The following is a 57,671-nucleotide window of genomic DNA, read 5'->3' as shown; positions in this document are numbered from 1 at the left end:
CGATAAACGGAATTACCGGATGGTTCGGAACCCGTAGTTGACCGTTATCAATCGTAATTTTTTCGCCTTCAGTTGGGAGCTCAAACTTTTCAAATTTCGCCATAAGTTCCTTTTCCTCCTCAGATATGAATGGGTACAGGACGAAAGACATGATCTTTATCACAGACAAAAACGTACATCTCTCGTCGTCCCCTCTATTGTACCTTATTTTTTAAATTCAGGGTATACAACCTCAATCTTCCTTCGACAAAGGGTTAGCGCAACTCTGGTGATACATATTTTTGATCCATTGGACCTGTATATTCGGCGCGAGGACGAATCAGGCGGTTATTTTCATACTGCTCTAAAATGTGTGCGGTCCACCCGGATACACGACTCACAGCAAAAATAGGTGTAAACAGGTCTCTCTTGATACCTAACTGGGTATACACAGAGGCAGAATAAAAATCCACATTGGGCTTCAAGCCTTTTTGCCCTGTTACAATTCCCTCAATTCGAACTGACATATCAAACAACGTCGTGTCGCCGTTCATTTCCCCCAGCTCGCGGGACATTTTGTGCAAATGCTTGGCACGCGGATCACCGTTTTTATAGACTCGGTGTCCAAAGCCCATAATTTTTTCGCGGTTATCCAGTTTCGCCTGAATATAGGAGTCCACCTGATCCAAGCCACCAATCTCCTCCAGCGTTTTGGCCACAGCCTCATTGGCCCCACCATGCAGTGGTCCTTTTAAAGCTCCAATTGCAGATGTGATTCCGGAATAAATATCCGACAATGTGGCTACCGTTACACGCGCAGCAAAGGTAGACGCATTTAATTCATGATCGGCGTGCAACACGAGAGCCTGATTGAACGCTTTAATAGCCGTCTCCTCCGGGTCCTTGCCAGTCAGCTGATACAAAAAGTTTTCAGCAATGGAAATACCTTTTTTAGGCGCAATCGGCTCCAAGCCCTCGCGTATACGTGCTATAGCTGCCACAATGGTAGGCAATTGCGCCTGAAGCTTGACGGTTTTGGTCACATTAGACTCTCTCGACATATCATCCGCCTCTGGGTCATACAAAGCGAGAGACGATACGGCTGACCTCAAGGCAGCCATTGTACTCAAATTTTTCGGGTATAACTTTAATTGAGCAACAATTTCATCTGGAATAGCAGCGTATTCGCTTAACTGGTTGCGAAGCTCCTGCAATTGCTCTTTATCAGGTAATTTTCCAAACCACAACAAATAAGCTACCTCTTCAAAATCGGCGTTAACAGCCAAATCATCAATGTTATAACCCCGGTACGTGAGAACGCCATCTACGATAGAGCTTATGGAGGAAGTGGTCGCTACGATCCCTTCCAGACCTTTAGTCGCTGTCATCGTTACATCTCTCCTTTGTAAAAACATTGTGAACGGACTTGCAATGTAAACATTTTCAAAAGTAAGATATGTCTTTTAAATAGCTGAGTAATGTTAACGCCATATGTCAATATTTAAACCTTCTTTCACTATACTGGATTTTGTCGTTTATGTGAACATTGAGGGCTATTCCAACACATTCAAATGTTTTATCGCTTCCATAAATAAATTTTTGAAACCCCTTACAAAAAATATTGATTCATTTGCACTTTTTTACACAGGTCTTGTCTTCCCCCTTTCCCGCATATGTATAGTAGAGCATTTATTTTATGAAAAACTATCGTAAAAGAAAGGAGCCGTGAAAGCTTGAGCCGGTTAATCCTGAATCGCATATTTCGTGCTCTATGGGTGGCAATCGTGATTGTAGCTCTGTTACTGGGCATATATGTGCTTTTCCCTCTCGTCTATCCTTTCCTATTCGCCTGGCTTGTGGCTTATGCCATGAATCCACTGGTTGGTTTTCTGCGTAGCAAAGCCCGTATGCCACGTTGGACGGCTGTCACGGTCTCATTATTTGTATATTTAGGTGGAATTGCAATTATCCTATCTGCGGCAATCACCCGCATGGTCCGAGAAGTTATAAAGTTGGCCATGACTTTTGACGGACATATTGAGCGTTTTAAAAGTCTGTTTATCGATTGGACACAAAGTGATTTGATTCAAAACATAATTATTGAAATTAACCATTTCATCCGGGATAATCCGGATTACCAACATACCATTAACAGTAACATTGATAAGACAACTCAAACTGTCAGTTCGGCTGTCACTACGCTAGTCGCTCAATTTTTTAATGGAGTTTTGAACTTGCTGACCTCTCTGCCTAATATGGGAGCAGTTCTAATGGTTATCGTATTAGCAGCCTTTTTTATTAGTAAGGATTGGGACCGACATAGTCGGATGCTCTCAAACACGATTCCTGATACGATTCGCAAGCCATTGTCGGATATATGGCACGATTTGCGTAAAGCACTGTACGGCTATTTGCGTGCACAGTTCATTATCATCTCCATTACGGCATTAACGGTCATTGTTGGGCTGTTCATATTGCGTGTGGAATCCGCCTTTACCATCGGTTTGATGATCGGGTTGGTGGACTTGCTACCTTATTTGGGGGTTGGCATTGTGATGATTCCGTGGATACTGTATGCGTATATGTCTGGTAATTTGGCACTAGGGGTAGGATTGTCGATCCTTTATATTATCCTGTTGATTGGACGACAGATCGTGGAGCCTAAGGTGCTGGCCAGCAGCGTGGGCTTGAACCCGCTTCCCACCCTCATCGGTATGTTCATCGGGCTCAAGCTGTTTGGCGTTTTAGGACTAATTATCGGACCTGTATCACTCATTGTCATTGATGCACTGAATCGCGCGAATGTCATTCAGGACTTGCGCAACTATATTCTCGCTGGAAGAGTCCGCTAGATCACGGATAGGAAAACGGCAGCTCACGTCAAAACCGCCGAAACGTAATACTGCCGTTCTTCATTTTTTTCTCCAACCACTTCAATAAAAAGCGTCGGTACAACGCTCGTGTTAAAGGGAACACCAACGTAAAACCAATAATATCTGTTAAAAATCCAGGGATAAGCAGCAAACTCCCACCGAAAAAAACACATAATCCATCCAGCATTTTACGGCCAGGCATTTGTCCCCGGTTCATTTCATTTTTCGCATCGGCAATCACCTTACGACCTTCAAATTGCATCATGGCAGCCCCGATTAGGGTCGTCAGAATGATGAGTAAAATCGTTTTGCCCGCTCCAATCCAGTGACTTACCCATATAAACCCGTACAGCTCCGCCAAAGGAATGAGCAGCAGCAACAGCCACAGACGTTTACGCATCATCATGACTTCTGTCCCTCCCCGCCTGTAAAAGCAAACCTTAATGCAGTGTACAGCTCAGGTAGCGCCTGATCCAGTCGAACGGGCTTCCATTCGGTGTTCAACCATACGTGCCGTGTCATCCCTGTGACAAGCAGCTCTCCCGGCAGCGTGTCTGCCTGGGTCCATACCTTTCCCAGATACCTTTGATGCTCATCTTCCGTTACCCGTCGAACCTCATAGATATAGTTTAGACGTAGTCTGGAGAAGTCCGTAATTGCGGTATAAATGGTAATTAAATCATCATATCGAGCAGGACTCGCATATTTCGCATTGATTTCAATAACTGGAAGCAAGACTCCTCGTTCCTCCATACTCCGATAGTTAAAACCCGCCTGTCGGATCATTTCGGTGCGCCCGATCTCAAACCAGTTCAAATAATTCGCATGATATACGACCCCCATCTGGTCGCTTTCCTGATAACGGACGCGTAGCGGTGCGCCATACCAGCGTAATTCCGTTTGTTTCTCCTCTTGAGTCATACAAGCTCTCCTATCTTTGTGCATCTTTATCTCTATTTTGCCCTCTCTCCATTAAACCATATTTACAGCCCGGGAACAAAAAGAGGGCAGACCGAACGGTCCGCCCTCTCCAATCATATATAATAATGCCTTTATTATTGTGGCAACGGCTTGGACAGTTTATAATATCCGCTATCCGAAGCCAGCTTGAGCAAGCTCTTAGCCTGGCTTCCCGCCCAGGCGTAACCAAGTCGTCTTTCCTCACTAATTTTCATGATGTCGGTATACTTTTTGCCATCCCGGTCTGAAAAGAAATATTTATTGTCTTCCACATTATAGAACCGATACCACATTACGCTCGATGCGTCCTTTTGGAAAAACTCCGGACCTTGACGATTGTATTTGATACCGTCGATTCGGTTCGTGTCAAACCATTTCAAAGCACTCTGAGTCGCTTTTTTCACTTCAGCGGTTTGCGGCTGGGACATGAGAAAAGCAGTAATGCCTACTGATTCTGTAGTTGTTTTGGAAGGTAACTCAAATGCCCGGGCTTCAACAGATGCATAAGTAGCCGGATCGTGCTGTGCACCCCAGATTGTTGGTGTACCATTATTTACAATTTGAGATTTAATTGTGTACTGGATACCTTTGTTTAGCGCTTGCTGAAGTCTGGAGCGGTATGAGTTATCCAGAATATCGCTATCAAACGGCTGCTTCTTGTTCACAATATCGTCAGCCAAAACCATAACTCTGACCATCGCATCATCATTATAAGTTACAGCATCGGAATAATTACCACGTTTAGGGTATACCTGAGGCCAGCCACCTGAGGAATATTGTGAGGTTAGTACGAAGTCGACTGCTTTTTGTACACTGTTCTTAATATCTTTATTTTTGGTTTTTTTGTATACATCCGCTAAAAAACGAATCTCGGTTGTCGTGGCCTCGTTATCAAACGTTCCGAGTTCAACACCATCCTTGCTTTTCCATGTGGAGCGTGCAGCTTTGCCATCCCATTTGGATTTATAATTCTTTTCCATAGCTTTGAAGAATCCGCCATGCGGCAATTGCCAGGATACAATATTTAAGGCAAGCGTCGTATCCTTGGATATATTCCCCGTAGAAAACTTGCTAAAGTCGCGCATTTTGTTCAGGAGGCTGTCTGTATTCACAACAGCGGTTGGCTTCGCCACAGCCGACAGCCCAAATAATGGCTCGCGATCCAGAACACCTGAATTTACATCACTACCATAAACGTCCCGTCCCACAGCTGAATCTGTGGTAAGTTCATAAGAAGCAGTTGCCGATTCACGTCCTGAATCATATGTAGTCGGCACCATCTCCTGTGCCGCAGCCCATGAGGGACTTAGGAGTCCTGACGTTACTGTAATCGCCAAACTTGAAAGCGCTATCATCTTTACGGTTGGACACATCTTCTTCTTCATTTGAACCTCTCCCTTATTTTGATTTGGGTAATTGTGTTCAGTTTAACCCTATTTACTCTTGCTGAAGATTATTTTTGATAGCGAGGGGAACTAAACCACTATTTATGCATGATAAATAGTTAGTTGTATTATATGAAAATATACCCAAACGATCAATATATTTTAATTTACTAATAGATTAAAAAAGTTACAAAACGTTGAAAACAATAAAAAACCTCTTACTAATGCTGGATTAGTAAGAGGTTTTTACGTGCAGCTCATATATAGTAGGTCGATGAGCAACATCGCTTAACCAAATCGACCCATGATGTACTCCTGAGTCAGCTCATTTTCAGGATTCGTGAAAATATCGTTCGTTTTCCCATGTTCAACCAGACTTCCAATATAAAAATAAGCAGTATAATCGGAAATTCGTGCAGCCTGCTGCATATTGTGCGTCACAATAACGATGCGCAGTTCTTTTTTTAATTCGGTGATGAGCTCTTCTACCTTGCCTGTAGACACAGGGTCCAGCGCGGAAGCTGGCTCGTCAAGCAATAGAATTTTCGGCTGAACGGATAGTGCACGTGCAATGCAAAGCCGCTGCTGTTGCCCGCCAGACAGCGCCAGAGCGGAGTCGTGAAGGCGATCCTTGACCTCGTCCCATAATGCTGCTTTACGCAGGCTGCTTTCGACAATTTCATCAAGCTGTTTCTTCTTGCGCACCCCACGGTATTTGGGACCGAAGGCGATATTATTGTAAATGGATTTGTAAAAAGGGTTGGGACGTTGCCACACCATGCCAATTTGCTGACGCAGCTTGATCACGTCCGTTTCCGGTGCCGTCAAATCCTGTCCATCCATCCAGATGTGCCCCGTTGTAGAGGAAGACGCAATCTCATCATTCATCCGATTAAGGGAGCGCAAAAAGGTCGATTTACCGCAGCCGGAAGGCCCGATCAGGGCAGTCACTGTCTGTTCCGGAAAGGCCAGATTCACTTTTTTTACAGCCTCAAAGCTGCCATAATAAATACTCAAATCCTCAGTACTGAACGGATGCGGTGGTTGCCCCGCAAGCTGTTCCGAACGCGTAGACTGAACGGATGTTGCTGGTGCGGCGGTTTTTACCGTTCGCGTAATCACATGTTCCATTGTTCTCCATCCCCTTTCTAATCCATACGTTTGGCAGCTGTCAGACGACGGTATACAACTCTTCCGAACCATCTTGCACTCAAGTTGAATGCAAGCACAAGCAGCACCAGTACGGCAGAAGCGCCTGCAGCAATATCTTTGGAGTCGGGAGCAATCCCCTCACTGTTGACCTTCCAAATATGGACAGCCAATGTCTCAGCAGGTCGCATCGGGTTAATAGGCGATCTGGCATGCAATGGATTCCAATCGGTAAAATCAAGCGGCGGCGTACTCATCCCTGCTGTAAACAGCAATGCTGCGGCTTCCCCGAAAATACGGCCTGCGGCCAAAATGGTACCCGTAATCAAGCTTGGCAGCGCAGCTGGCAACAAAATGGAGGTGATAATTTTCCACTTGGACAATCCAAGCGCAAGTCCAGCTTCCTTTTGCTCCTTCGGCACAGCTCGGAAAGCCTGCTCAGTTGTGCGAACCATCAGCGGCAGGTTAAATACGGCCAAAGCCAAGGCTCCTGATAAGAGGGAAAAGCCAAAATCAAACGTATTTACGATAAGTAGTAGTCCAAACAATCCGATGACGATAGACGGGAAGGAGGACAATACTTCGACGACAAGTCGTATAAAGTCCGTAATTTTCCCCGGCTTTGCATATTGCGCCATGTAAATACCTGCGCCCCAGCCAATCGGAATGGTGATAATCAAAGTTAAGATTAACAAAAATACGGAATTAAATAGTTGCGGGCCAATACCACCGCCTGCACGTAATGTTTGGGGAGCACTGGTTAAAAAGTCAAAAGAAATATGACTGACTCCGCGGGCTAAAATGAAGCCCAGTAATCCAACCAAAAGTGCAACAATGAACAAGGCGAAGAAACAGATTACAAATGTAGCGATCTTGTCGGTCGTTTTAGCTTTCATCAAACCCGGTTTCTCCTTTCAAGCAGCCTTACCAGCAGCACGAAAATGAATGTCATGAGCAGAAGAACAAGCGCCATGCTCCAGAGAGCATTGTTATGAACGGAGCCCATCGCTGTATTGCCCATGCTTAGTGTAATGACGCTGGTCAAGGTCGAAGCGGATTCCAGCAAGGAATGCGGTATGTGCGGAGCATTCCCGATTACCATCTGTACAGCCAACGCTTCTCCGAAGGCACGAGCCATACCGAGAATAATTCCTGTTAAAAGAGCAGGCAACAGCGTCGGAATAATAACACGGGCAATTGTCTGCCAGCGAGTAGCACCCAAAGCATAAGAGGATTCACGCAGCCCCCCCGGCAAGGAAGACAACGCATCTGCCATAATACTCGTTATCGTCGGCAAAATCATGACTGACAACACTAGGCAGCCTGCCAGAATGCCGATGCCTTGTCCTCCAAACACGTTCCGCAGCAGCGGGACGATCACGGTCAAGCCGACAAAGCCATATACAACAGACGGAATACCGGATAATAATTCAATCGCAGGTTGAAGGATACGTTTACCCGATTTCGGCACGATTTCCGTCATAAATAAAGCCGCACATAAGCTGAGTGGACTGGCAATTAAAGCCGCCAGTATGGTTACTGCAAAAGAACCCGTAATAAACGGAAGCGCGCCGAAGGACTTAGGTTCGCCATCCGGGCTCCATTTGGTTCCAAAGAAAAACTCTCGCAGACTGACTCCATTCACCGCAAATGTAGCTACACCTTTGGAGGCAACAAAATATACGATGGAGACAATGACTGCAACTAAAAAAACGACACAAACCGACGTATATATGCGGCCGGTCCATTCTTCCCAGTAATGTCTTTCTTTCATAACTCGGGATCGTTTATTCTGTTCCATGTATGCCTTCCCTTCAATTGGTTCCATACTGTAACTCCTTTAACCGAAGAATAGAGGCCGGACGCTAGTCCGCCTCTTCTTCGTGAATATACTCGCGTTAGCTGCGTTCATCGAACAGGAGGTGTGACTCTCCTTATTTCGTGATATTACCGTCAGCATCACGTTTCACTTGCATACCTGCTACTGGAATGTATCCCAAGTCTACGACATCCGTTTTTTGGATTTCATCTGACAGAATGTAGTCCAGGAATGCTTTCACATGCTCTTTTGGCTCACCTTTAGTGTACATATGCTCGTAAGCCCACACTGGATATTTACCTTGTTCTACATTTTCAACGTTAGCTTCAACGCCATCGTATTTCAAAGCAGTTACTGTGTTGTCGATGTAGGACAGAGCCAGATAACCAATCGCACCCGGTGTTTCAGCAATCAGCTTTTTCACAGTACCGGAGGAATCTTCTTGAATGGAGCCCGGCAGATCTTCTGTTTTTTGTCCCAATGCGTATTTTTCAAATGTTGCACGAGTACCGGAGCTGCTTGGACGGTTCACGATAACAATTTTTTGATCCGCACCGCCAATTTCTTTCCAGTTCGTGATTTTACCTGTAAAGATTTGTACCAATTGATCTTTTTTCAGGTCTGTAACGCCTACTTTAGGATTCGCTACCGCTGACATGGCTACAACAGCTACTTGGTGATCGACCAGCTCATCTGCGCCGCTCTCCAGTTTTTCTTTTGCAAACACGTCGGAGTTACCGATGTCCGCTTGTCCGCCGGAAACCTGAGTCAAGCCAGTACCGCTACCGCCGCCCTGCACTTGAACTGCAATGCCTTTATATTTATCGACAGCCATAAATTTTTGTCCCGCTTGCTCTACCAATGGTTGAAGTGCAGTGGAGCCAACAGCCAGAATGTTCCCTGTCAGTTCAGCAGCTGCTTTATTGTCTGTTCCTGTAGCAGCTTCTCCTTGTGGTGCAGCATTGTTACCTGATCCGCAAGCTGCAAGTGCAAATACCATGGTGAGAGTCATCAGAATGAACGGCCATTTTTTCAACATTTTTTATTGTCCTCCCCTTAGTTAAGTGACGGTTTTTTATTTATGACCATCAACACTTTTACATTGTAGGCCTGGAATGTTAGACGAACGACGTGGTTTTGTAAAACAAATATAAAATATTGATAGATAAATTATTTTTCTGTATATAATTAATCTATAGTTTGTAATTCACATATGAATGACATATAAGGAGAGCTGTTGGATTCCATGAATATTCTAAAATTGCGTATTTTGATGCTGATCGACAAATTCCATAAGGCGACGGATGTGGCCGAAGCTTTGCAAGTCAAACAACCTACCGTCAGCTTTCATATGAAAAGCTTGGAAAAGGAAATGGGTGTTTCCCTATTCTCTCTTCAACAAGGCAGGATTATGCTAACGGAAGCTGGAAAAAAATTATTACCTTACGCAAAGCAGATCATCTCTCTGGAACAAGAAGCTAGACAAGCTGTAGATGAACTGACAGAAGAATCACAGGGTCAATTACATCTGAGTGCAGAGTCGATATCAGGTACGTATCTCCTCCCCACTTTGATGGCTAAGTTTGCTGAGCGGTATCCAGATTGTCGTATTCAGTTGGAGATTCAATCCCCGGATGCAATTAAGCAGCTACTGAAACAGGGGGAAATTGATTTTGCTTTTCTCGACGATAGAGATTCTCTTCCAGAGTATACGGTGGCAGAGCCAGTGGCTTCAGATCAAGTAGGAGTTATCCGTTCTGCATCTGCACTTGCACCTGCATTCAAATTAGAGGAGGTCGATGGACCCGATGTGCTGGACAAGCACACATGGGTAAAATATAGCGGTTCATCAGTTGTAGATCAGTATTCCTCTCTAGTTAAGCCTCATCTGGAAATCAACTCTTGGGAAGCGGTAAAGCAAGTCGTAAGCGGCGGAGAAGCGCTTGCCTTCTTTCCTGCAAGCGGAGTGGATAATAATGAAAATGCTGCTCCCTCGGTGGAATGGCTTCCTTATCCCGAGGCTGATAACCAAAGGAGCCATTATCAAATAAACATCGTGTATCAACAAGATACACACATGAACTTGATGCAACAGGCATTTCTTGATTTCATACGACGAGAAGGACTGGAAATGAAAAGCTAGAGAACATAAAAAAAGAGCATCCAAGTCTTATTGACTTGAATGCTCTTTTGCTTGTTGTAACGATACAGCTTCGGTATTATGTCATGGAGACTTTAATTACGCTTGTGCTGGAACGCAGCTAATTTTGATCAGGTTCGTAGAACCGGAATCACCAAGAGGTACGCCCGCAGTAATTACAACCAAATCGCCCTCTTTAACGAGGCCAGATTTGCGACCGCCTTCCAGTGCGTTGTCAAACAGACTATCTGTTGTGTCAACGATTGGTCTACCTTGTACTGCATGTACGCCCCAGATCAGAGCCAAACGGCGAACTGTTCTTTCCTGTGTTGTCACAGCAACAATCGGAGCTTCAGGACGGTATTTAGAAATCATACGCGCCGTTGTTCCGCTTTGTGTGGACGTCAGGATCGCTTTGGCATGCAGGTCAAGTGCAGAAATAGAAACAGATTGACTGATTGCTTCTGTAATACTAATTTCTTGAGCCGTTCTTTGTTTCTTGAACAAATCACGGTAGTTCAGAGAGGACTCAGCTTTTTCTGCAATACGTGACATCGTCAATACGGATTCTACCGGATATTTACCCGCTGCTGTTTCGCCGGACAGCATAATTGCGTCTGTTCCGTCAAAAATAGCATTCGCCACGTCACTTGCTTCCGCACGAGTCGGACGCGGGTTACGTTGCATGGAATCCAACATCTGTGTTGCCGTAATAACAGGCTTGCCAGCTACATTACATTTGTTAATCATCAATTTTTGCGCCAGAGGCACTTCTTCAGCAGGAATTTCCACACCGAGGTCACCACGGGCAACCATCAGACCATCCGAAGCTTCCAAAATTTCATCCAGGTTGTCAACACCTTGCTGATTTTCTATTTTGGAAATGATTTGGATATGACTTGCGTTGTGTTTCGCCAGCAATTCACGGATTTCCAGAACGTCACTTGCTTTACGAACAAAAGAAGCCGCGATGAAATCAATGTCCTGCTCAATACCGAAAATGATATCATTAGCATCTTTTTCGGTAATACCAGGCAAAGAAATAGCAACGCCTGGAACGTTAACGCCCTTCTTGCTTTTGATCGTTCCGCCATTAACAATGCGGCATTTGATTTCAGTGCCTGATACTTCAATAACGGTGAGTCCGATCAGACCATCGTCGATCAGAATGGTGGAGCCGGGCTCCACGTCCGAGGGAAGATCTTTGTACGTAATGGAAATACGATCTTGCGTACCGAGAATTTCTTCCGTTGTCAGCGTAATGAACTCGTCCTGAACAAGCTCAATAGGTTCAACTTCGAGCTTTCCTGTCCGGATTTCCGGCCCCTTCGTATCGAGCAAAATAGCAACGTTTTTGTTAAGCTCCTTACAAGCTTGACGGATGTTTTTAATCCGGTTGCCATGCTCCTCGAAATCACCGTGAGAGAAATTCAGGCGGGCTACGTTCATACCAGCCAAAATCAGTTTCTTCACATTTTCCAATGACTCACTGGAAGGACCGATGGTACATACAATCTTAGTTTTGCGCATTTGGGTTTTTCCTCCGTTTTCAAAGGTGCTACTCTTTATATCTTTTTCCAACAATTAAATCTACTACACTTTTTCCTATTTGTATAGGAAGTTCGTCATATTTATTGTTACCCGTTTACAACGTATTACAACATAGGCTCAGATTCCGAAGGCTTCAAGAAGGTGTATTGACCTATTTTTCGGAATTTTTGATACCGATCTTCCCTCAATTCATCGCAGCTCATATTCGTAAGGTCTGCCAAATGACGTTCCAATAGCTCCTTGATTGCGGCAGCAGTTACTTCATAGTTACGATGCGCGCCCCCTTTCGGCTCCGGCACAATATCCTCGATAATTTCCATGCGCAGGAGGTCATTAGCCGTAATCTTCATGGCTTCAGCTGCCTGATCGGCCTTGGAAGCATCTTTCCATAGAATCGAAGCTGCACCGTTTGGAGAAATGGCCGAATAAATGGCATGTTCCAGCATCAGCACACGGTTACCGACTGCAAACGCAAGCGCACCGCCGCTTCCACCCTCGCCGATGACCACACAAATAACAGGCACCGAAAGCTTTGCCATCTCCCGCAAGTTGCGGGCAATCGCTTCCGATTGACCTCTCTCCTCTGCTGTATTACCCGGATAAGCGCCCTTCGTATCAATAAATGTAATAACAGGGCGTTTGAATTTATCAGCCTGCTGCATAAGACGCAAGCCTTTACGAAATCCTTCCGGATGAGCACTACCAAAGAAACGTGCAATGTTATCTTTCGTATCCTTACCACGCTGTTGACCAATGACGGTCACCGGAATACCATTTAGCTTGGCAATTCCGCCCACAACCGCCAGATCGTCTCCAAACAAGCGGTCGCCGTGTAATTCAATAAAGTCCGTAAACACCTGCTCAATCAGATCAAGAGACGTTGGTCTTTGATGATGACGGGCCAAATGCATTTTTTGTGGTGCTGTAATGTTCGAATATATTTCTTCTTCCATCTCGAGATAACGTTCCTCGAGACGGTTGATTTCATCTGTAAAATCAATTTGCTTATCCTGTCCGAATTGCTTGAGTTCTTCGATCTTCTGTCGCATCTCGACCAGGGGCTTTTCATAAGGCAATTCACCAGCCATCTATTCCACCCCTTTCACACTGTGCAGATCAAGCAGTTGCCCGAGGGTATCACGCAGTTCCTTGCGGTGTACAACCATATCCAATTGTCCATGCTGCAAATTAAATTCGGATGTTTGAAAATCATCCGGCAACTTCTGTCTGATTGTCTGTTCAATTACAATACGCCCTGCAAAGCCGAATACAGCTCCTGGCTCCGCGATATTAATATCTCCAAGCGTAGCAAAGCTGGCGGACACTCCACCTGTAGTCGGGTCGGTGATAACAGAAATATACAGCAAGCCCTGCTCATCCAGACGAGCAAGAGCAGCACTTGTTTTGGCCATCTGCATCAAGCTTAAAATACTTTCCTGCATACGTGCCCCGCCGGAAGTTGAGAAAATAATTAGCGGCAGACGCTTGTCTATTGCTTGCTCAATGGCGCGGGTAATTTTCTCTCCTACGACCGAACCCATACTGCCAGTAAAAAAGTCAAAGCTCATCACAGCAACGACAACAGGATGTCCATAAATAAGGCCGTCGCCCGTAACGACAGCCTCTCGCAAGCCAGATTTCAGGGTCTGTTGCTCCAGCTTGCTCGCATATCCCGGAAAGTCCAGCGGGTCAACCGAAATCATATCGGCATCATATTCCGTAAACGTGTCTTCGTCGAGCACCATGCGAATGCGATCCATAGCATTCAAACGCATATGGTATCCGCACACCGGACACACTTTCAAATTTTTCTCTAGTTCTTTGCTGTATTGAATACTTCCACACTTGCCACATTTGGTCATAAGACCTTCGGGAATTTCCCGTTTGGGACGATCCGGCATGTCCGCTTGATCGCCGCTCAGCGCCCGTTCCGAAGGGATGGTCGCGTATTTACGCTTCTTTTGGAATAAATCTTTAAACACAACTACACCTCTCCAGCCGTTTATTTGTCAGCCGTAACCGATACAAGGTCCTCTGCCGTCTATGCGGCACCTTTAAGCATTATGTTCATACACACGTCAACGCCTGTTACTAAAACTTTACCGCCGATCGTGCATCCTTTGTTCCACTCATGCTGCTGTATCACTTCCGCCGTTCCGGACTCAAGGGCGCAAAATCGAATTAAGCACTTCCTGTATTTCTTCGACTTCACCCGAAGGCACAAGTATCTCAAACTGTTGCTTGGACGCGCTGATGGCCCGGGCCTGCACCATAAAACCTTCTTCAGACAGTTTGAGCTTAATCATGTCAGCCAGTCTGGCCGTCGGTGCAATATAAATCACCGTCCACATGCCTTGTTTCTACCCCCTAAGCCTCAAGTTTTGAGCCCATATAATAGACTCATGATAACATACCTTACTTTTTTCCCGCAACAAAAGCCCTCCTGATCATTCAAGTTCGTCGGAGGGCCTAGAAAATCATCAACTCTGTCTACACAGGTCAATTAAGCGTCCAATGATGCAGGATAATGCTTGGCATGGAGGCTCCGATGTGCAATGCGCGAAGAAGCAGCGGCAGCTAATCCGGCGACAAGATCGTCTAAAAACACATGAATACCACTGCCTTTTTGGTTCAGCTGTTCAATAATCCCCGTCTTTTCCTTATCCAGATAACCAAAACTGGTTAAGCCGATCATGCCGTACACACTCGTAATTCCAAGAGCCAGTGTCTCGTCCACTCCGTACAGCGGTTCGTCAGCCTCCATAATGGCTTGCAATGGCTGGGGGAGAAGTCTTTTTTCGGCCAGCTCATCGAGCGCAATACCTGTGAGCAACGTATATTGAACCTCACGCTTTTGTAAAACCGCTTTGACACTGTCTATACATTCTTCCATCGTCAAATGAGGATAATATTTTAGCTGAAGCTGAAAAACAATGTCCGCAATGGACTCGATACGAATGCCTCTGCGATTTAACAAAGTTTCTGCATATTCATAGGACATAATTTCCCTCCCGCTTTCACCGTGCAGTCTATTCTTTCACCGTACGGGACCTTATGGTGCAGGGTACGTGTTGAATCTCCTGTTCCGCCAGTTTTCCAAGTGTATGCGGGAAGGAAGGAAAATGTTCATTAAACCGTTACAATAAGGGCGGTTTGCTGTGTGCCTATCATTTGACTTTCACCGTACCTTCACCCAACATCGACTCCATTTGATCAAAAAGCTGAGGAGAGGGCTTAATGCTGTAAGCATCGCTCAAGGCCAGCAGACGCTGGTTGCTCTCATAAAAAAGTACGGTAGGCATAGCACCGGGATGCTCCTGGAGCAGTGCCTTGAGACTGACCAGCAAGCTGGCGTCCTCCTCTGCCTGGCGGGTGATTTTGACAAACACCCGCTGATGAGTGGTCGGCTCCGAGCTGCGCGGGACTGGCACCTGCTCACCTCGAGCCGCTTCGGCTCCACGCGGTGAAGCAGCCATCACGGGACGGGCCGCCTTCGGTTGAGGCGAAGCAGATGCATTGGCTGCCGAAGGCGGGGGCGACACGCGCGACGCTCTCCCGCCCGGGCCGCCAGCAGGAGAGCCAGCAGCTGGCACGGATGTTCCAGCTATTGCGGACGAGCGCGTACTGGCACGTCGGCGCTGGAGGAGCCGTGCCAGCGAGTCTTCCGCCAGCGGGGCGGTCTCATCCGCAAGGAGCTTGAAGTGCTCGTCTTGCTGCTGCATCTTGGCTCGAAGCGTAAGCAAAGCTCCCTTTTCAATCCACTGCTGGCTTCGCTTCCATACCTCAGGAAACAGCACAACCTCACAGCGCTCAATCTGATCCTCCAGCTCAATGAAGGCCATGGCCTTACCCTGCTTGGTCGTAATCGTTTTGAGTGACACTACCATGCCTGCGGTCACAACAACCGTTTCATCTGGCACATCGCCCAGCTCCATCAAACGATCCGCCTCGCTGCTTTCCAACAGCGACTCAAAATCATCCAACGGGTGCCCGGATAAATACAGTCCCAGTAGTTCACGTTCCAGCTCTAACTGCTGGCTGGCACTGAATTTGGGTACATTGGGATATTCGATATCCCAATTGGGCATTTCCACAAAACCAAACATATCAATTTGCAAGTCATCCCGTTCCTTGCGCCACTTGACGGCTGCATCCACTGTTTCATCCAACATGGCAAGCAATTGTGCCCGATGACCTGTCAATGAATCAAAGGCTCCTGCCTGAATAAGCGATTCAATTACTCTCTTATTACATACCCGCAAATCGACACGTCGACAAAAATCGAGCAGGCTGTCGAAAGGCCGTTCCTTGCGAACAGCGAGAATGCTCTCCATCGCCTGTGTGCCGACATTTTTAATCGCTGCTAGGCCGAAACGGATGCCTCCCTGCTGTAAAGGAGTAAACAACACCCCGCTCTCATTCACATCAGGCGGCAACACTGCGATATCCATACGACGGCATTCGACGACATATTCAGCCACTTTCCGATGACTTCCCATCACGGCTGTCAGCATTGAAGCCATAAATTGCACCGGATAATGGGCCTTTAGATAAGCCGTTTGAAATGCTAGCACACCATAAGCAGCTGCATGAGCACGCGGGAAGCCGTAGTCAGCAAAACGGACAATCATATCGTAAACCCTTCCGGCCTCCTCCTCCGTGTATCCCTGCTTGATACTGCCTTCGACAAAATGCCCGCGCTCCAGATCCAACACTTCGCGCTTTTTCTTGGACACAGCCCGGCGCAACAGATCGGCTTCTCCCAGGGAAAAGCCCGCCATGCGTGAAGCAATCTGCATGATTTGCTCCTGATACACAATAATACCGTACGTATCCTTTAAGATCGGTTCCAGGTCAGGATGCGGATAAGAAATCTCAATCTGACCATGCTTGGCCTGTATAAAGTTAGGAATAAAGCCCATCGGGCCCGGACGATACAAAGCCAGGACAGAAATGATATCCTCGAATACACTCGGCTTCAAATCCTTGAGTACCCGGCGTACACCGGCCGACTCCAGCTGGAATACGCCTCCTGTATCTCCTTTGCCCAGCAAGTCATAGGTATGCGGATCGTTATCGGGAATACGATTAAAATCAGGCGTTTCTCCATGCTCTTCCGCAATCCAGTGTATGCACCGTTCAATAATGGAGAGCGTACGCAGCCCAAGGAAATCCATTTTAAGCAAACCAATGCGCTCTAGATTTTCCATCGAGTACTGCGTCAAAGGAACCCCTTCGCTCCCCTCTTGAAGCGGAACCGCATCGGTCAATGGAGTCCGCGAAATGACAACACCTGCTGCATGTGTCGAAGCATGACGAGGCATTCCTTCAACCTTGATCGCCATATCCAGCAGTTCACGTGTCTTGGGCTTCGTTTCATATAGCGTTTTTAGCTCCGGGGTGATTTCCAGCGCATGACGGATATTAATGCCTAGCTGCGCCGGAATCAGCTTGGCTGCCTTGTCCACCTCGCCATACGGCACGTTCAATGCACGACCGACATCACGGACAGCGGCTCTTGCTGCCAGCGTTCCAAAGGTAATAATTTGCGCTACATGCTCATTTCCGTACTTCTGTACTACATAGTCGATAACCTCGTCACGCCGTTCATCACTAAAATCAATATCTATATCTGGCATACTAATTCGTTCTGGATTCAGAAACCGTTCAAAGAGCAGGTTGTATTTCATCGGATCGACATTCGTGATGTTAAGCACATAGGCAACCAAACTGCCTGCTGAGGAACCCCGCCCCGGTCCCGTTGCAATCTTATGCTTATGTGCAAAGGCAATAAAATCCCATACAATCAGGAAATAATCGCTGAAACCCATACTGTCAATGGTATTCAACTCATAGTTTAGCCGTTGGTTCAGCCTTTCCCGTTCCTCCGGCTGCTCCCATCCGGGATCGCTTCCATAGCGACGCTCCAGCCCTTGCACGCACAGATTGCGTAAATAGGACGAAGAGGTCATTCCTTCCGGCAGCGGGCGATATTCAGGCAAAATGGATTGACCGAATTCCAGCTCTAGTTCGCATTTTTCAGCAATACGCACCGTGTTGGCGATGGCTTCTGCCACATGCGGGAATAAACGAGCCATATCCTCCTGACTTTTCAGATACAACTGACGTGTTGGTATACGCAAGCGTTCCTCATCGTCAACTGTCTTCCCTGTCCCGATACAGATCAGAACGTCTTGCACGTCCGCATCTGGCTCAGTCAAGTAATGCACGTCATTCGTCGCCACCAGTGGAATATTCAGTTCCTTCGCCAGTGCGATCAAGAGAGGATTTACACGTTTTTGCTCCGAAAGACCATGGTCCTGGAGTTCCAGATAAAAATCATCGCCAAAAATGTTACGATACCGTTCCGCTGCTCGTCGTGCTTCGGCTTCCCGACCATGCAGTAAATGCTGCGGCACTTCACCGCCCAAACAAGCGCTCAGGCATATGATGCCTTCATGATGGGCAGCCAAAGCCTCCATGTCGATGCGCGGCTTGTAGTGAAAGCCCTCCAAATGGCCGATGGAGCACAACTTCATCAGATTTTGATAGCCTGTTTTATTTTTGGCGAGCAAAATCAAATGATATATGGGCTGATCCTTCCGGCTGCCACGCTCCTTGCGCGATCCTGCCGTCATATAGGCCTCACACCCGATAATCGGCTTAATGCCGTTCTCTACACACGCTCTATAAAAAGGAATGGCACCGTACATAACCCCGTGGTCTGTAAGGGCCAGCGCCTTCATTCCGTAAGCTGATGCCTGTTTGACCAACTCCGCGGTACGAGCCGCGCCGTCCAGCAGGCTGTACTCGCTATGAACATGCAAATGCACAAATGAACTCATGCGCTTCTCTTCCTTTCACCGCTTGATTTTCTTCAAACTATTTTATCATATCCGCGTTAGTAGCGCCCATAGAATAAAAGTACAGACCTCGGCGGACAAGCGCGGTCCTGATTCGTATACCTAAGGAGGAAAAGAGCATGAGCACTTTTATATCCAAAGCGATTCTCGACTTCTTCATTGCCTTCGGCATCGTGCTCGGGGGAGCCATGCTCGGCGGAATGGGAGCTGTCGTATCGCTTCAGCCGCCAACCCAGACGATGCTGGAGGTTGCCGGAAGAATTAAAATATGGGCGCTTGCCGCCGCTGTGGGGGGAACGATGGACCCGATCCGGGTCATTGAAAGCAATATGTTGGATGGTAATTTGTCACCTGCCATTAAGCAGATATTGTATTTGATTTTCGCCTTTTTAGGCGCTCATATGGGTGCAGAGCTGGTCAAGTGGGTATGCGGCAACGGACGACCGTGAGGTGAAACGACTATGAGAGTCCCCCCTTTTGAGCGCCTGCGCCCTTTTATGCAATTATCCTCTGTCTTTGTACTCGGTATGATTACGGGAGGAATGATCTACAATGCCATCTGGCATGCCAGCTTCAATCAGCTGTGGACGAACAACCAGGATCTTCAATTCCAGCTCCAGCAAGCCGAGGAAGACAACAAAACATTGCGCAAATACAGCAAGCGCCAAACCGTTGTCAAAGAAATCAAGCTGATCGCGGAGGAAGCTTCGGCCGAAAAAATTGATTCTATCAACCTGAAGGAACTTCTTCGCCGTGTCAGTCGTGATCTGGAGGTGCTGCGCGGCAGAGATATGTTCGAAATTGACTCTGACAGCAAGCTGGTACGTATGTTGCTGCACCAAAAAAAATACACCGTTCGTGACAAGGAGTATACGATCCAGGTCAAAACGATGCTTGTAATGGAAGGGGTGCTGCAAATTTGGCTGGAAGCAAAAGAAAGACTGCCTGAAAGCCACTAAGTCGGTCTATTCGACTTCACACCCTGCTCTGATCCATAGGTAGACTAACCATGTTCAATGGATTGAAGTGTCATCACTGCTTTGCATACCAAATGGTTTTCCCGTGAAATTGCAATTTCTAGCTTGCAGGTGCGGCGACTCAGCTCAAGCAGCAACGGACGAAGAACGACAGCATCCTCTATCTGTACGGGTCTAATAAAATAAGTCGTCAAATTGTCCAGCACATAATCCTTGCCGGTCATGTCTCTAGCTGCCCGGTAGCCCGCTTGTGTCATCACGTTGACCAGTACGCCTTCCGAGATCGTACCTAAATTGGTCGCCATCTGCGGAATAATAAAACCGCGAAAAAATAACGATCCGTCCTCATTACGCTCTTCAGCAAACCCGTTCCAGATCAACTGGTCGAACGTCTCGCCAAGTTGTGGCTGCTTTTGGGCGTTACGCAGCGCCTCCAGCACCTCACGCCGTGTAACGGACCCAAGCAGCTTGCGGTTACGGTCCACGACCGGCAAATAATCTACCCCTTCCCACGCCATCATTTGCGCGGCGGAAGCCAGCGAGGTCTGGTAGGTGACCGTTATCGGATTGCGGATCAGACATTTATCCATCGTATGCTCAGGTAGAAGCCCCTCCACATCTTTGCGGCTGACGATACCAATTAAACGATTCCATTCATCCACTATTGCAAAATGATGATGTCCGGTCGTCACCGAAAGTTCTTCAAACTCGGTAAGCGTGCTGTTGATTTTCAAGGTCAACGTTTTCGGTTTGCCTGCCGCAATGTCTTCAATCAGCATAATTTTCTTTTTGATCAAGCGGTCAAATATGGCTCTATTAATCATAGATGCCACTGTAAAAGTATCATGGCGTGAGGAAATAATCGGCAGACTAATCTGATCTGCGAGATGCTTAACCTCTCGGCTCGTACCGAAGCCCCCTGTAATCAGCACACCGGCCCCCTGCTCCAATGCAAGTGAATGCGCATCCTCACGGTTACCAACGATTAGCAAACTACCTGCGTCAATATAACGGGCCATAGCTTCCTCGCGCATCGCTCCGATCACATACTTGTGCAAGGGCTTCTCCAGCCCCTCACTTCCGCCCAGCACATGTCCCTCTACAATATTTACGACATCTGCAAAGGTCAGCTGCTCGGACAAGCCGCGCGGTCGCTTCTCCACTCGTACTGTTCCGATCCGTTCCTTGGTAATGACAATTCCCAGGTTCTCGGCTTCCTTCACGGCCCGATAGGCCGTTCCTTCGCTGACACTCATTTCTTTAGCCAACCTGCGCACAGAAATTTTGGAGCCTATTTTCAACTGCTCGATATGTCGCAATAGCTGCTCATGCTTCGTAACTGTTTCATCTAGCCCGTCCAACTCTGTTACACCCCCAACGTTCAATCTGTATCATTCTGTATCTATTATAGCACAATATCCCTATATTTTAGACCCTTGTTCATTTTGAGTTCTCCGCTTCGCAAATAGCAAAAAAGCGATCCCCTCTTTTACAAGGGACCGCTTCTTTCTATGATTGATTTGTCATCTGGGAGACAAGCCCAGGACAAGCTGAAAAAACTCACTACATGCTGCCTTTGTCAGCTTTTTTATCCCATTTCATCTGCCACTGCTGCATTTTGGCCCGTCGCACACGCTCCAGCGTTTTGCGCTTTTCCTCATCCACACCCAGCAAAAAATGCATGTTTGCTCCGATGACTAGCAGCGCAAAAAGTACCCATACCATTCCAAAGCCGTTGACCCAGTTCAAACCGCCTGCAAGCGAGATGCGTGGTAACGCGACCAAAACCATAGCCAATGCAATGAGTGTGTACAAACCGTGTTTCCATTTTTTGAAAGAACTCAATCGTATCCCTTCCTCTCCCTGTGACTCTATGTATCTAGTCTATGAGAGGACAGGAAGGAATATGAGACAAACTTACAGAGATGAACCGTACAAATGTTGAAGGCTGTCTGCAATAATTTTGTTAACGTCCTCAATAATCACGCTCAGGCGACGTTCAGCGTCGAACAGGCGACGGATGTTGAGGTTCAAGCTAAGTACCTCAAACAGCTTCTCCATCTTTTCCATCTCTTCCTGTGCTGGCATATCGCCGCTCATCATGCGTTGCTGTACTTCCATTTGGCGTTCACGGAAATCGTCGAGCATTTTCTTGGCTTCTGGATCGGTTTCGATCAGCTTCATCGCTGACGTAATTTCCTCTACCTCTTTGCTTTCCTTCAATGCTTTCGCTAAATCATGGGCTTTGTCATAGATGTTCATGATTGTTTATTCCTCCAATACAAGTTTAGTGTCAACATTTCACATTGTCCGTCAATCACCAAGGGATATATGTCCTCATATGATGAATCAGTGCTATTACAGCCCATTCACGTTTCCCGTTACTTTCAAGACATCAAGTTGCTGCCCGGAAGGAGATCCACGATGTCCATCAAAAAAACAACGATTCAAATCATCGGATCGGGCATCTTGCAGGATGACGTACTCATGGTCGGCGAGTCCCTGCTTCGCAAATGGAAAATATCCGCTGGCCACCCCGTTCAGCTCGCCTTCGGTTCGTTCCGCCAAGAGGTTACCGTCATATCGGTGCCCCGCTACAGCGGCCTACGTGTGGGAAGCGTGCTAGCCCGAAAAATGGGGCTTCATGCCAATTGTAATCTGCGAGTAACCTACAGCCGAGGTCGCCGGACACTTCGAGTGGGCCCACTTATTAGCGTGCTGGTCAGTCGGGACTATCCCGAACAGCCCGACAAGCCTTTCGGGTCGATCACCCTGTTCTGCCGTGAACTAGTCGGGGAATGCCGCAGACAAGGAGCATATGTGTATTTTTTCACCCCGGAGCATATCGGAAGTCAGCCCGGGCGAGTTCAGGGATGGGTGTATGACGGAGGCTGGAAAAAGACGGTCATGCCTGCCGGCGATGTCGTCAATAATCGTCTTACCTCCCGTAAACTCGAGAACAGAACTAGCGTACAGCATTTCATGAAAGAAGTAAAATCGCAGTACGGCACGACCATTTTTAACGAAAAGTTTCTGGATAAGAATGAAGTCTTTGATGCGCTTAAATCCAATTCTTCCCTGCGCAAGTATTTACCCGAGTCCCACTTGCTGCAAACCTTTGCTGTTTTCAAAAAAATGTGCAACCAGTATCCCGCTGTTTTTCTCAAGCCAGTGCGCGGAAGCCTAGGTAAAGGCATAATGCGCATTAACAAACAAACGGATGGCACCTTTTCGGTGCTATCCACAACAGCGGGCACACCCCGCAAGCAAATGTATGCCAACGTCGATAAACTGTACAAAAGCTTAGCGGGAAAAATGAAAACAACACGCTTTCAACTCCAACAGGGACTTACCTTGATTGATCATGGTAAGCGTCCGGTCGACTTTCGTGCGCTTGTACAGAAAAATTCGTCCGGAACCTGGACCGTAACATCCATTGTCGCCCGGATCGCCGGAGGCAGCCACTTTGTGTCCAATCTGGCAAGAGGCGGCACGCTGAGTACAGTCAAAGAAGCACTTGCCAAAACCACGCTGCCCGCAACCGTTAAATCGAATGGGCATACCTCTCTCAAAACAGCAGCACTGGATATCGCAAGCGGAGTGGAAAAAGCGATTCCCGCCCATTTCGCAGAATTTGGTATAGATCTGGCAATAGATAGCACGGGGCGCATCTGGTTGCTGGAGGTCAATTCGAAGCCATCGAAGAATGACAACACGCCGTTAAATGATCAGAAAACTCGCCCGTCCGTAAAAAAAATGATTGAATACTGCTGTTATTCAGCCGGCTTCAAATGAATTCATCTCTTCCAGAGTCTGGCTGCCAAAGGAGCTGTTGTCGGTGTCTCTTGTTGTGCCAGGCACGCTGGGCGTGCTTGTTAGCCGGAATCAGGCCGCCACTCCCCCTATTACCGAAGCCGATTTTTGCCGCAGGCTAAGTCTGTTGGGCAGGCGCTCTGGTCTTAGCGTAATGGCGTTTACCGCCGAAGGAGTTTCACCTGAAGATCACTCCATACGAGGTTATGTTTACCGTAACGGAGTATGGACATCCGGCCGCTTTCCGTTGCCGGATATTGTGTATAACCGCTGTCTCCATGTTCACGAGAGCCAGAATGTCAGGCGCACACTGGAAGATATGGCGGAGCAAAAATCGCGCAAGCTCATCTACTGGTCGCGTAACTTACCTGGCAAATGGCAAGTGTATCGAGCTTTGCATGCGGTAGATAAAGTGCGTCCCTTTGTGCCGCCTACGGCGCCATACCGGGACACGATCCAGCTTGTGGAATGGCTACGACGCCATTCGGAGCTGTTTATGAAGCCACAGACCGGAACACATGGCAAGAGCACACTGTATCTCCGGCTGGCAGAAGGAGGCCAGGGACTACTTGTACAGGGTAGAGACTCCCGTAACCGCCCGTTCCGGCGCTTGTTTTCCGAATTGGATGCAGGATTGTCATGGGTCCACGGAATTGCACACAAACGCGCTTATATCGTGCAGCCTTATTTGAAATTAACAAGCCAAAGCAATCATCCCTTTGATGTTCGCGCACTCATGCAAAAGGATGGCAACGGCTATTGGCGCCTGACGGGCTTTGCCGTAAGAGAAGGCAGACAAGGAACTCTGACTTCTAATCTTCACGGTGGGGGCGAAGCCCATCCAGCTGAGCCTTACCTTCGTGAACAATTTGGCGCGGACACCACGCGTCTCATCATCGGGCAGATGATGGCGCTGTCCTTGACCATTACCAGGGCGCTGGAGGAACGTTATGGCCGCCTTGGCGAGTTGGGAATTGATTACGGTATTGACCGGAGCGGGAACATCTGGCTATTGGAGGTTAATTCCCGACCTGGTCGGGCCTCCTTTTTTCAGACCCATCAGCCCGAGTGCGCTTTCCAGTCGGTCAACCGCCCGCTCGAATATGCTCGATATTTAATGACCCATTCCAAAGCGACAGGGCCAAAGGGCGCGGGCGCCTCCCTTGAACATACGGTATAGGAGGATAAACAGATGAGTTTAACGCATTGCAATGTGCATTTCTCACAGCAGCCCGACAAGGTGGCATATATATCCACTTCCTTGTTGAAAAGCCTTAAATTATCCGGAGCCAAGTCCGTACGTCTGCGGCTCGGTAAGGATCAGATTCCCGCTACAGTAAAACCAATTCAGAAGGCGGGACGCCATCTATACTTGACCTCGGGCTTACGTAATGCAATCCGTGTTCCCAAAAGCGGGGCCATCTATTTGCGAAATCTGGATGGGGATATACAGCTAGGGCCGTTGATTGGCGTGCTGTCTGACGGTACCAACTCCACCACTCGCCCTTTCGGATCACGCACAGGCTTTATTAAGCAACTGCTGAAGGAAGGCAGCAAAAAATCTTATATTTTTGCCTTCACCCCTCGGGATATTAACTGGCAAAATGATACGATTAACGGCTATTTTCTGTCTTCCAGCGGGGAATTCACACGTAAACTTGTACCTCTGCCGGACGTAATTTATAATCGTTTGCCGAGCCGACGCTCTGATTTTTCCCCGGCGATCAATCAACTACGCGAACGCTTTTCCCGCAAACGAATTCCCTTCTTTAACTGGAGCTTTTTCAATAAGTCCGATATCTATAATCTGCTGGAAAATAATCCAGATGTTAACCGCTATGTCCCTGAATCATATATGAATCCCAGCTCTGAACGTATCCGAGGTATGTTGGAGCGACATCAATTTGCTTATTACAAGCCAAGTGGAGGCAGCCTCGGTAAAGGAATCTACCGTCTGTCCCATGTTCCCAAGCAAGGCTATTTTGTGAGGTACCGTAAGAAAAATAGCAATGTATTGCTAAAATTCACCTCTTTTAACTCCATGCTCAGGATGCTTCACTCCAATCAGGGACAGATGTTAAAGGGTTACGTCATTCAACAGGGTATCCAGCTGATCGAGATTGACAATTGTCCGATTGATTTCCGGTTTCACATGCATAAAAATGGAAATAATCAGTGGGTCGTCGTCGGCATTGGAGCCAAAAAAGCCGGACGCGGCAGTGTCACGACCCACATCAAAAACGGCGGCTCCCTTATGACACCTGAACAGGCGTTGAACCGGGTATTCGGAGACCGGGCGGGTGAAGTGCTTCAACGTGCCAAAAACGTAGCAGTTACGCTCGCAGAAGCCATTGAACACCATCACCAGCATCTACTGGGTGAAATCGGCTTTGATCTGGGTATTGATCAGGATGAAAAGGTATGGATGTTTGAAGCCAACTCCAAGCCAGGCCGATCCATTTTTCAGCATCCATCGTTGCGTGCGGAGGGTAAAGCATCCGTGGAGCATATTTTGGACCACTGTCTTTACCTCAGTAAATTCCGCAGAAAAGAGGAACTATGAATACCCGGGCGGAGCATAAGCCAGTCGTTGCTGTATTGACAGTGCACGACGAAGAACAATTCTTCAAGGGCAATCAGCGCAATTTCAGGGATATTCTTGAAACGGGAACACGGATGGGCTATCAGGTGTACATTGTTACCGTCAGGGACCTGAAACTGGCAGACGAAACGGTTAAGGGCTACGTTTTCAACAAGAGCTTACAGACGTGGGAGGAACAGAATTTTCCACCTCCACAGGTCATTTATAATCGCATCCCCAATCGTAATTATGAACTTAAAACCTCTGTGCGCACAAAGTTGGATGAAATTTCACATGCCTCAGGCATTGAGCTGTACAATCCAGGCTTTTTTAACAAATGGGAACTGTTCAAGTGGTTGCGTACCTCGGAAACCACTCGTCAGCTTGTTCCGGCAACCAAACGGTTAAGCAACCTGTCTTCCTTAGGAAAAATGCTGTCTGCGTATCCATATCTGTATCTCAAACCGGAAAACGGTAAGGCCGGAAAAGGGATTATGATTCTTAAATTCCGCCCAGAACATCTAATGGCTTACAGACTGACCATTCAGCATGACAAAAAAAGTGTAACCTACAGATCTGTATCGCTATCCCGGCTGTGGGGACGTATCCGCCGGGAAGCGGGCAACTCGCCTTATATCATTCAACAGGGTATCGATCTGGCAACCTATCAGAAAAAACCCTTCGACCTGCGTATCCTGGTACAAAAAAATATCCGCGGCTCCTGGAGTATAACCGGGGTCGGTGCCAGACTGGCAGGTAAAGGGAGCATTACCACACATGTCCCGCGTGGCGGGAGTGTAGAGGACCCGTTCAAGCTACTGTCCTCATTGTTTGGGCCTGAGGACAGCACGGATCTACTGAACAAAGTTAAAAGTACGGCCATACAGATTGCACGTCAAATTGAACGCGCATCCGGTCTTTCTCATGGCGAAATGTCCATGGATTTGGGCGTGGATACGCTCGGAACCCTCTGGTTTTTTGAGGCCAATGCCAAACCGATGAAATTTGACGAGCCGGAAATCCGCCAAAAGTCGCTTAGACGCATATTCCAGTACAGCTCCTTTTTGGCCGGACGAATGAAATCATGATCAAGGAAGTGGAATCATGCCGCAAATTAGCGATGTTCAACATTTGCCTGCCCGGAGCTGGCTGCTGAGACGACGACAGTTACTGTTTCTGGCCCGCAGCTCAGGGGGCATGCGCATTACTCGTAATGCTCTGCGGCAGTTGGCTGTTTTGACGCCGGAGCAATTGAACACCCCTGGTTCCTCCCTCCTGTGCGCATATGTGCGCACGGAGAAGGGGCTGCGGATTGCGGGATTTTCCCTCGCTCTGAATTACGGGAAGGATGCTTGCATCGTAATTGTTCGTCCGCTTTACCGGGGCCGCAGACTGGGCGCTAGACTGCTGTCCGCCCAGCTCAAACAGCTGCGCCGTCTGACGTGCAGCGTAGCCGCCGACAATATGGCCAGTCTCAAAACCTGTTTCCGTGCTGGACTGGTTGCGCATGAAATGACGACTGGACCGACAGGGAAACCCACGCTGATATTTCACGGGGAGTTATCCCAAGATAAGCAGACGGCAGAGGAAGGTGGAATGCTGTGCCAAAACCTGTCCTAGGCATCATGACCTTGTATTTAAATAACAAGAAGCAATTGGAGGAACGTGATATATATGAGCGCATGATTGCAGAAGGGAAAAGACTGGGACTGGATATGTATGTATTCACTCCAGCAGATGTCCATAAGGATCGCAGGCTGCTCCTTGCCCAAATCTATGATCCACACAGCGGAAAATGGAGCCGAAAGTGGCGAGAGTTCCCAGATATGATTTTCGACCGTTGCCGAGTACAGCGCAGTGAACGATATCGTCAGTTGAAGCAGTTTCGATCGCAGTATACAGATCTTGTATATTTAAACCGACCGCTGAGTAACAAGTGGGTCATTCATCAGCAGCTTGCGAGAAGGTCTGCCTTTCGCCCCCATTTGCCTGCAACAGAGCTGTTCAATGGATTTCATAGTGTAAAACGGATGCTCAAACAGAATTCACTAGTGTACCTCAAGCCGATTAACGGTACGGGAGGACGCGGCATTTTACGTATTGAGCCTGTTAACAAGCAAGGGGGCCTGTATCTGATTGAAGGCCGCAATCGCAAACGCCATATTATTCCCCAGCAGCGGGTACGTCTAGACCGTCTGGAGCCGCGTCTGAGCAGCTGGAACATGGATAACTACATTGTTCAGGAAGGCATTCCTGTGCAGTTGCCGAATGGCAGGGTCCATGATTACCGTATGCTGGTGCAGAAAAATAGCCAAGGAGTATGGGAGCTAACCGGATGCGCCGGGCGAATCGGGGCACATCGGAGTGTCACTTCCAACCTGCATGGTGGAGGCAAGGCGGTACCGATGAACCAATTGCTGACGCAATGGATTCGTGATGAGGGCCGTAGAGAGAAAATCATCAAGCAGGGGGAAAAACTCGGACTGGACATCGCTGCGTATCTGGAAGAAAGCTACGGGGCATTGTGCGAGCTTGCGCTCGATTTGGCAATTAATAAGGACGGTCATATATACGTGCTGGAAGTCAACCCGAAACCAGCCCGCGAGGTATTTTCACGTATTGGAGAAAAAGATACCTATCGCCGTTCCATCGCCAAGCCCATGGAATATGCCTTGTGGGTCTACCACACACAAATTAATCCAAAGCCTCAGACGGACTACAAAGCAGAAGATAAAACAGAAGATAAAGCAGAGAGTAAGACTGAGAATAAGACAAAGGAAGGCTCCGCGTAAAGTGGCTGCCTTCCTTTCTTTTTCGTCTGCCCGACAGTTTATTTATATGGTACGTCAAGCCTATTTATAACCATTAACCTGTGTTTCACAGTTACTCGGCGTTTTTATAAAGTCTAAGCAGTTGCGTAAAGTCCGTAATAATTGCATCAGACCCCTTCAACTCATCGTTCACGCCAAATCCAGCATAAGCACAACCGATCACCGTCTGTCCGTTCTTTTTGCCTGCTTCCACATCTGAGGAGCGATCTCCTACCATCCATACATTCGAAATATCGTGCTTGCTCAACAGAATTTCCAGCAAATTCACTTTGGAAAGCGTGCTGTACTCCCCAGCGCTGTACAGTCCTTCAAAAATGGGAACCATTTCATACGCAGCAGCGATCCCTTTTACATAATCCTCCAGCCCGTTGCTGGCTACGAACAATCGGACACCTTGCTCATGAAGGGACTGAAGTGTTTCTTTTACATGTGGATACAGGGCATGACTTCCGCTCTTCAATCCCTCCAGCTCCAGCTGAAGCAGCAGCTCGTCCGCTCTTCTGTGGGCCGCTTCGCTGGCTTCCGGCATCACTCTTCTCCAGATTTCATCCAGCAACATACCCAAACTATTCAAAATAAGCTCCTCGGGAGGAGTCTCTCCTTCATAAAGCCCTTCGGCGCGCAGCGTATCAAACAGCTTGTGGTACGCAGGAAGCAATAGCGTCTCCGTCTGAAAAAGTGTACCGTCCATATCAAATACCATAGCCTCAGGTTTCTTCAACACAGGTGCATTGTTCATGTAGTTATCAGTCATTCCTTTCCTATGTAGGTTTACAACTCTAACCCCTCTCATGATAAGCAATAAGAGAGGTCCGTGTAAACCTCATTGCGCATACCGCTAACTCTTATATTTTTTTAAAACAGCCCTAAAACAATGCAGACCGCCCCACATATCCGTGTGTAGAGCCCCCCGTGGAAGCTTGAGATCCACACCATTCCAATACGAAAACCCCGCCTGCTCTATCCATTGCTCCATCGCTGATAAGTCCACTGTAGGATAATCAAACGTAAGCAGAAGCATTCCGTCATCCCGTAAAGTTCGGTGAAATTCACGTAAGGCTGCCAAAGATTCATCAGGCGTTAAATGCTCCAGTACCGAGATACATACAATTTTGTCAAAACTGGCATCTTCATAGGGTAGAGCCGTCAGATTGGCATGTGCGGAGTGGAGACGAACTGGTAAAATCTCCTGAATGCGCTCGGCAGCCTCCTCTCCGATATCCCGCCGCACCTCGGCCAAAATGGCATCCACGGAAACGATCCGTATATCCAGATCGCAGGCATAGACCTCAGCGCAACGGCGGGCCAACTCAAATTTGAATGGATGAGGGATTCCACATGCTGCGTCCAGTACTGTATCTTGCCCAGACATAAATTGGAGACACCACTCATACTCATAGGGGCGACTCCACCAGCTTTGGGGGAGTCTGTAAATCATGTTGGAGGAGTTGGGGTCAGAATATACAAAAAAGCGAGACAGATACGGATCAGACATGTTCATGGATACTGCCTCCTTTTGGGGATGACTAAATTACCTTTGCGACACAGCACAGTTCATGACCCCGTTTCTCGCCTTGAAGTTTGGCCAACAATCCCATTTGCTCCGTAAGGGTAAGCTCACCGTATAAAGGATGGGCTTGCAGCAAGGCATCTAAACCAGAGGGAAGCTGGCGGGTGAACAAAGCCACCGGGCGCAAGCCGGACTTTGCCAGTAAGAGCGCAAGCGTATGCTCAGAATAATGATACAAATGATCTTCCTCCGTAAATAAAGGCGAGTAAACGCCATAAGCCTCATTAGTGAACGAATTTTTGTTGGGCACCGTAATATAGATCGTCCCGTCAGGTTGAAGCTGTTCGCGTAAATCTGTCAAAAATGCAACTGGGTCCGCAATATGCTCCAGCACATGCCAGCATGCTACGGCCTCGTATTTGTGATCCAGTGGTAAATCAGTATCTTCTTCGGCTTCTTGTTTTTCATTCAATTCCTGTATTTCATGTGCTTCTTGGGTTTGAGTTTCTACTTCGGCTTCATCGCCCCAGTAACCCGGCAATAAATCCACGTCATATTTGTATTTGGCGTAAGCACGCGAGTCTATGGAAGGTTCAATGCCCACTGCATCCCAGCCGGCTTGAAGGGCAGCATGGATAAATTCTCCGGTACCTGATCCAATCTCAAGCAATTTCCCTTTACCGGTACTGAACATATCCAGCAGCATGAGTCCAAAAAGGGCATGATCTCCATAAGTTGATGCTGCTGCACTATCCCGCATAGCAACCCATTTGGCATTATAAATCTCTGCAATCATATCTTCGGGCTGTATATGATCCACATCATTACGAAAAACCAATCCGCAGGAACCGCATCCCATCAAGGTAAAGCGTTCATAGCTATGAAATACTGCCGTGTCAGATGAGCCACACAGTTTGCATTTACTATAAAGTAAGTCCTTGGTTTCACTTTTTATTTGCAGATCGGAATTATCAATAACCTGGACACTCGAAATCTCGGCAACATCCATGTCGTTTACCTGGTGGGCTGCTTCATATTCTGGTGCAGTTTCTTCTTCTACATTTATGTTGTCCTGATCCACCCAGAGCGTGAGTCGGGGGTTCGGGTCCAAAATAGATTTATATTGCTCTTTCCAGCCATAACGAGCACTTGGATCAAGCAACTGGTAACGCTGAAATTTGGCCATGCGAATAGCAGGTGTATACCATCCCCAATGCTGGATGCGGTAGTTGCTAATTTCACTGGGAAGGTCAAGCACATTTTCGGGAAATCTCCCACAGTGCAAGGACTGCTCCTTCCATTTATAAGAGAACCCTTCCTTATATCGAATCAAAAAAGGACGGTAATACCGATGAGCCTGCCAATAATCATCATCGCGGTAATGAGTGGAAGACCACATATCAAACAACCTGAAACAAATCGTATCGGCTTTCGTTCCCGCTAACAACGAATGTACCCCTTGAGCAAAACGGGATTCAAACATTTCGTCAGCGTCCATGTTTAATATCCATTCGGGAGAGGAAGCCGACGTCTCTCTCCACTGCTGCTTACGCAGCTCTAATTCATTGGTAAAAGAAGCTGTTTCATTGCGTATTAAACGCAGTGGGATTCCCTTTAGGATCTCACGGCACAACTCTCCGCTATCATCCTGACTGCCATCATCAATAATGACCGCTTCATCAATATATTCCCGATGACTCCGCAGCACGTCAATGAGCTTGCGATCTGCCTCATTGTATACCGTCATAGTCAGCGTCAATTTGGGTTTGCTGACAGGCGGCGTATGAAGTTCACTTTGTCGTGGACCAGAGAATGTTTGTGGTACAGCAAAAGAATCTGCAGTGTACTTGGCAAAGACAGCTGACTCACGGAGATCATACGGTATAACAGGAGGTTCAGGGAACTTAGAGGGACTTGATGATGCAGAACGATTGAAGGCAGGAGAGTTAGTAGAAGTATCGGAGTGATCCAGATATGCTAAATGTTCTGAAGGGTCCGTATGAACAGCACTCGTTGTAAAATACTTTAGGGCGAATAGTAGCTGCTCTGCTTTCATTCGGTCCGCTTCCCGGTACAGATGCATCGCCGGATAGTGTGTATCCACAAAAAGTGGAAATCCATATGCAGCTGCCCGAATACAAAAATGTCGATCTTCTCCCCAATAGGAAATGTTTTTGATTTTACCAAAGTGAATCCCTGCTTCCAGTGCACGTCTGCGGATTAGGGTGCAAGCGCCTAGACCACCCACCTCGTACAAACCAGGAACATGCAATTGGTGTATGAAATGCAACTCGCGTTGCGCTCTCTCCTCTGCCGACAACACTTCGCCTTCTTCACGATGGAACAAATTATATTCATCACTAACCCACACCTGAGGCAATAGAGGCCCCTCCGGCTGCCAGCGTGTCCAGAAAATCTCAGATACAATATCCTTCTCCGCCTCCACCAGCTTACATAAGGTACGGGAATGGAGAATTAGGTCAGAATCGACCAAAAACAGCGCGTCATAATTATGCTGAAGTGCATAATCAATAAGACGATTTTTAAAGCCAGCCACTTTCCAGACGAGGGCAGGCGGCCAATAATGAGTGTGCTCATCACTTCGATTCTCTACTTGCTGTGAGCCTTTCAACAAGGGTAAAACCCTGCCCGGCAGCCGATTGGAAAAATCGGCAAGCCATTGGCTTGAAGTCAGATTGTCATTATCATCGACAAATAAATAATCCGGCAGCACGTCAGGTGCCTCCAGTCGCTCCAAAGCTTGAAGAAATAAAGACAATATTTCCGGCTTCTGGTGCACCGGGCTACCGATTAGTATACGCATGATTCAACGCCTCCATCAGGTAGAAGCCTCATAAACCGTTCTCCCTCCATGTCCTAAGACATACCATAATTGCGCCCAAGCGCGATATGGGAGTGAACGTAGTATGAATGGACTTACACCTGGAAATATCAATGAAAACGACATCAATACAAAAATACAATCTTACCCTCCAGCTAACTGCCTTTTTTCTGTTACTGGTTTTCTAACTACATTTAGCCATCAAATTTATTTCCCGGTCGCACTTGATAATATCGAATTTTGCACAATCTCCTCCTCTTCATATCAGACTTTGATTTTCTAATTTATTAGAGCAAGATTGAATTTATGATCATCGCACATCCTCTAAACGATCCATAGGAATTACTACATAATGAGCAAGCTATCCTAATAAAATGGAGATTATACCAAGTTTTTTGGGGGGACAAAGAGCATGGTAACTGTCAGCTTATGTATGATTGTCAAAAATGAAGAAGAAGCCCTTCATACCTGTCTGAAATCAGTCCATGACCTAGTTGATGAAATCATTATCGTTGATACTGGTTCTACCGACAGAACCCAAGAGGTCGCTGCATCGTTCAATGCTCGGGTATACAATTTTGAATGGTGCGATGATTTCTCCGCAGCCCGCAATTATGCGTTTGATCAGGCAACACAGGAATATCAATTTTGGCTGGATGCTGATGACATCCTAGAGGAGCAAGATCGACTGGCATTTCTCGACTGGAAAAAACAAGCCACCGTCTCGTATGACAGCATTACGATGGATTATGTACTATCTGTAGATGAACAGGGGCAGCCGCTGCATAAGCTTAAAAGAAACCGAATGGTGCGGCGTGATCGTAGATTCAGATGGATCGGTTTTGTGCACGAATTCCTGAATGTGACTGGCAGCACCTTTCACAGCAATATGGCAGTGACTCATAAAAAGACACGTGCCTACACTGACCGTAATTTACATATTTATCTCCAGCACCGGGAGAAAGGCACTGCATTTTCTGAGCGAGATCACTACTACTTCGCTAATGAACTATATGATAACGGACGCATACTAGAAGCCATCCAGCAGTACGAACACTATCTGGGGCTCGATCAAGGATGGATTGAGGATCGGATTGCTGCTTGCTTTAAGCTAGCAGATTGCTACGCTCACCAGGGTCAAAAACAGGAGCAGCGTATGGCACTGCTTCGCACACTCAACCTCGATGTACCACGCGCCCAGTTCTGCTGTGCCTTTGGCAATTTGTTCATTGAAGATGAGCAGTATACTCAAGCCATTTACTGGTTTCGTCAGGCGACGCTGATCGAGCCCCCACAAGATGTGATGGCCTTAACCAATTCGTCGTACTATACCTGGTTTCCACACTTGCAATTATGCATGTGTTACGACCGAATCGGCGACATTGAAAAGGCAAAATCGCATCATCGCATAGCTCAGTTGCACCATCCTACTCATCCAAGTGTTTTATATAACGAGCAATATTTTGCACAGCTAGAGCAACAGAAATAAGGAAGACGAACACTGGCTAAAGACAGGGACTTGCCAGTTCCCGTTCGGGATTTCTCACTCTAGAATTAACACCCATGCTAGGCATACTTAAAAAAGTCGATTCCTCCTATAGGGAATCGACTTTCTTGTTTTAAAATTTCGTGGTATAAAATAGTAGAAAGTCGCTCCTCTTTCAATCATTCAGGTGCTTTTCGAACCACGTGAGCGAATCCCTTAGGGCTTTTTCCGGATTCATAACATACCTTCTATCCAATAATTCCAGACCTAGATATCCCTTATAATCTATATTGTTAAGCTCCTTTAACACTTCCGCCATTGCTAATTGGCCTTCTCCGGGAACCAGATGTCCTCCAGGATTACCATCCACAAAATGTACATGCATTAAATTATTTCCCAGTTCCCTTATAAAATCATGAATGGTATCCTTTCCTGTAGTTTCCATCACATCTGTATCCGCTAAACCTTTTAAATAAGGACTCCCAACTTCTTTTATCATCTTGGAAATGTGCTCGACTCTATTAAACACCTGTGTAGTAAAAGAGGTAAAAGCCTCCATAGGAAGGTAAATCCCCTCTTTTTCTGCTGTTTTACAGATTTCGCCTAAAGATTCTCTGCACCATTTCCACATTTCTGTCTCATCAACATCCAAGTATGCGATGCCTGTGGTCACCAACACTTTGTCACATTCCAGCAAAGATGCAGCTTCGATATGCCGGCAAAAAAACTCAACACTCCTCTTTCTATACTCTGGATCAGGATGACTGATGCTTACCGGGTAGACATACTGCTCAGGGGTAAAGCAGATCGTCTTTAACCCTCTTTCTTTTACTTTTTTATTTAATTTTTTTATATCCTGATACGTCAAATAGTCTAAATGGAGATGTGGACCTGAAGCCCACAATTCAATATTATGGAATCCTAGCCTTGCAACAGATTCTAAAAAATACTCCAAAGAATATCTTTTATAATGATAGTTTGCAGCCGCAACTTGTGATATCTGTACCATAATAATTAGATACCTCCTTTTTACACGACGCTCTATATTAAAACGCTTCCAATTAAAGTAGCTAATATTACAGATAAAATAATATTAATCATTCCAGGTATCATAAAACTGTGGTTCAATACATATTTACCAATTTTAGTCGTACCCGCTGTATCAAAAGATATGGCAGCAAGGCACTGAGCAGATACTGGTAAAAAGAAGTTCGCATTTACAGCCATCCACGCTCCAATTATGATGTAGGTAGGCAGATCAAGGGCAATAGCAATAGGTATCATAATTAATGTCGTGACACCTTGACTCGTAGTTAAAGCAGCAACGATAAACATGATAACGGCAAGCATCCACGGATGGCTATTTACAATCGTAGCAACATGATCTTGGATAAAAGCGGTTTGTCCGTTTATAAAGGTACTGCTCATCCAGGCTAACCCAAAGGCACAGACCATAGCCAGCGCCCCTGCCCTGAATATGGGTCCGTTAAGAATTGTTTCAATCGTCGGGCGGCATACGATAATAATCATAGTAGCGCAAACTAGCATAATCATTTCAATGGTATGCGGCATTGATAGACTAGTAACCTCTCCATTTAGCTCCCAGGATGGACGCAGTTGAGTAAACATGCCCATAATAACAATGGCTAAAACTCCCATCAAAAAGATAACAACAGCGGCTTTCGCTCCTTTTGAAGTTTCTTTTTTCTCAGCCTTCTTTTCTGATTTTTCAATTAAGCCTTCTGCCAATCTATGCAAATATTCCGAATCTTCAGACAATTCTTTCCCTTTACGCAACGTGCACACCGCACTTGTAATGACACCTAAGAGTGTAGCAGGTATGGAAATGACCAATATGGTCCCCAAACTTACTCCAAGGGGTGACATAAATCCAATCATAGCAGCAGTGGCCGCTGAAACCGGTGAGCAAGTTATTGCCTGCTGGGAAGCGATGATACTATTTGAAATGGGTCTTTCCGGTCTGATATCATTATCAATGGCAAGCTTATTGATAATAGGCAATAAACTATATACGACATGCCCGGTTCCTGATAAGAAGGTAAATAACCAGGATATGATTGGAGCTATTATTGTAATATTCTTAGGTGACTTACTAAGCATTTTCTCTGCAATCTGGACGAGTAAGTTAAGTCCACCTGAAGACTGCAGCGCAGAGGCAGCCAATACAACCGCTAAAATGATCAGCATTACATCAATGGGAGGGGCCGCTGGTTGGACATGAAAGATAAATACAAAAATCGCTACGCCCACTCCACCGAGCAAGCCCATAAAAACATCGCCAACTCTAGCACCGAAGAAAATGAGTAAAAAGATGATCAATAGCTCAAACCAAAACATAAGAATTCTCCCTTTTTTTGATTTTACGAACTTTACCGATCTTTCATTATCTACAAGGGCGTAGCCGCCCTTCACTGAATACGCTTACAAAATTCTTATCATGCTTATTCTTTCGAGTCAGAACAACGAATGGGTGTGCCGTGGCCAAAAGCTCCGTTTATCTGGCATATTTTAGCCGCAAAAACCGCTCCTTTTTCCATGCTTGCTTTGATACTCCGAAGCATATCCTCATCTTCACCGTAGAAAATCTTACCGGCTTTAGAGCTTTTAATCATCTCTACAATAAAAGCGGTTATATAAGAGTCACCCGCTCCCATCGTATCCACGGTATCCGTTAATACTGCCGGCTGGTGCATCCATTGATCTTTATAGAGAGCAACTGATCCATTTTCCCCCACAGTACCAATCACTATTTTAGAACCGAATTTCTGTGCTTTTAGCATTTCTCTTTTTCTTTCACTTTCCGTTAAATGACTGCATGAAAGGAATGAAATGTCCGCATACCGGCATATTTGTTCCAAATATTCATCATTCCAGCGTACCGAGAAATCATAGGAGATAGGCACATTCGTTTTTTTTAATGTTGCGAGATCCTGCTCTATATAGCTGTTTAGACTAGTATGAATCACGGAGAAATTTTCAATGTAGTTCAAGTCATTTTCTGTAAAATCCCATGCCTTTTCCTTTGCAATACCGCCTTTATTGGAGCCCAGAAATACACGATCACCGTCTTCCAATGTAACCCGTGCATACCCATTTTCCCCTTTAAAAATCCGGCAATGGTTATGTTCTATCTCTAAATCGTCTATAACCTTTTGAATATACTGAGCTATATAATCATTACCAAACTTACCTAAATAAGATGCCTCCATACCACACATTCTGGCATACGCACAAAAGTTCAAGGCATTTCCACCAGGGTACATCATACCCTGGTGGACATATTTATCTACTACATTGTCACCAATGCCAATAACCTTATATTGTTCCATAAGAATATCCCCTCTAAAGGTTGCTAAAAGATTAATATTCAACCTTCCACATATATCTACGAGTTGTAAGCGGATGCGCTCTTTCAATGGCCAAAGCTTGGTTATAAACGGGGTAAACATTATTAAATAGGGAATGATTGAAGTAATCAACCACAGAGCTGTCAATAGTAGACAGTCCTAAATCCTTTGCGTCTAAAACCTCTACTCTCTGGGTATAACGGTTAAGGAACTTTAACGCTCTTTCATCTAAAGGCCGGGTACTTCCTTCAGAGACCTGAATGACAAATGGTATTTCAGCATCAGTAATCTCAAATGGTCCATGGAAATATTCACCTGAATGTATGCTGGAAGAGTTAATCCATTGCATCTCCATAAAAATGCAGATGCTTTGCATATAGGCAGCCCCGTAGCCAGCTCCGCTTGCCATGGTGTAGATTACGGAATCATCTTTATGGTTTTTCGCAAAAGCCAGAGCACGCTTTTCCACGTGTTTGCATGCATTTTTAACAATTCGATCTATTTTTCCTACTCCGTCCAGGAATTTATCATATTGCTCATATCCCTCGGTCTGATTTAATACCTCTACTGCCGTCATTAGTGCTTTCATGGTTTTTTCGCGGGCAATATCTTTACCATCCCCAAATGTGTACTTCACCACATAGTCTGCTTGTTCCGTAATAGGAGAATCTTCAACCCACGTTAATGCAATAACTGGAACTCCTGCTGTTCTACCTAATTCTGCGGCTTTCACAGTTTCTGGTGTATTACCTTTATGTGATGCCACTACCAGTACTGAATTTTCTCCAAATGCCTTAGGTGTGTTATGCACAAACTCATTACTGGTATAAAGACCTACCTTAACTTCCTTTGCTTCTTTTTCAAGAAATGTTTTTGCAGGATAAAAAGCACCATAAGAACCACCGCAAGCTACATAATATACCTGCTTAATACCGCCAGCCTCTTGTTTATTTGCTACAATTTCTTCAATAATTTTTTTGATTTCCATTACCATTTCCTCCTTGTATGATACATTTCCTTGTTTTCCATTCCACACCGGTGTATGTATTGGAATGTTATAAGGAAACAATAACACAAAACAATACATGAAGCAATAACAATTTGCTACTTTTTCTAGAGCATCGATTCAACTATCCCCGATTTTTAAAGGGAGGACCCCTAGTTGCAAGGGCTTACAAGCTATTCATAAATTGTATATACTGTTATAATATAAGCATCCCGATATAAAACAATATAATACATTTATAAAAACTTGATTTGGAGGTTGACCGCATGATTGATCATTCAGAATCTTCGCCGTTATATAGACAGCTGCAAGAAAGAATTTTAAATTCCATCCACAACGGTACCCTAAAACCAGGAGACAAACTCCCTACAGAATTAGAATTAAGTGAAACCAATAATGTGAGTCGTGTAACTGTCCGTGCGGCACTTGATTCACTTACCTCTGAAGGTTATTTGGTACGGATTCCGGGAAAAGGAACGTTTATTACAAAAGATAAAATCAAAAAAAATGTCGTAGAGACCATTGGATTTAGCGATACTTGTAAATTACAAAATAAAGTGCCTGGTGCAAAAGTAATAAAATGCGTGATTGAAGATGCTACAGCATCAGACCAAGAACATTTAGGTTTAATACCCGAGGATAAAGTAATCAATATAGAAAGAATCAGGTATGCTGACAATGTGCCGGTATCTGTAGAGTATTCACGTTTCCCTTCTTCTTTTTCTTTTTTATTACAAGAGGATTTAAATAATATATCTCTTTATGATATTTTAAAAAATAAACACAAGATTACATTTGGAATATCAAGAAAATATATATTTATGGAGTTTGCTTCCTTTGATGTAGCCACCTATTTAAATATTGAGGAAGGCTATCCTCTACTTTGTATTAAAAGCACAGTTTGTAGTCCAGACGGCCAAAAAATCCATCGTTCCAAGCAATTAATATTAGGGGATAGGTTTGAGTTGATTGTTTGAGGTTATGAACAGCTATATCGCCTGTCCTGTCTCTGACAGGTGCTTCTATGTAGATTTAACCCAAAAAAAGAAAGGCCACCTGCATTTGCAGATGGCCCTCCTTACAAAATACCTTAAAAGACTTTCTTCCGGTCTCTTTCCCCCTTCAAAATTTCCACTGACTCACGGAAACGCAGCGAATGAATCACTTCACGTTCACGCAGAAACTTCAGACTATCCTGCAAATCCACATCGTCTGTCAGATCAATCAGCCACTGATATGTAGCTCGAGCCTTTTCCTCTGCCGCTATGTCCTCATATAGATCGGCAATCGGGTCGCCTTTGGCTTGAATATAGGCCGCTGTAAAAGGAACCCCGCCTGCGTTTTGATAATATAGCGCATGATCGTGCGCCGCGTAATATTCCCCTAGCCCAGCCGCCTTCATTTGCTCCACACTCGCATCCTTGGTCAGCTTATAAATCATAGTCGCAATCATCTCGAGATGCGCAAATTCCTCCGTGCCTATGTCGTTCAGTACGCCAATTACCTTATCGGGAATCGTATAGCGCTGATTCAGATAGCGCAATGCCGCTGCCAGCTCGCCATCCGCTCCACCATACTGCTCCATAAGCAGTTTGGCCATATGAGGATCACATTTGCTGACACGTACGGGATATTGCAGTTTTTTCTCATATACCCACATTCATGTTCCTCCTTTATAAAAGGTTATACCTACCTAGACCTGCCACGGCCAAGGGGATTGACTCCACTCCCAAGGATACTTGGAATAAGCACGGCCAAAATTTTGTAAAGGCCCATATAGCATCTGATACTCGTTAGCAATCGCCGTTCTTTCCTGCGTCAGCTTATTGAACTGTTCGATAGCCTGTAAATCATCTGGGTGCGTATCCAGATACAAATTCAGCTCCACCAACACAAAATCCACCGCTTGGAGCTTCTCCAGCAACGCATAAAACTGGGCATCAACTGGCTTGGTTTGGGGCGTGTAGCCTTGGGCCGGGTTTCCGGCTTGACTATAGCCCTGAGTTTGGTTCTGATACTGGTTCTGGTATGGATACGGATTTGAATAAGGGCTTTGATATGGATTCGGCTGTTGCTGCCCGCTCTCATGCTGATTTTGCTGCTGGAATTGGAATGGGGACTGACCCTGATTTGGATTCTCCATTCTATTCGCCTCCCCCCTGGTTTCTCCTAGGCTCATAAGGGCTGTAAAGCAAAGGCCAAAGCGTTCCCTTCGTCAGTGCCTCATCTGGACTGAATTGTGGTAGACCAGGGGGCTGAAATTGTATAAACAAGTTTGGCGGAAGCACATAAGTCTTACACAGAACGGGCGGACACGGATCGAATGGGCCGACAAACGGGGCATACTCACCTTGCTGTGGAAATTTCACGGGCCGGAACCTCCTTTGATTGATCCATCTGTTTTACTATTCAACATATGCCGTATCGCCCAAGTCTCGAACAAAAAATCACAGATAAAAATAATTGTTCAAGAAAATAACCATAGAACTGTTTCTAATCAAAAAAGAGCCTTTAAAACCACGGTACGTGGATCTAAAAGCTCTTTCTTCAGCACTCTATAATAACTTACATACCTGAAAGCTCATCTTCAATCACAGGCTCAGGCTTGCGGTGAATCTTCACTCTCATTATGCGAAGCCTTGTTGCTTCCTCCACCTCAAAGGTAAGGTTATAAAACTCAATTCTCTTCCCTTTCACCGGAATGCCCTCCAATTCCTTGAACAGCCATCCCCCGATGGAATCCACCTCGTCGTCTTCAATGTTCACTCCAGTCAAATCATTGACATCCTCAATGAGCATACGACCGTCCACAGAGATGAAGTTTTCCTTCATTTCCACACTCGGGCGTTCATCCTCAAATTCATCATAGAGATCCCCGACGATTTCCTCCAAAATTTCCTCCGCTGTCAGCAGCCCGGCCGTTCCGCCGTACTCATCTACCACGAGAGTCATTTGGGAATGTTTTTTCTGCATAAGGCGTAGCACGTGACTCACTTCCATGGACTCCGGCACATTCAAAATAGGACGTACCACCGAAGCCAGATCCAGTTGCTCTCCCTGCTCAGCTAGCAGAAGATCTGTAATATGGACAAAACCGATAATCTGGTCTTTATCCTCAACCGCTACCGGGTAACGGGAATGCTTGGTCTCGCTGATGATCTTGAGATTTTCCTTAAACGACAAATTCGTATACAAACAATCCATATCTGTACGCGGCAGCATGATTTCACGGGCAAGCAAGTCGGAAAAATCAAAAATATTATCCATCAGCTTAATTTCGTCCTTATCAATCACACCGCTTTTGGCGCTCTGATTCATCAATATACGAATCTCTTCCTCCGAATGAGCTGCTTCGGCTTCACTCGCCGGCTGAATGCCGAATGCGCGCAACAGCAAGTTTGCCGCAGCATTCAATACCCAGATCACAGGCAGAAAGACCTTATAAAAAAGCAGCAAAGGCGCCGATAAAAACAACGCCACACCTTCGGTCTTCTGAATCGCTAAGGACTTTGGCGCCAGTTCCCCCAATACGATATGCAAAAAGGTAATTACGCAAAATCCGACGATAACAGATACCGTTGTAATCAGTGTACCGTCAGTTACACCGAGTTTGTGCATGAGTGGCTCTATCAGGTAGCCGGATATTGCTGGCTCTCCAATCCAACCCAAGCCCAATGAAGCCAGCGTAATGCCCAATTGGGTGGCGGACAGATAAGCATCCAACTTTTTGTTCACCTTCAGCGCATAGCCTGCCAGGCGATGACCCTCGCTTTGGAGCTGCGTCAATCGGGATTGGCGCATTTTGACCAGCGAAAATTCTGCGGCCACAAATACACCATTTAGAAAGACAAGCAGCAGTACCAAGAGGAGATTCACAGCTAGCAATCCCCAATGAAACTCGGTATGACCATCCAATACGAACTCCCCATTTCTATAGTTGTAATGCTTTTCTTGATTTAAAGTCTATTCCTTTGTAATACATATCCGCCACGAGCAGATTTGGTCCACAACAGGCAGCGGCATCACAATGACAGTTCACAGTCTGATTCAGCGGATGCTCATTCAGCCATTCACCAAAAATATCGTCCAGACTATCTTCCTGAATATTTCCGAAAGCCGGTATGTCTGCAAAATCTGTCACATACACGCTACCCGTGAACATATTCACATTCACACGGTTTCTTCCGTCCGGATCATTACGCACTGTAATATTCGGTTCCTGACGCAAGCGTCGAAGCAGTTTGCGGTCTTCTTCCCGATCCGAACAAGCAAAGAACGGTAATGTGCCAAACAACATCCACATGTCCTGATTACGTACATCCAGCAGCTTATGGATAGAGTTCCGCATGTCGTCGAGTGAAAGCACAGGCAAAGCAGAGGCAAAATTCGACGCGTACATTGGATGAACCTCATGCCGTCGGCATCCCATTTCGTTGATTAATTGATGAATGCCCTCCAGCTTCGTGTGTGTCCGATAGTTAATCATGGATTCAGCTGAAATGAACATCCCCATTTCACTCAATCTGCGGGCATTTTCCATCATTTTTTCATACAGGCGAACAGCACCCGCACGTGGAGTCGGTCGGCCGGTATTTGCAAAACCCACTTCATAAAAATCGTCCGCATTCAAATAGTTAAATGAAATATGCATCACATCCAGATAAGGAAGCATCTTCTCATATCTGCGAATGTCTAACGTCAGATTGGAGTTGATTTGCGAGCGAATACCGCGCTCCTTGGCATATTTCAACAGTGGAACGATCACTTCATCCACTGTTTTATCGAGTAAGGCAGGTTCCCCGCCTGTAATACTGATCGTCTCCAGATGCTCGACTTCATCCAAACGCTTCAGCATTAGGTCTAGCGGAAGGAAAGGGGCCTCCTTCATAACCAGCATATCGCCAACAGCGCAATGCTCACAGCGCATATTACATAGATGCGTTACGGTCATCTCCACACTCGTAAGCAAATGACGACCATGTGTACGCAGTGAGACAATCGGGTCCCACGGATCATAGGTTGGCGATATTTGGGGTAGCGTGTTATTTTGTAGAACTGTCATTATGTTTTCACCTTATTTCTGTTATTAACCTCAAAAGACGTATAATTATCATATCATGATGTGTAAAGTGTCTGCATACTTTCTTCCACATCATCTGCTAATCTACGTGTACTCCTCCGAAAGGGGCGACAGTAGCACCCAATGTGTTTGTAATCATAACCGAGAGGGATACGGACAAATCCACATCATAAGGTGCCTTCACTTCCTGCCCATCCCGGTCCCTTACAATGCGAATGACGGGTCTTTGCGGGATTTTGGGATGTATACGCACTACGACCCCCTCTTCCCCCGTGTTGAGCATCACAGAGAGTCCCAGGGGGTAAATAGCTACACAGTCACGAAAGGCTTCCAGCATTCGCTGCTCATATAACGTTCCTGCCCCGGCGTACAGCACTTCCATCGCTTCATAGGGCAACAAAGCCTGTTTGTATATCCGACTTGCTGTCATTGCGTCGTACGAGTCGGCCAGACCGATCCATTTCGCATATTCGTGGATCTGGTCCTTTTTCCAACCGTGTGGGTATCCACTGCCGTCGATACGCTCATGGTGCTGTAATGCACAATGAGCCGACAATAAGGGAATGCCAGGTTCATCTTTGAGCAGCTTGTAGCCGATCACCGTGTGTGTTTTCATATGCTCATATTCCTCATCCGTCAATTTACCCGGCTTATAGAGTACTTGAGGTGAAATTTTCATTTTACCAATATCGTGCAGTAGTGAACCTATCCCCAGCTCCATGAGCTGGTTATTATCGTAGCCATTGGATATCCCAAGTACTAGTGAATATAAACATACGTTCAAAGAATGATGATACAAATCCTGATCCGCGGCCCCGATATCCATCAACATAATGACGGCGTCCTGACGGCCTCCAATATCGTCCAGAATGGATTCCATCACCTTATAAAATGACTTGCCAAAATATTTGTGCTTATGATCTACGGAATAGGATGATAACCCTTGAAACTGCTTTTTGATTTCCTGTAGCGCCGCGGCCCTTGTCTGTTCATGAATCATCTCAGGAATGACGATATCTTCTGTCACAGCATCCTCAATGTATACATATCCAATACCGACTTGGCCTAGACGTTCAATCAATCGCGAAGTAAGCTCAACACCTTCCGAGAGCAGCACCATTCCGTTTTCATTGTAAATTTTCTTGCCAAGCTTCATGCCGGCTCTCAATAATGTAACAGGTACCAGTCGCAGCTTAATCCTCTCCCGATTGTTTTGATACCTGAAGCCACCTAGCTGCAAAACATTCTTCCATCGCGCCCGGACGCTTCAACTCCATTTCAATCATATCCCGTAAAAATTCTGGAAGCATAAATCGGAGATCTGTTCCGTTCGCAAGCACCTCATAACCTGCTTTGAAAGTGAACATATCCAACGTGCCCACTGTGTATTCCTCATACTCTTCCAAAGGTTGACCCGCTACACGAATGTCCGTCACTTTTTCATAAGGAGCACGGCCAGGGTCATACTGAATGGCCAAGCCTTCCACACACATCGTGCCAAGCACTTTGCCTCTGAAGCCAAAACCCGTCATGGGCTTGTCTGTAAATTCAGGTAGCAAGGACTGCTCCAGCGCCAACCGAATATCTCTTCCCCGCAACTTCATAACACAGGCATTAATCGGCGAAGGGCATAAGGAATGTAGGATTCCTTTGCTGATATCCCCTTGAGGTAATGGGCCGAGCAGTTGTCCCGCATTGACGAGGGCAATTTCTGTTCCTGTAAAATGGGACACCGCTTGTGCCAGCATATTCCCGAAAGGGGATTCCTGATCATATGCGATCTCCAGTTTTCGATCCGCCACCGCAACTGTGCTCTCCATGGCGCGTTCTGCTTGTCTGCGATGCACCACAATGGCCGATGCCACTTTTTCGTCCAGTAGTGTCTGATCCACAGGAACTACGCCGCCCGACGTGACTCGAAACGGTTCGAGGCTATTGTTACGACTTAGTGTCACTTCACCCAGCAGCGTTCCGAACTTACCCGCCCCACATAAAGCTGTTTTTCCGATCCAAAGCGGTTCTTCCAGCACATGATGGGTGTGACCTCCAAGGATAACGTCAATTTCAGGAAACTGCGACGCTAATTTTTTATCGGAAGGTAGACCCAGGTGCGACATCACAACCAAAACATCAACCTGCTCTCTCAGTGCCGCGATCTGCTTCCCCAGCACCTTAAACGGATTGAGCACATCCCAGCCCAGCAATTGATAAAACTCTACAAAAGGAGCCGTCACACCAAGTAAACCCACCTTAATTCCTGCTTTATCTACGATAAGGGATTCCTTCATCCACGAAGGGCTCATCCCCGTGGCACGCTCTGTCATATTGCCGCATACGACCGGACAATGAATCCCCGCATATGCCTGTTCAATCATATCCGGGGTAAAAGTCAGTCCCTCATTGTTACCGATCGTAATTGCATCGTATCCTGTTAGATTAATCACATCCACATTTGCCCCACCGAGCGTTCCTTCCGTTTCGGGGGCCATCCGGTCCATGTGGTCTCCTATGTCGAGCACAAGCAGCGCATCCCGTGATGCGGCTCTTCGTTCATCGATCATCGCGGCTATCGAAGGCATACTGCCAAAATGACTATGGATATCATTGGTATGCAAAATGGTCAACGTTTGCCGAGTCGTCATCTCCATAACCGCCCTCCTCTATACTTTATATATATCGACTTTGGAGCTTCTAATGTTTAAGCATACCATGTTATTTAGCAATATGGTACATATGAGTGGACATAGTCCTTAAGCTTCGCTGTAGTCTCTGGGCAATCTCATATCATAAACATAGTGAAAAGTATTGACGTTATCTACTGTAGGTATCTGATAGGAAACGGGTTCCTGGGACCTATTTTACAGCTTGGAATAATAGTAAATTAGTCGTTGTCATCCCATTTAATTCTTGATATATTAAGTTTGTTTCGTATTTTCGACAAATTTACGACAATAAGGAGGTTAGCGCATGAGAGTACACGTTACCGATGCCAAACCGGGAGATCGCCTCAAATCCGATACATACAATGGGCACGGTGTACCTGTCATGATTCAGGGCACCGAGCTACAGCATGACGATATTTCCAAACTCATTATGCACGGTGTCGATTATATCGACATTGATGCCGGTTCAGCGAGCATTCCGGTTGACTTTGCCCCCGATGTCCCAGCTTCCCCCGAGTCCCTCAAACGTGCCGTTCCTCTCATGGAGCAGACGATCAGTGGCTTTGAAAGCATGTTTCTCGAAGCCTCCTCAACTGGAAAATTTGATGAATATCGAGTGGATGAGCTGTTCGGCCCTCTCGTTTCAGAGCTGGCTCGTCAAAAAGATGTCGTATCTCTGCTATTAATTATGGAACGGGGAGATCACTATACCTATAATCATTCTCTCCAAGTAGGCGTACTGTCATATTACATTGCCACATGGCTTGGATATACGGAAGAAGAAGCATATGCCGCCGGTAAAGCTGGATATTTACATGATATAGGCAAGTCCATGATACCGGATGAAATTTTGAACAAACCGGATAAACTGACACCCGAAGAATTCCATGAGATGAAAAAACATTCGCTATATGGCTATGATATTATTCGCAATTCAACCAGCGATGAGATTTCTGCAATTGTCGCCCTGCAGCATCACGAGCGTGAAGATGGAAGTGGATATCCCCATGGACTGTTCAAGGAAGATATTCATCCTTTTGCCAGCATAACAGCTATTGCCGACGTGTATAGCGCGATGATTTCCAATCGTGTGTACCAGACGAAGCAGGAGCTGCTCACCGTATTACGTGAGCTGCACAGCATGAGTTTTGGACATCTAAACCCAGAAGCTACCCAAGTGTTCATCAGACACATGCTTCCTAATTTCATTAATAAGCAGGTTCTGCTGACTACAGGTCAGACAGGAACGATTATTCTAAACAATCCTGCTGATTACTTCAGACCCTTAGTGAGAATTAACGATGATGAATATGTAGATTTGTCTAGAGAACGCCATGTATCCATTGATGAAATTTATTTGGAATCCTGATCCGCTACTACTGCCTCCCGGCGTTACTTCGGTAGAACGAAATGTTATGCCGAATTACAGGCTACGCGAATAAAAAGAGACTGTCCTTGATTCGTAGGTTCTTTACGAAGGACAGCCTCTTTTTATGTTACGGACATTAACCTAGTTACTTTCCTTACTTATTTGTTTAAACCTAAGTGTTAAGATCATGCAGACCTGGGCTATGTTCATTAGGCAATTCAGGCATATACGGAAGAGGAAAACCTTCTGGAGGATCCACTACACTCAAATCCCCACCGTTTCTGCTTGGAGTTTGCCCATTGAATATTTCTCCAATACGGGTAGAATCCAATCGAAAATTAAACTGTGCATTGTGAAAGCCCATTTCAACATACTTCCGGCATTCTGGATACTTGTTAATATCGTAGTTTGGAACCGGGAACAATTTTCCCCAATCAACTCCAAGTGTCTCTAAAGCTTTAGCAAACGCATTTTGATGAGCATTATCCCGCACAATCAAAAAAGCCAACGTTTCCCGGAATGTTTTGTTCGAGCTCATTTCGTAAATTCGGGATTTTTGCAGAACCCCTGTAGATTCGAGTACGAGATTATCAAGCAAATCACTAATTAGATTGCCGTGGGAATAAACATAACTACCTAGCCAAGGATTTCCACTTGCATCAACAGGTAAGGAACTTTGAGCTCCCATAATAAAATGATGAGGATTTGCGTGTTTTATCGCCTCATCTAAAGGAGCATGATCAATTCCGGCATCGCCGGCTTGGTCTGCGCCTGAGCCAGTCAGAAGTTGATTTATAGTATGTTGAACCAGTTCAACATGACTAAGCTCCTCTAGAAAAACTCCCCGTATCAAATCCCTATACTGCACAGCATTACCACGAAAATTATTACTTTGGAAGAAAAACTGCATCATGGTACGCATTTCTCCGAAGCGACCACCTAATACTTCTTGAATCACTTTAGCTGCAGCCGGGTCGGGCTTATCGGGTACTATTAAGTTAATTAAATCTTCTTTATAAAAATACAATGCAAAAATCCTCCTTGAACTCTTTATTTTAAAGTGAAACATATGCTTCCCTCTTTAATAATTTTTATACAAACCAAACAAACAGATAGTTAAATATAAAAACTCCTATCAGAATGTTGTTATGCTGATCCTCGTTTTATTACATCTTGAAAAGGTTAAATACAGTTAGAATTCACTAAGCTGCTTTAATTATAGGAGGAGTAATTATGTTTAGACATCAAAAAGAGCTGCAGTTTGAAGTGAAAGTGGAGCGTCCTGATCCTCTTTTTGCCCGGCAGGTACAAGAAGTTTTGGGAGGGCAATTTGGAGAAATGACCGTGATGATGCAATACTTATTTCAAGGGTTTAACTGCCGCGGTGAAGAAAAATATAAAGATATGCTAATGGACATTGGAACTGAAGAAGTAGGGCATGTGGAGATGCTGTGTGCTTTAATTAGTCAACTACTTGATGGAGCTAAACCAGAAGATCAAGAACAAGCTGCAAAAGACCCTGTTACAGCTGCCATTATGGGGGGAATTAACCCGCAGCACTTGCTGGTCAGCGGTCTTGGCGGATTACCTAGTAATTCAAATGGAGTTCCATGGAACGGCTCTTATATCGTCGCAAGTGGCAACCTATTGGCGGATATGCGGTCCAATTTGCACGCAGAGAGTCAGGGTCGATTGCAGGTAGCAAGGCTATATCATATGACACAAGATGAAAGCGTCAGAGCTACACTACGGAAAATGCTAGCACGTGACCGCTATCACCAGTATCAATGGATGGCGGCGATCCAAGAATTAGAAGAAAAAAACGGTGTTGTGGTCCCGGCTTCTTTTCCTCCTGAAGCAGAGCAAGAGTCTCAGCCTGAAGCTTATGAGTTTTGGAATTTGTCTGAAGGCGAAGAATCTAGTGAAGGTTTGTGGGCAACAGGAAGCGCACCGGATGGAAGCGGGAGCTATGTATACATCTCTAACCCTGTTGCCAAAGGTCAAATCTATAAAGCTAAAATACCAGCAACCGAGTTGCATCATGACTTAGACCATAAAACTTCAGATAAATAATATGTAGCAGGAGGAGCTGTCCCAAATTTTGGGGCGGCTTCGGCTTTTTGCCGACCAATTAAGGGTAGTAGGACTTTATACTGTGCTCCTTTTGTCATTCGCTTTGTTAGGAAGTTCATTAGCCACTCATTTACCTGCGGTGTCATAGATTCTGGTCCTCTTAGATCGAAATTCATTTAAAAACCTCATTTCATTGGAAGTTAAAGATATAATTCATGAGAGCATTCCAAATTCTCTCACCGCACGCCCTCAGACACACTCATGCGCTTTATTGGAGGCTGGTGTGAGTAAAAAATACGTGCCTAAATGACTTGGACACAAGGGAGTCAAAAAATTATCACAGACATGTATTTACACGTCAGTCGAAAAAATAAAAGGAGACGAACTTAAAAAGTTCGCCTCCTATACTAGTAGGAAATCCGAGTCAGCACAAATCGGCAAGACTCCAATTTAACAGCTTTAGATTACCTTAAGAACCTGTCACACCAAGGGTTACTGCGTTTTAACCAATACTACCTTCCATTTCGAACTTGATCAAACGGTTCATCTCTACCGCATATTCCATCGGCAGTTCTTTGGTGAACGGCTCAATAAAGCCCATAACGATCATTTGCGTTGCCTCTGCTTCAGTCAAACCACGGCTCATCAGATAGAACAGCTGATCTTCCGATACCTTGGAAACTGTTGCTTCGTGTTCAAGCGTGATGTCGTCATTCATAATTTCATTATAAGGAATAGTATCTGAAGTTGATTGATTATCCAAAATCAACGTATCACACTTGATATTCGATTTTGCACCTTGAGCCTGACGACCGAACGAAGCTAATCCGCGATACGTTACTTTACCGCCATGCTTACTGATCGACTTGGATACAATTGTGGAGGTGGTGTCTGGTGCCAAGTGAATCATTTTCGCACCTGCATCCTGATGCTGGCCTTTGCCTGCAACAGCGATGGACAAGACCATACCTTTCGCTCCACGGCCCTTCAATACAACGGCTGGATACTTCATCGTCAACTTGGAACCGATGTTACCATCGACCCATTCCATCGTTGCATTTTCTTCCGCAACCGCACGTTTGGTTACCAGGTTATAGATGTTTGGTGCCCAGTTCTGGATCGTTGTATAACGAACACGTGCGTTCTTCTTACAAATAATTTCGACCACCGCACTATGCAGCGAGTTCGTGCTGTAAATTGGAGCCGTACAGCCTTCTACATAATGCACAAAGCTGTCTTCGTCAGCAATAATGAGCGTACGCTCAAATTGACCCATGTTTTCCGAGTTGATACGGAAGTAAGCCTGCAATGGAACTTCACATTTCACACCTTTTGGTACATAGATGAAGCTTCCGCCTGACCATACCGCACTGTTCAGTGCTGCAAACTTATTGTCCGCAGGAGGTACAACTGTTGCAAAATACTCTTTCAGAATCTCAGGATGCTCACGCAACGCCGTATCGGTATCCATGAAAATAACGCCCTGATCTTCCAGTTCCTTTTGCATACTGTGGTAGACAACTTCCGATTCATACTGTGCGGATACACCAGCCAAAAACTTTTGCTCCGCCTCAGGAATACCCAATTTATCAAAGGTTTCTTTAATTTCCGTCGGAACTTCTTCCCATGTCTTCCCTTGTTTCTCGGAAGGTCTTACATAGTACTGGATATCGTTGAAATCCAGTTCATCCATATCTCCGCCCCAGTTTGGCATTGGCATTTTTTCAAACTGTTTCAGTGCTTTCAGACGGAACTCCAGCATCCATTCTGGCTCATCCTTAATTTTGGAGATTTCCTTTACAATTTCCGGAGTGAGACCCTTACCTGTTTGGAAAATGGACTTGTGCTCGTCACGAAAGCCATATTTATACTCTTCCATTTCCGGTGCTTTCTTGGCCATGTTTCTCAAACCTCCTCTGTTCTATTTAAATTATTTATCTTCATCAATCCCTTTGCGCAGCGCGTTCCAAGCCAGTGTTGCACATTTGATGCGGGCCGGGAACTTATTTACGCCTGACAAAGCTTCCAATTCTTCATAATCATCGAATTCGACGGTTTCTCCCTTCATTAAAGAAGAGAAGCGGCTCGCCATATCCAGTGCCTGATCAATCGTTTTTCCTTTGACTGCTTCTGTCATCATCGAAGCTGAGGACATACTAATCGAGCAGCCTTCGCCAGTAAAACGGGCATCTTCGACCACGCCGTCTTTCGTTTTGAGTTGAAGGGAAATTCGGTCACCACACGTAGGATTATTCAAATCCACCGTAACGGCATCGTCCTCAAAACGTCCGCGATTGCGCGGATTTTTATAATGATCCATAATCACGCGTCGGTACAAGTCATCAAGTTGCATCGCCAAAATACTCCTTTGTTTGGATTAAGGCGCTGACCAGAGCGTCGACTTCTTCTTCCGTGTTATAGAGATAAAAGCTAGCACGTGCAGTTGCACTGGCTTTCAGCCAGCGCATTAACGGCTGGCAGCAATGATGCCCCGCACGTATAGCTACCCCTTTGCTATCCAGTACAGTAGCTACATCATGCGGATGCACATCATCCAGGTTAAAGGTTACGAGCCCGACATGACGTTCTGCAGGTCCGTAAATAGTCAACCCCTCCACTTCACGGAGACGTTTGAGGGCATAGTTGGACAGACGGCTTTCATGCTGCGCAATGGCGTCCAGTCCGATGCTTTCCAGAAAATCAATGGCAGCTCCCAAGCCAACAGCTCCGGCGATAATCGGAGTTCCACCTTCGAATTTCCAAGGCAGCTCCTTCCATGTGGATTCATACAATCCCACATCGTCGATCATTTCCCCGCCGAACTCAATGGGCTCCATATCCTCCAGCAGCGCCTTCTTGCCGTACAGTGCCCCGATCCCAGTAGGAGCACACATTTTGTGACCCGAAAAGGCATAAAAGTCAACATCGATGTCTTGCACGTCTACTTTCATATGTGGTGTGCTTTGTGCACCGTCTACAACGATAACTGCCCCTTTGCGATGCGCAATAGCTGCAATCTCTTTGACAGGGTTCACAACACCAAGCACATTGGAGACATGTGCAATCGCTACAATTTTTGTGTTTTCTGTAATGGTATTCTCCACATCAGCAAGATCAACGCTACCATCCTCTTGAAGTGGAATATATTTCAAAGTCGCGCCTGTGGCTTTGGCTACCTGTTGCCACGGAATCAGATTACTGTGATGCTCCATTTGTGTGATGACAATTTCATCACCTGCCTGGCAATTAGATCTGCCATAGGAAGAAGCGACCAGATTCAGCGCCGTTGTTGTTCCTCTTGTAAAAATAATTTCCTGACTGCGCTTTGCATTCAGAAAGCGGGCTACCTTCTCCCGCGCACCTTCATAAGCATCCGTTGCGCGGCTACCCAAGGTATGCACACCACGGTGAACATTTGAATTATCATATTCGTAGTAGTGCTTGATCGCCTCGATGACCGCCAGCGGTTTTTGCGAAGTGGCCGCATTATCCAAATAAACCAGCGGATGACCGTTAATCTCCTGATGTAAAATCGGGAACTGTTCACGGATCAATGCAGTATTCATTGGCCTAACTTCCTTTCAACAAGGCTTTGCAGCTGATGTTGAAGTCCTTCGAGCGGAATTTCAGATACGACAGGTGCCAAGAAGCCATAAATAATCAGACGTTCAGCCTCTGCACGGCTAATCCCGCGGGACATCAAGTAATACACTTGTTCACGGTTTACCTGACCAACCGATGCTGCGTGACCTGCCGTTACATCATCTTCATCAATCAGCAGGATCGGGTTAGCGTCACCACGCGCTTTCGGGCTGAGCATCAGAACACGTTCTGTTTGCTGACCGTCTGCTTTGGTAGCACCTTTTTCAATTTTTGTAATTCCGTTAATGATGGAAGAGGCTTCTTCACGCATTACTGCGCGCGTAATCATCTGACTGGCGGAATTTTTACCAAAATGCTGTGCTTGTGTCGTATAGTTCAGCTTTTGTGAGCCGGAACCCACAGCAATGATCTTGGCATCCGAATTGGAGCCATTGCCTTTGAGCACGGACATGGTATTGCTTGCTGTATTACCGTTGTTCATTTCGCCCACAATCCATTCGATAGCTGCGTCATTTCCCAACGTGGCACGACGAATCGAAATATCCGTTACTTGCTCCCCAAACTGATGAACTGTCGCATAACGTACTTTAGCTCCTGCATTTGCAACAACTTCTACCGCACCGTTATGAAGAACAGGTGCCGCCAAATCCGCAGATACATAGTTGTCTACGTAAGTCACGGAACTGTGGCTTTCAACAATGAGCAGCACATGCGGTGCAAATGTTGCAGTCGCATCGTCCGTCAGGAATACAGCTTGAAGCGGAACGTTCAGCTCTACATTTTTAGGCACATAAGCAAATACTCCACCATTCCAGAGTGCTGCATGCAATGCAGACAATGAATTTTCTTCAGCCTTAATAACTGTGTTCAGATGAGCTTTAACCAAATCAGCATGCTCTTTAACCGCTGTTTGTAAATCCGTGAAAATGACGCCTTGCGCCGCCAATTCCTCGCTCAGCTTCACATATACCGCGCCGGAGTTGCGCTGAATAATCAGACCGCCCTCCTGTTGCTCTTTGACCAGATCAGCAATGGCTGCAGGAACCTGCCCTACCGATGCAATGACCTCGCTCTGTTTATGTTGACCGTAATCGTTTAATTTCCAACGTTCGATTTTTGTTTTTTCAAATACCGGAAGCTCCAGTTTGCCTGCAAGCTCAAGTGCTTTTTGTCTGTCTTCGGCCAGCCAAGATGGTTCGCCGTTACGTTCGGACAGAACACGCAGTTGCTCGGAATCTACCGGAAGGATTGTTTGTGTAGTCATTAGTTTTCCTCCTCGCTTCCGGCTTACGCCTCTTGTCCTACAGTTTCATCAACGATACCCAGTTCTTCCTTGATCCAATCGTAACCGTCCGCTTCCAGACGCTCAGCAAGCTCAGGACCACCGGATTTAACAATACGTCCTTGCATCATCACATGTACATAATCTGGTTTAACGTAGTTTAACAGACGTTGATAGTGAGTAATGATAAGGAAACCACGCTCTTCGGAACGCATAGCATTGACACCGCTAGCCACGATTCTCAAAGCATCGATATCCAAACCGGAGTCGATTTCATCAAGAATGACGATTTTCGGATCAATCATCATCATTTGCAAAATTTCATTCCGTTTTTTCTCACCACCAGAGAAGCCTTCGTTCAGGTAACGGTGAGCAAACTCAGGATTCATTTCGAGCTCTTTCATTTTGCTTTCCATTTGACGGATAAACTTAATCAGGGAGATTTCTTGTCCTTCTTCACGGCGAGCGTTGATTGCACTACGCAAAAAGTCAGAGTTCGTTACCCCTGCAATTTCACTCGGATACTGCATCGCCAAGAACAATCCTGCACGTGCACGCTCATCCACTTCCATATCCAGCACGTCTTCTCCATCCAAAGTTACTTTACCATCTGTGACTTCATATTTAGGATGACCCATCAAAGCAGACGCAAGTGTACTTTTACCCGTACCGTTAGGACCCATGATGGCATGGATTTCTCCGCCCTTCATTTCGAGGTTAATACCTTTCAAAATTTCCTTGCCTTCAATGGTCGCTTTGAGACCTTCAATCTTAAAGTTTGTAGCCATATTCGCAATACCCTCCAAAAAATGTAGTGTGGTGTCGAAATCAGAAAGTATATTTAAACAGGGGAGCCCCCTGATTTCAAGTAATATTTAAAAATTTATTTATAATCATTCTAAACTGATTCTCAATGATTCTCAAGTTATTTTATAATAAATATCTTGAAGGGTGCAACCAACAGACACACGTTATCCAACTTTCTTCATAAAATGTTCACCCTACCAAGCACACAAATGGCAAAATAGATCCTGCGAATGTTTATATAATTATAAATTTGTACAAAAAACATGAGATACATGATCTCTTTTCAGCCATAAAAACGCTACTGACAGCATGACGTCAGTAGCGTTTTACATGTAAAGGGTTTATTTCAGAGCGTAACCCCATCACTATGGAGTGGAGTTAAATTCACCGAACTAGGCATAAGTGATGAATCGAAATTCTGACAATTAGCCCAAATAAGAGCGAAGCATCCACATATGTTTTTCCAGATCCGCTTTATAACCGATCAGCAAATCTGCAGTTGGCTGGTCGGAATTGCTTTCCGCCAGTTCGATACCTTCCTGAAACTCCTCACATACAGTTGCAAAATCCTCGATCAAGGTTTGTACCATCTTGGGAGCATCTTCGTTGCCGTTTGCTTCCTGAATCGACGACAGCTCCAGGTATTCCTTCAACGTTGCGGAAGGAGAGCCTTTCAACGCGAGCAAACGCTCGGCGATCTCATCCATTTTCAATGTCACTTCATTGTATAACTCTTCAAATTTTACATGGAGTGTGTAGAAACTGGAGCCTTTCACATACCAGTGATAGTTATGAATTTTTACATATAACACATTGAGGTTAGCGACTTGACGGTTTAAAAGTTCCTCCACTGATTTGGTTTGCGTATTTTTCGAGTTACTTGTTGTTTTAGCCATCATAAATCCCTTCCTTTTTCATCAAATTGATTTTCAGGAACGTTTACATATCCATCACCGTCATTGCTGACGGTAAGACGCCAGCGGGCATCCTAATATCACCTGCCGGACGTCTGTTTCATATTTACCCTTACTACACGTAGACGAAACAAAAAAAGAGTACTCCTTTCTTCCTCTTTCAATCCCCATAAAAAAAATGTACAAAACTTCAATGATTTTCGTTATACTTTCTCTATCCTATCAAAATACTTGGTTTAATCTTGTGATATTTTTTGAACTATTTACATGCGCACAATTTATGGAGGTGACTTCGTTGTCCCAATATCATCCTTTAACGACCGAAGAAGCAATCGAATTCGTGAAGAACATCCCCGGATTTTTTAGTCAGGATGCCCGTCTGGAATGCCGAGAAATCGGTGATGGTAACTTAAATCTGGTTTTTCACATTACGGATTCTGAATCTAACAAGAGTATCATTGCCAAGCAGGCACTTCCCTATGTAAAAATTGTGGGTGAATCCTGGCCGCTTTCACTGGATCGTGCCCGTATTGAACGCGAGGCACTTCAGCAGGAACACCATATTTGCCCCAAATTGGTTCCTGCGGTACTGGCGTATGACGATGAGCTTGCGTTGACCGTGATGGAGGATCTTAGCTCACACACCATCATGCGCAAAGGACTAATAGAAGGAAACACCTATCCATATTTCGCTAATCATATTGGGGAGTTTCTGGCACGCACGCTCTTCTTCACCTCAGATTTGGG

The 57,671-nt window shown here is 45.9% G+C and carries 54 protein-coding genes (2 of these 54 running past the window's edge); 15 read left to right on the top strand and 39 right to left on the bottom strand.

Annotated features, from left to right (window positions below; genetic code table 11):
* Both icd and citZ read right to left on the bottom strand, forming a co-directional pair.
* A protein-coding gene (gene icd / locus ACWGXJ_RS08645) for an NADP-dependent isocitrate dehydrogenase (protein WP_069291602.1) crosses the window boundary here: on the bottom strand, window positions 1-103 show its 5' portion. Its footprint begins 1,193 nt before the window's first position; only the first 103 of its 1,296 coding nucleotides appear in the window; its start codon is at window positions 101-103; its stop codon lies beyond the left edge, outside the window.
* 151 nt (window positions 104-254) lie between these two features.
* Complete coding sequence (gene citZ, locus ACWGXJ_RS08640; protein ID WP_452566570.1) at window positions 255-1,367, bottom strand: citrate synthase; 1,113 nt, start codon at window positions 1,365-1,367, stop codon at window positions 255-257.
* A 345-nt stretch (window positions 1,368-1,712) separates the two neighbouring features.
* Here citZ and ytvI point away from each other — a divergent pair, with 345 nt between their 5' ends.
* Window positions 1,713-2,831: a sporulation integral membrane protein YtvI gene (gene ytvI / locus ACWGXJ_RS08635; protein ID WP_254349374.1), complete on the top strand. Its 1,119-nt coding sequence runs from the start codon at window positions 1,713-1,715 to the stop codon at window positions 2,829-2,831.
* Window positions 2,832-2,859: 28 nt separating this feature from the next.
* Here ytvI and ACWGXJ_RS08630 read toward each other — a convergent pair whose 3' ends face one another.
* The 7 genes from ACWGXJ_RS08630 to ACWGXJ_RS08600 form a co-directional block, all read right to left on the bottom strand.
* Window positions 2,860-3,258, bottom strand: a complete 399-nt coding sequence (locus tag ACWGXJ_RS08630) for an FxsA family protein (RefSeq protein ID WP_013309596.1) — start codon at window positions 3,256-3,258, stop codon at window positions 2,860-2,862.
* The gene (locus tag ACWGXJ_RS08625) at window positions 3,255-3,773 is read right to left on the bottom strand and encodes an acyl-CoA thioesterase (RefSeq protein WP_103048099.1); all 519 of its coding nucleotides are present in this window, start codon (window positions 3,771-3,773) and stop codon (window positions 3,255-3,257) included. The genes ACWGXJ_RS08630 and ACWGXJ_RS08625 overlap by 4 nt, the downstream gene beginning before the upstream one ends.
* 134 nt (window positions 3,774-3,907) lie before the next feature.
* Window positions 3,908-5,197, bottom strand: coding sequence for a pectate lyase (pelA, locus tag ACWGXJ_RS08620; protein ID WP_452566569.1), 1,290 nt, complete (start codon window positions 5,195-5,197; stop codon window positions 3,908-3,910).
* Window positions 5,198-5,485: 288 nt separating this feature from the next.
* Window positions 5,486-6,328 carry a phosphate ABC transporter ATP-binding protein PstB gene (gene pstB, locus ACWGXJ_RS08615; RefSeq protein ID WP_061828683.1) on the bottom strand — a complete coding sequence of 281 codons (843 nt, stop codon included), beginning with the start codon at window positions 6,326-6,328 and terminating at the stop codon, window positions 5,486-5,488.
* A gap of 17 nt (window positions 6,329-6,345) precedes the next feature.
* The gene (gene pstA / locus ACWGXJ_RS08610) at window positions 6,346-7,242 is read right to left on the bottom strand and encodes a phosphate ABC transporter permease PstA (protein WP_023987910.1); all 897 of its coding nucleotides are present in this window, start codon (window positions 7,240-7,242) and stop codon (window positions 6,346-6,348) included.
* Window positions 7,242-8,174 carry a phosphate ABC transporter permease subunit PstC gene (pstC, locus tag ACWGXJ_RS08605; RefSeq protein WP_013370343.1) on the bottom strand — a complete coding sequence of 311 codons (933 nt, stop codon included), beginning with the start codon at window positions 8,172-8,174 and terminating at the stop codon, window positions 7,242-7,244. Before pstC ends, pstA begins: the two co-directional genes overlap by 1 nt.
* Window positions 8,175-8,280: 106 nt before the next feature.
* Entirely contained in the window at window positions 8,281-9,204 is a 924-nt protein-coding gene (locus ACWGXJ_RS08600) for a phosphate ABC transporter substrate-binding protein (protein WP_069291597.1), read from the bottom strand.
* A gap of 207 nt (window positions 9,205-9,411) precedes the next feature.
* Between ACWGXJ_RS08600 and ACWGXJ_RS08595 the strand changes: the two genes are divergently transcribed.
* On the top strand, window positions 9,412-10,308 hold the full coding sequence (locus ACWGXJ_RS08595) for a LysR family transcriptional regulator (protein ID WP_452566568.1): 897 nt from the start codon (window positions 9,412-9,414) through the stop codon (window positions 10,306-10,308).
* A gap of 96 nt (window positions 10,309-10,404) precedes the next feature.
* Here the strand turns inward: ACWGXJ_RS08595 and pyk are convergent, their stop codons facing one another.
* From pyk to ACWGXJ_RS08565, 6 genes are all read right to left on the bottom strand, one after another.
* Window positions 10,405-11,835, bottom strand: a complete 1,431-nt coding sequence (gene pyk, locus ACWGXJ_RS08590) for a pyruvate kinase (protein ID WP_029516614.1) — start codon at window positions 11,833-11,835, stop codon at window positions 10,405-10,407.
* 125 nt (window positions 11,836-11,960) lie between these two features.
* Window positions 11,961-12,944 (bottom strand): acetyl-CoA carboxylase carboxyltransferase subunit alpha, encoded by a 984-nt coding sequence (locus tag ACWGXJ_RS08585; protein WP_061828687.1) that lies wholly within the window; start codon window positions 12,942-12,944, stop codon window positions 11,961-11,963.
* Complete coding sequence (accD, locus tag ACWGXJ_RS08580) at window positions 12,945-13,838, bottom strand: acetyl-CoA carboxylase, carboxyltransferase subunit beta (protein WP_013309586.1); 894 nt, start codon at window positions 13,836-13,838, stop codon at window positions 12,945-12,947.
* Between the two features lie 180 nt (window positions 13,839-14,018).
* Window positions 14,019-14,207, bottom strand: a complete 189-nt coding sequence (locus ACWGXJ_RS08575; protein ID WP_013309585.1) for a hypothetical protein — start codon at window positions 14,205-14,207, stop codon at window positions 14,019-14,021.
* 152 nt (window positions 14,208-14,359) lie between these two features.
* Entirely contained in the window at window positions 14,360-14,857 is a 498-nt protein-coding gene (locus ACWGXJ_RS08570; protein WP_250267955.1) for a phosphatidylglycerophosphatase A family protein, read from the bottom strand.
* A gap of 166 nt (window positions 14,858-15,023) precedes the next feature.
* Window positions 15,024-18,701, bottom strand: coding sequence for a DNA polymerase III subunit alpha (locus tag ACWGXJ_RS08565; protein ID WP_250267954.1), 3,678 nt, complete (start codon window positions 18,699-18,701; stop codon window positions 15,024-15,026).
* A 137-nt stretch (window positions 18,702-18,838) separates the two neighbouring features.
* On the opposite strand from ACWGXJ_RS08565, the gene ACWGXJ_RS08560 reads away from it, so the two are divergent.
* The gene (locus tag ACWGXJ_RS08560) at window positions 18,839-19,168 is read left to right on the top strand and encodes a YtrH family sporulation protein (RefSeq protein WP_013309582.1); all 330 of its coding nucleotides are present in this window, start codon (window positions 18,839-18,841) and stop codon (window positions 19,166-19,168) included.
* A gap of 12 nt (window positions 19,169-19,180) precedes the next feature.
* Complete coding sequence (locus ACWGXJ_RS08555) at window positions 19,181-19,678, top strand: hypothetical protein (protein WP_061831708.1); 498 nt, start codon at window positions 19,181-19,183, stop codon at window positions 19,676-19,678.
* Window positions 19,679-19,722: 44 nt separating this feature from the next.
* Here the strand turns inward: ACWGXJ_RS08555 and ACWGXJ_RS08550 are convergent, their stop codons facing one another.
* The 3 genes from ACWGXJ_RS08550 to ACWGXJ_RS08540 all read right to left on the bottom strand — a co-directional run bounded on the left by ACWGXJ_RS08550 (window position 19,723) and on the right by ACWGXJ_RS08540 (window position 21,958).
* Window positions 19,723-21,057, bottom strand: coding sequence for a DRTGG domain-containing protein (locus tag ACWGXJ_RS08550; RefSeq protein ID WP_254349536.1), 1,335 nt, complete (start codon window positions 21,055-21,057; stop codon window positions 19,723-19,725).
* 202 nt (window positions 21,058-21,259) lie between these two features.
* Window positions 21,260-21,541: a hypothetical protein gene (locus ACWGXJ_RS08545; protein WP_322171990.1), complete on the bottom strand. Its 282-nt coding sequence runs from the start codon at window positions 21,539-21,541 to the stop codon at window positions 21,260-21,262.
* 72 nt (window positions 21,542-21,613) lie between these two features.
* Complete coding sequence (locus ACWGXJ_RS08540; RefSeq protein ID WP_025685398.1) at window positions 21,614-21,958, bottom strand: YlbF family regulator; 345 nt, start codon at window positions 21,956-21,958, stop codon at window positions 21,614-21,616.
* 162 nt (window positions 21,959-22,120) lie between these two features.
* Between ACWGXJ_RS08540 and ACWGXJ_RS08535 the strand changes: the two genes are divergently transcribed.
* The 6 genes from ACWGXJ_RS08535 to ACWGXJ_RS08510 are packed head-to-tail and all read left to right on the top strand — an operon-like array spanning window position 22,121 to window position 28,882.
* On the top strand, window positions 22,121-23,491 hold the full coding sequence (locus tag ACWGXJ_RS08535; RefSeq protein ID WP_165175993.1) for a YheC/YheD family endospore coat-associated protein: 1,371 nt from the start codon (window positions 22,121-22,123) through the stop codon (window positions 23,489-23,491).
* 43 nt (window positions 23,492-23,534) lie between these two features.
* Window positions 23,535-24,689: a YheC/YheD family endospore coat-associated protein gene (locus ACWGXJ_RS08530; protein WP_061831704.1), complete on the top strand. Its 1,155-nt coding sequence runs from the start codon at window positions 23,535-23,537 to the stop codon at window positions 24,687-24,689.
* A 12-nt stretch (window positions 24,690-24,701) separates the two neighbouring features.
* Window positions 24,702-26,072, top strand: coding sequence for a YheC/YheD family endospore coat-associated protein (locus tag ACWGXJ_RS08525; protein WP_061831703.1), 1,371 nt, complete (start codon window positions 24,702-24,704; stop codon window positions 26,070-26,072).
* A complete protein-coding gene (locus tag ACWGXJ_RS08520; protein ID WP_165175997.1) occupies window positions 26,069-27,178 on the top strand; it encodes a YheC/YheD family endospore coat-associated protein in 1,110 nt (369 codons plus the stop codon). Before ACWGXJ_RS08525 ends, ACWGXJ_RS08520 begins: the two co-directional genes overlap by 4 nt.
* Window positions 27,179-27,194: 16 nt before the next feature.
* Window positions 27,195-27,710 (top strand): GNAT family protein, encoded by a 516-nt coding sequence (locus ACWGXJ_RS08515; protein ID WP_061831701.1) that lies wholly within the window; start codon window positions 27,195-27,197, stop codon window positions 27,708-27,710.
* Entirely contained in the window at window positions 27,692-28,882 is a 1,191-nt protein-coding gene (locus tag ACWGXJ_RS08510) for a YheC/YheD family endospore coat-associated protein (protein WP_250261858.1), read from the top strand. Before ACWGXJ_RS08515 ends, ACWGXJ_RS08510 begins: the two co-directional genes overlap by 19 nt.
* 91 nt (window positions 28,883-28,973) lie before the next feature.
* On the opposite strand, the gene ACWGXJ_RS08505 is transcribed toward ACWGXJ_RS08510, so the two are convergent.
* From ACWGXJ_RS08505 to ACWGXJ_RS08495, 3 genes are all read right to left on the bottom strand, one after another.
* Window positions 28,974-29,675, bottom strand: a complete 702-nt coding sequence (locus ACWGXJ_RS08505; protein ID WP_322159191.1) for an HAD hydrolase-like protein — start codon at window positions 29,673-29,675, stop codon at window positions 28,974-28,976.
* Window positions 29,676-29,759: 84 nt separating this feature from the next.
* Window positions 29,760-30,422 (bottom strand): class I SAM-dependent methyltransferase, encoded by a 663-nt coding sequence (locus tag ACWGXJ_RS08500; RefSeq protein ID WP_452566567.1) that lies wholly within the window; start codon window positions 30,420-30,422, stop codon window positions 29,760-29,762.
* 25 nt (window positions 30,423-30,447) lie between these two features.
* Window positions 30,448-33,255, bottom strand: a complete 2,808-nt coding sequence (locus tag ACWGXJ_RS08495; protein ID WP_452566566.1) for a methyltransferase domain-containing protein — start codon at window positions 33,253-33,255, stop codon at window positions 30,448-30,450.
* Between the two features lie 430 nt (window positions 33,256-33,685).
* Here ACWGXJ_RS08495 and ACWGXJ_RS08490 point away from each other — a divergent pair, with 430 nt between their 5' ends.
* A complete protein-coding gene (locus tag ACWGXJ_RS08490; protein ID WP_452566565.1) occupies window positions 33,686-34,762 on the top strand; it encodes a glycosyltransferase in 1,077 nt (358 codons plus the stop codon).
* A 172-nt stretch (window positions 34,763-34,934) separates the two neighbouring features.
* On the opposite strand, the gene ACWGXJ_RS08485 is transcribed toward ACWGXJ_RS08490, so the two are convergent.
* The 4 genes from ACWGXJ_RS08485 to ACWGXJ_RS08470 all read right to left on the bottom strand — a co-directional run bounded on the left by ACWGXJ_RS08485 (window position 34,935) and on the right by ACWGXJ_RS08470 (window position 39,115).
* Window positions 34,935-35,768: a sugar phosphate isomerase/epimerase family protein gene (locus ACWGXJ_RS08485; protein WP_452566564.1), complete on the bottom strand. Its 834-nt coding sequence runs from the start codon at window positions 35,766-35,768 to the stop codon at window positions 34,935-34,937.
* A gap of 32 nt (window positions 35,769-35,800) precedes the next feature.
* Window positions 35,801-37,117 carry an anaerobic C4-dicarboxylate transporter family protein gene (locus ACWGXJ_RS08480; protein ID WP_250261862.1) on the bottom strand — a complete coding sequence of 439 codons (1,317 nt, stop codon included), beginning with the start codon at window positions 37,115-37,117 and terminating at the stop codon, window positions 35,801-35,803.
* A gap of 104 nt (window positions 37,118-37,221) precedes the next feature.
* Window positions 37,222-38,109, bottom strand: a complete 888-nt coding sequence (locus ACWGXJ_RS08475; RefSeq protein ID WP_452566563.1) for a PfkB family carbohydrate kinase — start codon at window positions 38,107-38,109, stop codon at window positions 37,222-37,224.
* A 31-nt stretch (window positions 38,110-38,140) separates the two neighbouring features.
* The gene (locus ACWGXJ_RS08470) at window positions 38,141-39,115 is read right to left on the bottom strand and encodes an SIS domain-containing protein (protein WP_302057233.1); all 975 of its coding nucleotides are present in this window, start codon (window positions 39,113-39,115) and stop codon (window positions 38,141-38,143) included.
* Between the two features lie 284 nt (window positions 39,116-39,399).
* On the opposite strand from ACWGXJ_RS08470, the gene ACWGXJ_RS08465 reads away from it, so the two are divergent.
* Complete coding sequence (locus tag ACWGXJ_RS08465; protein WP_452566562.1) at window positions 39,400-40,110, top strand: GntR family transcriptional regulator; 711 nt, start codon at window positions 39,400-39,402, stop codon at window positions 40,108-40,110.
* Window positions 40,111-40,223: 113 nt separating this feature from the next.
* Here ACWGXJ_RS08465 and ACWGXJ_RS08460 read toward each other — a convergent pair whose 3' ends face one another.
* The 7 genes from ACWGXJ_RS08460 to ACWGXJ_RS08430 all read right to left on the bottom strand — a co-directional run bounded on the left by ACWGXJ_RS08460 (window position 40,224) and on the right by ACWGXJ_RS08430 (window position 46,861).
* Entirely contained in the window at window positions 40,224-40,793 is a 570-nt protein-coding gene (locus ACWGXJ_RS08460; protein ID WP_061831696.1) for a manganese catalase family protein, read from the bottom strand.
* A 33-nt stretch (window positions 40,794-40,826) separates the two neighbouring features.
* Complete coding sequence (locus ACWGXJ_RS08455; RefSeq protein WP_323873151.1) at window positions 40,827-41,276, bottom strand: spore coat protein CotJB; 450 nt, start codon at window positions 41,274-41,276, stop codon at window positions 40,827-40,829.
* Between the two features lies 1 nt (window position 41,277).
* Window positions 41,278-41,502 carry a spore coat associated protein CotJA gene (locus ACWGXJ_RS08450; protein ID WP_061831695.1) on the bottom strand — a complete coding sequence of 75 codons (225 nt, stop codon included), beginning with the start codon at window positions 41,500-41,502 and terminating at the stop codon, window positions 41,278-41,280.
* Window positions 41,503-41,698: 196 nt separating this feature from the next.
* A complete protein-coding gene (locus ACWGXJ_RS08445) occupies window positions 41,699-43,048 on the bottom strand; it encodes a hemolysin family protein (protein WP_452566561.1) in 1,350 nt (449 codons plus the stop codon).
* A 16-nt stretch (window positions 43,049-43,064) separates the two neighbouring features.
* Window positions 43,065-44,195 carry a radical SAM/CxCxxxxC motif protein YfkAB gene (yfkAB, locus tag ACWGXJ_RS08440; RefSeq protein ID WP_023987890.1) on the bottom strand — a complete coding sequence of 377 codons (1,131 nt, stop codon included), beginning with the start codon at window positions 44,193-44,195 and terminating at the stop codon, window positions 43,065-43,067.
* A gap of 97 nt (window positions 44,196-44,292) precedes the next feature.
* The gene (locus ACWGXJ_RS08435) at window positions 44,293-45,453 is read right to left on the bottom strand and encodes an HD-GYP domain-containing protein (protein WP_165176013.1); all 1,161 of its coding nucleotides are present in this window, start codon (window positions 45,451-45,453) and stop codon (window positions 44,293-44,295) included.
* Window positions 45,407-46,861, bottom strand: coding sequence for a bifunctional metallophosphatase/5'-nucleotidase (locus ACWGXJ_RS08430; protein ID WP_452566560.1), 1,455 nt, complete (start codon window positions 46,859-46,861; stop codon window positions 45,407-45,409). The genes ACWGXJ_RS08435 and ACWGXJ_RS08430 overlap by 47 nt, the downstream gene beginning before the upstream one ends.
* A 319-nt stretch (window positions 46,862-47,180) precedes the next feature.
* Here ACWGXJ_RS08430 and ACWGXJ_RS08425 point away from each other — a divergent pair, with 319 nt between their 5' ends.
* Window positions 47,181-48,245 (top strand): HD-GYP domain-containing protein, encoded by a 1,065-nt coding sequence (locus ACWGXJ_RS08425; RefSeq protein ID WP_254325998.1) that lies wholly within the window; start codon window positions 47,181-47,183, stop codon window positions 48,243-48,245.
* Between the two features lie 172 nt (window positions 48,246-48,417).
* On the opposite strand, the gene ACWGXJ_RS08420 is transcribed toward ACWGXJ_RS08425, so the two are convergent.
* A complete protein-coding gene (locus tag ACWGXJ_RS08420) occupies window positions 48,418-49,272 on the bottom strand; it encodes a manganese catalase family protein (RefSeq protein WP_165176019.1) in 855 nt (284 codons plus the stop codon).
* A gap of 206 nt (window positions 49,273-49,478) precedes the next feature.
* Here ACWGXJ_RS08420 and ACWGXJ_RS08415 point away from each other — a divergent pair, with 206 nt between their 5' ends.
* Window positions 49,479-50,318: a manganese catalase family protein gene (locus ACWGXJ_RS08415; protein WP_452566559.1), complete on the top strand. Its 840-nt coding sequence runs from the start codon at window positions 49,479-49,481 to the stop codon at window positions 50,316-50,318.
* 502 nt (window positions 50,319-50,820) lie between these two features.
* Here the strand turns inward: ACWGXJ_RS08415 and sufB are convergent.
* The 6 genes from sufB to ACWGXJ_RS08385 form a co-directional block, all read right to left on the bottom strand.
* A complete protein-coding gene (gene sufB, locus ACWGXJ_RS08410) occupies window positions 50,821-52,218 on the bottom strand; it encodes a Fe-S cluster assembly protein SufB (protein WP_013309556.1) in 1,398 nt (465 codons plus the stop codon).
* A 30-nt stretch (window positions 52,219-52,248) separates the two neighbouring features.
* Window positions 52,249-52,671 carry a Fe-S cluster assembly sulfur transfer protein SufU gene (sufU, locus tag ACWGXJ_RS08405; RefSeq protein WP_069012768.1) on the bottom strand — a complete coding sequence of 141 codons (423 nt, stop codon included), beginning with the start codon at window positions 52,669-52,671 and terminating at the stop codon, window positions 52,249-52,251.
* On the bottom strand, window positions 52,661-53,884 hold the full coding sequence (locus ACWGXJ_RS08400; protein WP_452566558.1) for a cysteine desulfurase: 1,224 nt from the start codon (window positions 53,882-53,884) through the stop codon (window positions 52,661-52,663). The genes sufU and ACWGXJ_RS08400 overlap by 11 nt, the downstream gene beginning before the upstream one ends.
* Window positions 53,881-55,185 carry a Fe-S cluster assembly protein SufD gene (gene sufD / locus ACWGXJ_RS08395; protein ID WP_025719242.1) on the bottom strand — a complete coding sequence of 435 codons (1,305 nt, stop codon included), beginning with the start codon at window positions 55,183-55,185 and terminating at the stop codon, window positions 53,881-53,883. Before sufD ends, ACWGXJ_RS08400 begins: the two co-directional genes overlap by 4 nt.
* A gap of 23 nt (window positions 55,186-55,208) precedes the next feature.
* The gene (gene sufC / locus ACWGXJ_RS08390) at window positions 55,209-55,991 is read right to left on the bottom strand and encodes a Fe-S cluster assembly ATPase SufC (RefSeq protein ID WP_013309552.1); all 783 of its coding nucleotides are present in this window, start codon (window positions 55,989-55,991) and stop codon (window positions 55,209-55,211) included.
* Window positions 55,992-56,435: 444 nt separating this feature from the next.
* Window positions 56,436-56,906 carry a Dps family protein gene (locus ACWGXJ_RS08385; protein ID WP_069291579.1) on the bottom strand — a complete coding sequence of 157 codons (471 nt, stop codon included), beginning with the start codon at window positions 56,904-56,906 and terminating at the stop codon, window positions 56,436-56,438.
* 313 nt (window positions 56,907-57,219) lie between these two features.
* Here ACWGXJ_RS08385 and mtnK point away from each other — a divergent pair, with 313 nt between their 5' ends.
* Window positions 57,220-57,671, top strand: the 5' portion of a protein-coding gene (mtnK, locus tag ACWGXJ_RS08380) for an S-methyl-5-thioribose kinase (RefSeq protein WP_452566557.1). The gene runs 772 nt beyond the window's last position; only the first 452 of its 1,224 coding nucleotides appear in the window; it begins with the start codon at window positions 57,220-57,222; its stop codon lies beyond the right edge, outside the window.

This window comes from Paenibacillus sp. S33 (assembly GCF_053615415.1).
This window is presented reverse-complemented; position numbering and strand designations above follow the sequence as displayed.

Coding starts and splice junctions, on each gene's coding strand:
- ACWGXJ_RS08520 (WP_165175997.1), top strand. CDS start 26,069: ATGAATACCCGGGCGGAGCATAAGCCAGTCGTTGCTGTATTGACAGTG.
- ACWGXJ_RS08600 (WP_069291597.1), bottom strand. CDS start 9,204: ATGTTGAAAAAATGGCCGTTCATTCTGATGACTCTCACCATGGTATTT.
- pelA (WP_452566569.1), bottom strand. CDS start 5,197: ATGAAGAAGAAGATGTGTCCAACCGTAAAGATGATAGCGCTTTCAAGT.
- ACWGXJ_RS08585 (WP_061828687.1), bottom strand. CDS start 12,944: ATGGCTGGTGAATTGCCTTATGAAAAGCCCCTGGTCGAGATGCGACAG.
- ACWGXJ_RS08455 (WP_323873151.1), bottom strand. CDS start 41,276: ATGGAGAATCCAAATCAGGGTCAGTCCCCATTCCAATTCCAGCAGCAA.
- ACWGXJ_RS08400 (WP_452566558.1), bottom strand. CDS start 53,884: ATGAATACTGCATTGATCCGTGAACAGTTCCCGATTTTACATCAGGAG.
- sufC (WP_013309552.1), bottom strand. CDS start 55,991: ATGGCTACAAACTTTAAGATTGAAGGTCTCAAAGCGACCATTGAAGGC.
- ACWGXJ_RS08425 (WP_254325998.1), top strand. CDS start 47,181: ATGAGAGTACACGTTACCGATGCCAAACCGGGAGATCGCCTCAAATCC.
- ACWGXJ_RS08465 (WP_452566562.1), top strand. CDS start 39,400: ATGATTGATCATTCAGAATCTTCGCCGTTATATAGACAGCTGCAAGAA.
- ACWGXJ_RS08555 (WP_061831708.1), top strand. CDS start 19,181: ATGAGAGTCCCCCCTTTTGAGCGCCTGCGCCCTTTTATGCAATTATCC.
- citZ (WP_452566570.1), bottom strand. CDS start 1,367: ATGACAGCGACTAAAGGTCTGGAAGGGATCGTAGCGACCACTTCCTCC.
- ACWGXJ_RS08485 (WP_452566564.1), bottom strand. CDS start 35,768: ATGGTACAGATATCACAAGTTGCGGCTGCAAACTATCATTATAAAAGA.
- ACWGXJ_RS08595 (WP_452566568.1), top strand. CDS start 9,412: ATGAATATTCTAAAATTGCGTATTTTGATGCTGATCGACAAATTCCAT.
- ACWGXJ_RS08495 (WP_452566566.1), bottom strand. CDS start 33,255: ATGCGTATACTAATCGGTAGCCCGGTGCACCAGAAGCCGGAAATATTG.
- ACWGXJ_RS08535 (WP_165175993.1), top strand. CDS start 22,121: ATGTCCATCAAAAAAACAACGATTCAAATCATCGGATCGGGCATCTTG.
- ACWGXJ_RS08480 (WP_250261862.1), bottom strand. CDS start 37,117: ATGTTTTGGTTTGAGCTATTGATCATCTTTTTACTCATTTTCTTCGGT.
- pstB (WP_061828683.1), bottom strand. CDS start 6,328: ATGGAACATGTGATTACGCGAACGGTAAAAACCGCCGCACCAGCAACA.
- ACWGXJ_RS08430 (WP_452566560.1), bottom strand. CDS start 46,861: ATGGAGATGACGACTCGGCAAACGTTGACCATTTTGCATACCAATGAT.
- ACWGXJ_RS08470 (WP_302057233.1), bottom strand. CDS start 39,115: ATGGAAATCAAAAAAATTATTGAAGAAATTGTAGCAAATAAACAAGAG.
- ACWGXJ_RS08515 (WP_061831701.1), top strand. CDS start 27,195: ATGCCGCAAATTAGCGATGTTCAACATTTGCCTGCCCGGAGCTGGCTG.
- ACWGXJ_RS08570 (WP_250267955.1), bottom strand. CDS start 14,857: ATGTCCTATGAATATGCAGAAACTTTGTTAAATCGCAGAGGCATTCGT.
- ACWGXJ_RS08540 (WP_025685398.1), bottom strand. CDS start 21,958: ATGAACATCTATGACAAAGCCCATGATTTAGCGAAAGCATTGAAGGAA.
- ACWGXJ_RS08630 (WP_013309596.1), bottom strand. CDS start 3,258: ATGATGATGCGTAAACGTCTGTGGCTGTTGCTGCTGCTCATTCCTTTG.
- ACWGXJ_RS08385 (WP_069291579.1), bottom strand. CDS start 56,906: ATGGCTAAAACAACAAGTAACTCGAAAAATACGCAAACCAAATCAGTG.
- sufD (WP_025719242.1), bottom strand. CDS start 55,185: ATGACTACACAAACAATCCTTCCGGTAGATTCCGAGCAACTGCGTGTT.
- sufU (WP_069012768.1), bottom strand. CDS start 52,671: ATGCAACTTGATGACTTGTACCGACGCGTGATTATGGATCATTATAAA.
- ACWGXJ_RS08625 (WP_103048099.1), bottom strand. CDS start 3,773: ATGACTCAAGAGGAGAAACAAACGGAATTACGCTGGTATGGCGCACCG.
- ACWGXJ_RS08460 (WP_061831696.1), bottom strand. CDS start 40,793: ATGTGGGTATATGAGAAAAAACTGCAATATCCCGTACGTGTCAGCAAA.
- ACWGXJ_RS08565 (WP_250267954.1), bottom strand. CDS start 18,701: ATGAGTTCATTTGTGCATTTGCATGTTCATAGCGAGTACAGCCTGCTG.
- ACWGXJ_RS08500 (WP_452566567.1), bottom strand. CDS start 30,422: ATGAACATGTCTGATCCGTATCTGTCTCGCTTTTTTGTATATTCTGAC.
- ACWGXJ_RS08525 (WP_061831703.1), top strand. CDS start 24,702: ATGAGTTTAACGCATTGCAATGTGCATTTCTCACAGCAGCCCGACAAG.
- ACWGXJ_RS08575 (WP_013309585.1), bottom strand. CDS start 14,207: ATGTGGACGGTGATTTATATTGCACCGACGGCCAGACTGGCTGACATG.
- ACWGXJ_RS08415 (WP_452566559.1), top strand. CDS start 49,479: ATGTTTAGACATCAAAAAGAGCTGCAGTTTGAAGTGAAAGTGGAGCGT.
- pstA (WP_023987910.1), bottom strand. CDS start 7,242: ATGAAAGCTAAAACGACCGACAAGATCGCTACATTTGTAATCTGTTTC.
- pyk (WP_029516614.1), bottom strand. CDS start 11,835: ATGCGCAAAACTAAGATTGTATGTACCATCGGTCCTTCCAGTGAGTCA.
- ACWGXJ_RS08560 (WP_013309582.1), top strand. CDS start 18,839: ATGAGCACTTTTATATCCAAAGCGATTCTCGACTTCTTCATTGCCTTC.
- sufB (WP_013309556.1), bottom strand. CDS start 52,218: ATGGCCAAGAAAGCACCGGAAATGGAAGAGTATAAATATGGCTTTCGT.
- pstC (WP_013370343.1), bottom strand. CDS start 8,174: ATGGAACCAATTGAAGGGAAGGCATACATGGAACAGAATAAACGATCC.
- ACWGXJ_RS08505 (WP_322159191.1), bottom strand. CDS start 29,675: ATGACTGATAACTACATGAACAATGCACCTGTGTTGAAGAAACCTGAG.
- yfkAB (WP_023987890.1), bottom strand. CDS start 44,195: ATGACAGTTCTACAAAATAACACGCTACCCCAAATATCGCCAACCTAT.
- ACWGXJ_RS08475 (WP_452566563.1), bottom strand. CDS start 38,109: ATGGAACAATATAAGGTTATTGGCATTGGTGACAATGTAGTAGATAAA.
- ACWGXJ_RS08490 (WP_452566565.1), top strand. CDS start 33,686: ATGGTAACTGTCAGCTTATGTATGATTGTCAAAAATGAAGAAGAAGCC.